The following is a 57,671-nucleotide window of genomic DNA, read 5'->3' on the forward strand; positions in this document are numbered from 1 at the left end:
GGAAGATGCGGCAGTTGACGCGGTGGGTGAGAAACGACATCCAGGGCAGCACTTCGGCCTGGTAGAAGGCGAAGCCGCCGTCGGCATGGGTGAAGGCGAAGTGATGGATGTAGCCGTTGAGGTAGTGTTCGCTGCCGTCGTCCTGCTCGATGCCGACGGTGACGTTCCTGCCCATGAGTTCCTTGAGTTCGATGCCGGCATGGGTGGAGAGCAGCTGCAGGCGCAGGTGGAAGCCTTCGGAGAGACCGGCCTGGGCGTGGAGCGTGTCGATGAGGAGGGTCTTGTCGGAGGACAGCGGGGAATAGAAGCGCAGCAGGCGGTTGCTGTCGGTGAAATGGGGGATGGCGGCTGCGGCGAGGGCGGCCAGGGTGTCCTGCGCAGAGCTGCCGGTCTCTTCCGCATGTTCGGTGGAAGCGAAGGTGGGGAAGAAAGGAGCGATGGGGCTGGCGAAGTCACGGATGGCCTGGCCGTGCAGCGGGTGGCCGGCGATGTGGAGTGCTTCGGCGGCTTGCTGCGCAAGGCTGGCGGCCTGGGCGGCCCTGGCGATGTCGGGGTTGAGGCGGGAGGCGGCTTGCAGGCCGTGCTGCAGGGCGCTGCCGGGTGTATCGGCTTGCAGGGCCGAGGAGGCGAGCTGCAGTTCCTTGGGCACTGTGCCGTTGAGGGCTGCGGCGTTTGCGGCGAGTGCGGTGAGCGACGACAGGGGCGATGCTGATGATGGCAATGAAGGAACGAGGCCCTTGAGCGGGTCCTGTTCGGGATCATCGAAAGGCTTGAGCGACATGTGTTTCTCCGGCGGTATTGCCTTCCGAGAGCCTGACCATCGGTATGAGTCAGCCAGAAGTTAAATAAAAAGCAACTTAAAAGTTGCAGGGATAGTAACACGAGAAATTGCCTGTATTGCAACAAGCTTGAGTTTCTTGCTTCTGTGATGGCGATGAATTGAACAGGCGCTGGCAGGAAGGAGGTAAGCGCAGCGACGCTAGCGCCGCATGCAGGATCGCCGCTCCACCGCCCTCCCCTTCACCCTAATTTTCCGGATGCGGATGGCGCACTGGCGGCAGCCGGCATCATTGCCTTGCGCTCAAGCAGGTGATGCCGTCCCTGCCATTTTTTTCGCCAGATCAGCACGCCGGTCACGCTGAGCATCGCCACGCCCAGCCCAAGCAGGGTCATAAATGTCTTGAAGGGGATTCCCCAGACGATGGCCATGTGCAGACTGGTGAGCCATGTACGCACGGTGTCCCCGTTCGCCGCGCCGGTGGGCAGCCACAGGCTCTTGAGTTCGCCAGTATCGGCATCGAACACGACGCTGGTCCAGCCGCCCTGATCGAGGATGTCGCGATTGCTTCTTACGACGTAGCGGTAGACGCCCTGCAACGGGTCATGCACCAACATGTCTTCGCCGAGCACGGTAAAGCCATGCGTTTGCGCCTGCTTGGCCATGATGCGGCGGCCGGTGTCGCGCGCAGCTTCCCAGTCGATAACCGGAGAAAACCCGGGGCGGCCTGGCTTCGACAGTCCGGCACCTTCCGGCTGGTGCGCAAAAAGCGCTTTCATTACCGGGTCATATACCGTGGTGAGATTGAACCCGACACCGCTCCATGCGAGCACGAACAGCATGGCCCAGGGCCATAGCCCGCCGGCGCGATGCAGGTCGAGCTTGAGCTTGTAGGCGCCGCCGCGCCAGCGCACCTTCCATGACGGCCACCAGCGGGCGAACCATGATTTCGCCGGCTTGCGGGAAGGATCGACTGCGGCGGTCACTGATGCGGCCGCTGACCGCTGGCGCTCCTGGCGGTGTTGCGAGGCTGGAAACGTAAGGTATGCGCCCACGAAGCAATCGAGCGTCCACAGCAACGCGACGATGCCGAGGAGATAGCTCCCGACCGTACCGAGTGCCAGCGTATAGTGAAGACGGTAAATGAAAGGCATCAGGTTTTTCATGCCCTGACTGATGTCGCCCCACTTGCGTTCGCCCAGCACGGCGCCGGTGTACGGGTTGACGAACACTTGATCGTTCGGCAGTTCGGCGGCAGCGCCGTTGCCAGCATCCGGCCGTGTGGACAGCCGGAACAATGATGATCTGTCCGGCCGGGTCTCAAGGCTGACCCTGGCGGCGAGTGCCTGCGGATAGGCGGCCTGTACCCGCTCTCGCAGTACCAGCGGATCCAGCATGACTGCGTCGGCTGATGGCGGCGGCGCGATGAACAAGTCAGGACTGAAAGCAGCTTCGAGCTCGTTGTTCCATGCCAGCAGCGCGCCTGTCAAACCGGCGAGCAGCAGGAAGCCGGCCAGCACCAGCCCTGTCCAGCGATGGACTAGCACGAGCAGCGCACGATCGATGCGCCAGCGTCGGCCGGCGGACCGGCCAGGTTCGGTGCGCATCATGGCGCCGCAGTCAGGTTGACGGCCTGCGGCAGCGAGGAATGCTCCTGCGTCTCGATCGACACCACCTGCCCGTTCTCCATCCGCATCAGGCGGTCGGCGAGATGGAAATAGCGGTCGTCGTGCGAGATGACGAGAACCGCCTTGCCCCTGGCCTTCAATTCGGGAAGCAGCTCGCGGTAGAACACTTCCTTAAATAGCGGGTCCTGGTCGGCCGCCCACTCATCGAACAGCAGGAAGGGCCGGTCTTCGAGGTAGGCAACCACCAGCGCCAGGCGCTTGCGCTGGCCTTGCGACAATGCCCGCGTGGTGAATGCGCCATTACGGACCTGCACCTTGTGCTGCAGGCAGAGCCTGGCGATCAAGGCATTGGCCTGCGTATCGAGTTCGGCGGAAGCGCCGTCGAGCAGCTGGTCGAACAGATGAAAGTCAGAGAAGATCGCCGAGAAAAGCTGCCGGTAACTATCGCGGTTCGCATCGGTCACCGGCACGCCGTTGAACAGGATGGCGCCCTGCTCCGGCCGGTACAGTCCCGCCAGCAGCTTGGCGAGCGAAGTCTTGCCGCTGCCGTTTCCGCCCACCAGATAGGTAATCTGGCCAGGCACGAAGTCCAGGTTTACCGGCCCGAGCGCGAACAGGGCGTCCACGCCTTCATGGTAATAGCGATGGGCAACCCCTTGCAGCACGAGATGTTTCAAACGCGGCGCGGCATCTGTCGGCGCAGTGCGTCCAGCCTGTTCCAGCTGCTGCGTGATCTCGTCGATCTGCGCACCCGACACCCTGGCCAGGTTCGCCCGTGGCAGCGCCAGCAGCAGGCTTTCCAGCGGCACCACCATGTAGACGAAGACCAGTGCAAAGCCTGTGATGACCCGGGCGCGTTCGGGTACGTCGCCCACCAGCACGAACAGTACCAGTCCGATGAAGGCATAGACAAGAAAGTTGCCCCAGGCGATGGATGCGGAGAACAGCGACATGCCAAACGTTCGTTCACGCCGCACCTTCTCGATGGAAGCTCCCAGCACATCCCGGGAAAAGCGTGCGCGCTTGGCGGCATTCAGCCGCAGCTCCTTGGCGCCGTCGACCAGCGAACGGAAATGGTCGAACAACCGGTCCTGCTCCTTGGAGGCCGCACCCAGGTGCCGGATCGCCTTCAGATGCGCAAGATGGTAGCCCAGCGACCCCAGGCCGATCACGACCACGGCTGCCAAAAATACCTGCCACGACAACCAGGCCATGTAAATCAGGCATCCGGCAACGATAACGGCATTGACCAGGATTGCCGGAAAACTGACGAAGAACTCGGCGACGCGGGCGCTGTGCTCGGACAATGCGGAGTGCACCCTGGGGCCGCCGATCTCTTCAAGCCTGCGGAATTCTGCGGTCACCACGCGGGCCGAGATGAACTGGCGCAGATCGGCGTGGGCACGCTGGCTCAGTCGCTCGAACAGGACCGACGAAAGCATGCGGGTCAGCATCGCCGCCACTGCCACGGCGGTAAAGCGCCAGGCAAGCGCCGTGCTATCGGTGAAGGAAGCTGCCGTGAGGACGGCATTGATCTGCGTAACGAGCAGCACGCTGCAGATGCCGCTTGCGATGCTGGCCAGCGCGGCGGCGCTCAGCAGGTAGCGCGATTGTTGGATCAGGTAGGCAAGCAAGGGCGAATCGCTCCGGGAAAGTCAAGGGAAGGCTTTGCCAGCTTCGGGCACATTTGCGGCATTGGATATGCGATATGCGGCGTATCCGGAACTGATACATCGAAGACGAGCGGGAAGATGGTTTGTTTAGAGTGCCTGTCGACACGCCGCTTGCCGGATTGCGCTTCCTTGCCGCAGATCCGTGCTGTCTTCGCCGGTGCGCCTTGCCATCGTCATGTTGACAGGCACTCCTGGATAAACATCGCGCAGGCCGAGCCGTCATGATGAGGGGGGCGATCAAGCTTCCACCATCATGCCCCGATCAGGAGAACTTGCCGTGATTCCGCTTCTCATGCCCTTGTTTCAGGGTGAGTGGATGCCCTACGGGGAGACACTCGCCTGCGCTCCGCAATGGCCATGCGACACGGTCCCGATCTCTCGGCTGATTCGGGACGGGATGGAACTGGGAGAGGCGATTCGATTACATGCGCACCATCGCGGCGTCACGGGCAAGGACCTGCGGGCTGTGGCTTCCGTCTGGAGCCTGGAATACCTGTGGGCCTTGCTGCCACCGGTTGTGGCCGCGGCGAGCATATTGCGGCACGGATTTCCTGTACATCCCCGTGGAATAGCGGTCGAACTCGACGCCACCAGCATGCCGGTCCGCTTTCACATTACGCACGAAGGAATATCGGTGGCAGATGAATCCGCCGCCGCGCGCTACGACACGCTGCTGTGGCATCACCTTGATCCGCTGTTTGCCGCCCTATGCCGCCTGACGGGCTTGCCATCCAAAATCCTGTGGGGTAACGCCGCACGGTATCTGGAACTGATTCTCGACCAGGCAATGCTGCTGACCAACAAGGCGGCCCATGTCGTCGCCGACCGGCAGGCGCTGTTGCAGGAAACGACATGGCCTGACGGGCGGGCCAACCCTCTTTACGGCCGGCGGCGCGAAGCCCTGCGCATCGAGAACGGCGAGGCTGTCACCGTCAGGCTGCACCGGCAGTGCTGCCTGATTTACCGCTTGCCGGGCGAGGTGTACTGCGGCGTCTGTCCGCTGGCGCCGCGATATCGGAAGTAGCAGCCCTCCCTTAGCCATGCGAGCAGTTGATAACCGTTTCTATCCGCCTTGATTCACCGTTGCAACGGTGCCTTGCAAACCGCCATGTCCCGCGGGCTGCTTGCGCAAACATCTTCCCGTGCCATGGCGACGACACTAGTGGGTGTGGCTGACGATACGCCAGCCGCTCCCATAGGTATTAAGGTCGAAGAACTGTCCGTGCAAGCGCGGGATCACGTGCGATGTCTGCTTCCCGGAACGGAAACCGCAACCACTCCTTGCGCGCATAGCGGGCAACCGGTTCGCTCCCCCGTCCATTGGCCACCGCGGATTCATCCTGGCCATGCGCGAGTAGCGTATGGGCCTCCGCGCCTTCGGCGCAGAAGCGTACCACCTGAAGATAGCTGTTCGCCAATGTGTCCGGTCCGAGCCGGTGGCTGCCGTCATGGCTGCAGGCCACGGTGAAGTATCCGGCTGAATGGCATCCGCCATAGATCGGCAAGCGTTGCCCGCCGCTTTCGACGAAGCGCCGGCTGCCGAGCGGCGCATCCGGCTCCACTCCTTCGGCTTTCAGTGCCAGCACGGCGGCGGCCAGCGCCTGTGCTGCGCGGGTGCCCTCCATTTGCGGCTTGCGGGGCGTGTCCAGCGGCGCATTGCTGGAAAACGGCACCCGGTAGAATCCGTCAGCTTGCATTGTCCGCAGCTGGGTCCAGAATGCCTCCCACAGCAAGGCGCCTCGATCTTCGGCATCGGCCTGGTTCGACCAGCGCCGGAGAACGCGGCAGGCTTCGGCGATATTGAACTTGCGAGCGACAGGCGGTTGTGCGGCATCGCCGGAGTCCATTTCCTTGAGGGTGTCGGGCGCGAGTTCCACTTCCTCAGACAGGCAGGCCTGGGCAAGCAGTTCCTCCTTGAACAGCTCGGCGGAATACGCGCGCGGCGTCAGCACCTCGGACATCAGGCGACGGCTGAGGATGGCTGTCGAGCCGGGCGGTTTGCGCAGCAGATCGAGTGCGATCCGGTGCCCCAGTCGTCCGCGCAGTTCCAACGGCATTCTCTCGCCGCCGAGCACGGAGGGAAAGCCTTCCAGCGGCTGGTGTGCGTTGCTGAGCCAATAGCTGTCGTTCATGTTGGCGACATAATCTTCGCGCAGCAGCCAGGGCTGGGCGGATGCCGGCATGGCGCCCGGCTGGACGGCAGCGGGGTCGGACCGCCAGTCGCATGCGGAGCGGCTGGCATCGAGGAAAGGCGTCAATGGATCGATGCGCGCAAAGCCTGACGCCAGCGGTGTCATGCATGCCTTGCGCAGATCGTCCGGGACGTTGGGCGCCGCTCCCACGTCGCCGTACCAGACGCGCCCGTCACCGCGGCCGATCGCCGCCGTGTTCACCCAGGGCACCGCCGCTTCCCGGCGCTGGATGGCGATGAATTCATCGAGCGACCTGGCCTGGTTCCAGTAAAAGAAGTTGCGGAAGATGCGGAAGTTCTCCGCGTTGACGTCGCGCAGGGCCAGCGCGCGGGTCTTGCTCCAGCCGAAGGCGGCATCGTGCGTACTCAGGTCCACCACCGGACCGAAGCGTGTTCGATAGAGGGTGCGCGTGATGCGACGTACGCCGCCATCCTCGCCCCGCGTGTCGATGTTTACCTCGCGGGCAGACATCGGTTCCGTCTTTCCGTCGATACGGTAGCGGGTCGGATCCTTCGCGTCCAGCGTGAGATCGAACAGGCCGAAGCGACGTGCGGCCGACACGGTATGGCTCCATGCAACATGCTCGTTGAATCCGATCATGATGACCGGCACGCCGAGAAAAGCCACGCCTGCGACATTGAGGCGGCCGGGAATCGTCAGATGCATCTGGTAGAAACGGTCGGGACCGCCCCAGTACCAGTGCGGATTGCCGAACAGCACCGCCCCTTTCTCGCCCGTGGCCTGCTGGCCGAAGGCGAGCATGTTGCTGCCGAGGCCGGGTTGTTCGCCGACCTGTTGTGCGAGCCTGGCGCGCAAGGCGGCGGCATCGCCGGGGTCGGATACCGCGCCGGCGGCCGGCGTGACCGTTCCACCGGCAGGTCTGGCATTCGCGATCTCCGCAATGAAACGCGAATAGCCGGCGGCGATCTGGGCGGAGTAGATGCGCCGGTAGATGTCGTTCGACGTGATGGCGCGGACCCAGGGTTCGTTCAGGCAGGTCCGGCCTTCGTCACGAACCCGGCCGGCGCGGGCGTCGGCAAGGTAGCGGTTGTAGCCGGCGGCATAGCCGTCGATCAGGTCGTTAAGCTCCGGGGGATGCTGGCTCCGGTAGCGGGCCGGCAAGGTTTCGTCGGCGAAGGACCGGAAAAAGAAATCCAGGTCGATGTTCTTCGGCCTGCCAAAGGTGGAGTCGCGCGCCGGACGCGCTTCGGCGCCGAAGAACCAGGCGCGCCGCCCTTCGTAAGTCACGAAGGCTTCGGCCAGTGTGCACAGCGCATCCTGTGCCTGCACATAACCGACGCCGGTACCGAGGTCGCGCCAGTTGCCTGCGCGCAGGTGCGGAATGCCGTCGGTCGTGCGGCGAATCTCGACACCGTCCGTCATCTGTGTGGCGGAAGAAACGCTGTCGCTGCGGGCCAGCGAGTCGCTGGCGAAAAGGGAAAGTCCGAGTGAAAAGGCCAGAACGATGCTTCGCCTGGACAGCGCCTGCCATTGAGTTTCTTGCAATTGAGAGCCCTGCAATCGATTCATCATGAGTTCCGCATCCCGTCCGCTTCAGATGCCCGCGAGCTGCTCCAGGCCCTGTTGCAGCGCCGGGAAAAGGCTATTGTTGAAATTGTTCCAGCGCAGCTCCAGGATGGTGTCCTGCGGGCTGATCCTGGTATTGAGCACGTCGGCGATCACTTCACCGGAATCAATGCCGTTGTCCACGTAATGGAAAGACGCGCCCGTCCTGTCCACCGCCGGCACGGGTCTGGTTTCCATCGTTTCCCAGTTCACCACCTTCAGGCCTTTCGCACCGTATAGCGCATCCAGCGTCGCGTAGGCGCCGCGGCGCTCGTAGGGCGATTCCAGGCGGGTGATGCCGGGGTGGATGTTGACGATCCTGCGGTGGAAGGGGGCGCCGGGGCGGACAAGCTCATCGAGGATGACCAGCAATCCATCCAGCACGACGAGTTCCGCGCCGATGGATTGCAGCGTGTCCAGCAGGCGGGCCTCGAAGCGGCTCTTGCCGGCTCGCCGCTCACGTGCATCCAGGGGAAGTCTGCGGTAAGTCGAGGGGACGGCGCGGAGAAGATGGTTCACCCGCTTCCCCTGCACTTGGAGATCTGGCGGATAGAACCACTGCCCGTTCGGTCTGCAGGTGAAGCCGTACTCGCCGAGCTTCTCCCGGTCGCGCGCCGATTCCTCGTCATCGTCGAAGATCACCGCATCGAGAGAATAGGCATCCCCCAGTTTCGTCTCGTTCAAGGCCTCAACCAGGTATTCAAGCGGCGACTTCATGTACCTCCGCTCTCCCCTGTACTCGATGTGCTGCCCGGCCTTGTCGGCAGCGGCATTTCTTAATGACCAGATATAGACGAGTTTAGTCTTCGACATGTCTTGCGCAATCACCATAAAATTTTCAGGAACGCCAAGCGCGACCGGTGCGGGCGAGCACATCATTGCGCACCACCGCGTCTCCTGGAACGCTCTCAGGGGAATTGCAGCGCACACCGGATCACCAGGCTCGTTACTGAAGACGAATTGCCCCCCTCCATGTTTAGCGCCCTTCGTGCGTTCCACGAAGGGACCGAGAGCGTCCCTCGAAATGACGATGGCGAAGCGCAGCGAAGAAGACAGTGCAGACGCGCTGCAAGGACGCGCAACGCGGCAGGCGGCATGTCGATTAGCGCCCTAAACAAACCCTGAAGTCATTCGTCTCTAGAACGACATACGGCGCGCCGCGCTCAGGCCCGGCCGGCAGGACCCCGTGATCAGCGGCCTGCTCATGCGGCCACATCCGACTACACCCATACGGTGAAACCAAGCAGCCCAGCATAAGGAGTGCAGCATGCTCATTCACGACCTCATCGGCATCGGCTTCGGCCCGTCCAATATCGCGCTTGCCATCGCCCTGGACGAGAAGCGGCAGGCAGGCAGCCGCATCAATCCGCTGTTCATCGAACGGCAACCGGGCTTTGCCTGGCACAGGAACATGCTGCTCGACCAGGCGCATATGCAGATATCGTTCATCAAGGATCTGGTCACGCTGCGCAATCCCACCAGCCGCTTTACCTTCATCAATTACCTGCATGAGAAGCAGCGCCTGCAGGACTTCATCAACCTCAAGACCTTCTTCCCCAGCCGCCACGAATTCAATGACTACCTGACCTGGGCCGCCGCGCAGTTCGAGGATCAATGCATCTATGGAGAAGACGTGTTTGAACTGGCTGCCGAGAAGTGCGACGGCGAAATTGCGCTGATTCGGGTGCGCTCGCGCGACGGGACCGGAAAAATCCATGAGCGCCTTGCCCGCAATCTCGTCGTAAGCATCGGCGGCGGCGCCAACATTCCCGGATGCTTCCGTTCCTTCAAGGACGACTCGCGCATCTTCCATTCAAGCAGCTATCTGCAGGGCATCGCCGGCAATGCGAACGCGAAAAGGATTGCCGTCATCGGTGCGGGCCAGAGCGCCGCGGAAATTTTCATGGACCTGCACGGCCGACCCAATGCACCGCAGGTTGATCTCATCATGCGCGCTCGAGCGATCAAGCCTTCCGACGACAGCCCCTTCGTCAACGAAGTCTTCAATCCCGATTTTGTCGACCATATGTTCCGCCGCCCGGAGGCCGAGCGCGGCGAACTGCTGCGGGAATTCCGGCACACCAACTATGCCTGCCCGGATCTCGCGCTGATCGAGCAAATCTTCAAGGTCCTGTACGAACAGAAGGTCAAGGGGGAAACACGGCATCGCTTCCTGCGCCGCCATACGGTGAAAGGCGTTCAGGTGCGGCCGGGCGACGAAGGCATCGAACTCCGCATGCACGATGTCAACGCCGACAGTGAAGTCATCGCGCGCTACGACGCGGTGGTCCTGGCAACCGGCTATGTGCGCGATCAACACAAAGCGCTGCTCGCGCCGCTGACACCCTACCTGCACGGCCTCGAAACCGATCGCCGCTACCGGCTCAAAAGCGTTCCCTACTTCCGTCCGGCCATCTTCCTGCAGGGCGCCTGTGAAGCCACCCATGGCCTGTCGGACACGCTGCTGTCCATCACAGCGACACGCACCGGAGAAATCCTGGAAGCGCTGGAGACCGTCAACCCGACGACTACGCCCGCCGGTGGCGGCGCGCTCCATGCGGTTCGCGCATGAGCCTTGTGTCACTTGTCTCACTTGTGTCACGGGACGGCCGGTGCGACGTCCCGATATTCGCACTCTCGGATGCCAGGACCTTTCGACATCCCTTTTGATACGGCACGAACAATGGTTCATTTTTTCGGGCCGCTGACCTCTCCCTCTGCGAGAGGGCCGGGGTGAGGGAATCCGGCCCAACATATTTTCGGGCCGGATCTATACAGCACCTCGCCTTCCTTAACCATGAGCCGGGCCGCATCCCCCGGCGCCAACCGACAACTGATTCAGCTTCTCGCTTCTCAACCCGCTTGCAATTCACATGAAAACAATAAACCCCGCTCGTCGCAAATCGCCATTTCAACTTACACCGCTCGGCAACGCCATCCGCGCCGCGCTCATGGGCATGGCCTTGTCCGGCGCCGCCGTCCATGCCCAGGACAGGAGCGCAGCCGTCGAACCCGCATCGGAAGGCGCCACCTTGCCCACCGTCACCGTCCGGGCCACCGCCCCCGAAGGATCGGCCGAGAACGCCTACCGGCCCAGGAACGCGAATGTCGGCGTGCTGGGCGAGAAAGCGCTCAAGGACACGCCTTACAGCATCGGCGTGTATTCCCGGGAACTGATGGAAAACAAGCAGGCGCGCTCACTCGCCGACCTCACGAAAGGCGACGCTTCGATCGGGCCGATGGTGGACCGCTCCTTTGGTGAAAGCTGGGTGGGTATCCGCGGCATCGAAGCCGACCTGTACAACGCCAACAAGCTCGACGGCATGAGCTTCGGCACCCTGTTCAATGAACTACCGCTCGAACACATGGAGCGCGTCGAAGTGCTGAAAGGCGCCGGCGGCTTCCTGTACGGCTTCGCCGCGCCGGGCGGCACCGTCAATTACGTGTTGAAGCGGCCCACCGCCGAACCGGTACGCAGCCTGAGCACGCAAATCATGGACAGCGGCCTGGCGCTGGTTCATGGCGACCTGGGCGGACGCTTCGGAAACAACGAGGCGTTCGGCTACCGGGTCAACCTGGTGCGCGAAACGGGCGATACCTATGTCGACAACGGCAAGCTGCGCCGCACATCGGGCTCGGCCGCGCTGGACTGGCGCATCACGCCCGGCCTCGTGTGGCAGGTCGACGCACTCGCCGGGGAGCAGCTGCGCAATGCGCCCTATCCCTGGGTGACACCGAGTGCAACGGGCACCAGGGCCGGCGGCTTTTCCGGCAACGCCCAGCCGCCCGCGCCGGTCGACGGCAGCACGCGCATTGCGCCAAGCTACGGGCGCAATTACACGAAGTACGACACCTATGGCACCGACTTGTCCTGGCAGTTCGTGCCCGACTGGAAACTCTCGCTGGCCTATCGCACGACAGAGTTTGGCCGTGAGCTCATGAGCGGGAACGATGTCCTGGCCAATGCGCGCGGCGATTACGAGATTCTCGCGCAGAACTTCTCCGGCTCGCTGCAAAGCCAGCATGCGCAAGCCATGGTCACCGGGAAGCTCGCGACAGGCGCCGTCCGGCACGACCTGACGCTGGGCGTCTCGCGCAGCAAGTCCGATGAGGCAGCGTCCTGGAACGGCGGCGGCAGGTACGAGTCCGCGGTACACCGCGGGCCGGCCAATCTCGCCAACCCGGTGGACTTTGCCAATCCCTTCACCAGTCCGGTTGCGGCCGACGAGGCGCAGAACGAGTTCAATCTCGTCCGCAGGCGGGAGCTGTTTGCCTCCGACACCCTGCACCTCGGACCTGATCTGGACCTGATCGCCGGCCTGCGCCATGGCCGTCTCGAAGTGACGGACGCCGATTACAGGAAGAGCAGGACCACGCCGACGCTGGCCGCCGTCTATCGTCCACTCCAGGGCTTGTCGGTGTATGGCAGCTACGTCGAAGCCCTCGAACAAGGCGAAACCGCGCCGCCGACCGCCGTCAATGCCGGCGAGGTGTTCGCGCCGCTGGTGAGCAAGCAGTTTGAAGTCGGCGCCAAGGCCGAAGGGAAGAACTGGGGAGCCGGCGCAGCCTTGTTCCAGCTGAAAAAGGGGCTTACCTACACCACGCCCGACAATGTGTTCAACCAGGACGGCGAAGCGCGCTACCAGGGATTGGAGCTGTCGGGCAACGTCCGACTGAATCGGCAGTGGCTGGTCACCGCCAGTGCGCTGTGGCTGGATGCGACCAACCAGAAAACCAGCGGCGGCACCCTGGACGGCAAGCGCGTTCGCGGCGTGGCGCGCCAGCAGGCGAGCGTCTATGGCGAATACCGCGTCGCCGGCATGCCCCTGACCTTCACGGCGGGAGCGCGCTACATCGGCAAGCGCCCGGTGGACGCCGACGGCCAGTGGAACGTCGGATCAGCCACCCTGCTCGATGCGGGCGCGCGTTATGAAACGGTGGTGGCCGGCAAGGAAGTCACGCTGCGGCTCAATGTCGACAACCTGAGCGATGAAGCCTATTGGATCACGCGGGCTGGTGGAAGAGGCACCCTGATTCAAGGCGCTCCCCGCGCCATCAAGCTCAGTGCGCAGATGCAGTTCTGAGACTGAGGAATTCACCAAGAGACATTGCCGCGCCAGGCCACGAGTGCGGCATTTGCATGGCTGCACGACTAGATAGTTGAAGACTTCTCCGGAAGGCTTCGGCTATCTTTCACCTAAAGCAGGGTAAGCCTTGGCGAGCGGCCAGGCTGACAGGCGGCATTCAAACCCGCGCGCGTTGCCCGCCGAAGAAAGCCTCGATCCGATTGCCGATGGGATGACTCGGGGCTGGCTTCAATTTTTATACGCGCACCGGAACCCGACATAGACGGCATAAAACTTCGCCGGTTTGTACTGCATGCCATCCATCTTCATCTTGGATGAGTCGTACCACCACGAGCCGCCGGCGGTCAACCTCTCCTCGCCGTTCGCATCGGCAAGCCATTCCCAGACATTACCTCCGGCGTCGAACAAGCCGTTGACTCCGGCACGCGTGCTTCCGACCGGCGCATGCCGGGCCCAGCCGTCGCCATCTCTCGACACATTGGCGCCATCCGGATTCTCTCCCGTCGGATAAGGATAGGTGCGTCCATGCTCGAAGGGCTTTGGCGGCGAGGGGCGCTTTTCGGTGTACGCGGCAAGCTGCCATTCCTGCTTGCCTGGCAAGAAGCCGCCAGCCCACTTGCAGTAGGCTTCGGCCTCGGCCCAGGCAAGATGTACCGCGGGTTCATTGTCGGCCCCCGGCTTGCCGAACGGCACCAGATAAGTCCAGCCGCGCCGGCGCTCCCAACCGGCGCCCCATTCGAATCCGCCACCGTCACGCTCCGCGGCGGTGACAATCCCGCGCTCGCGTGCAAAGTTCTGAACTGCGCAATCGTGACCTCGGTCAGGTCAATTGAAAAGCCGCCAAGCTCGGCGCGTGCTTTCGAGGCAGCCTTTTGCGTGGCCGTTGCTGCAGGAGTTGACGAAGAATTTGCAGAATTTGCAGAATTTGCGGGGCTGGCAATGGCAATGCTTCCGCTTGCCATGCTGCCTATCAGCAGTGAATACAGGCAAGCAAGTCGATAGTGTCGAGTGGGCATGTTGGCTTTGATGGCAGGCAAGAACGGGAGGGAACCGAACTGGAAATGCCGGACAGATTCCTACGATGGAGTATAAGCCTGTCCGTTCTTGAACATGTTCTCCTGCCTGATGCGGCGAAAGAAGAGGAGCGAAAACTTGTCTCCCTCTGGGACGACGTCATCAGCAATCAGGCAGGGCCGCTATCGGATCGGGCCTGCTAGAGCGTTTTCGCCATGCCCCGCCTTGGCCGAGGCATATTGCCGCTGGAACAAGGTGTGACGACGCGACATGCCCAAGCCATGGCAAGGAATCACAACGCAGTGCCGGCGGCAACCTGTCCGGGATCGGCAGGCCGGTCAGAGTGAAACCGCGCTAAAGCCATGCCAAGCTGGCTCGCCAATGCGGGCGAACGGATGATGGCCAGGTGATCGGCATCGATGCTTCGTGTCATTGCCGCCCGCTCATTGCGTGCCTGCAGCCACGCGGCAAATCTTGCCTGATCCTCAAGCGGCCGGCTTGCCGACCACCAGACGGCTAGCGGCGCTGACAACGCCGGCACCTTGCACGGCAGGCTGGCCGCCGCCTGGAGTGCGCGTGCGGTGAAGAACATCTCGGTGAGGTCTTCGTCGCCCAGTGCCGCGTATTCATGCAACTCGGATGCGCCAACGCAGCTGCGCGTCAGCCGGATCAGGCGCGCGACCTCCAGGGGATCGTCGCCGGTGGATTCGAGCAGCGCACGCAATTCCCTGTCCGCCAGCAGCCGAGCATGGGCATGCCGCGGCAGCAGGATGGCGAGAAAACCGACAAGCTGCTCGCGCAGTACGGGCGGCACTGCTAGCAGCTCGCCGGGGGCGAAGGGATCGATCGCGCCGACGAACGCCACTTGCCTCCCCCGAGCTTCAAGCTGCGCCGCTATCAACGGTGCAAGCGTGCCGCCGAGAGACCAGCCGGCGATCAGGTGGGGGCCGTCAGGCTGCTGCCTGATGATCGTCTCGGCATGCCGGGCGGCGAGGTCGGGCAGATTGCCGCTCACCTCGCGCCGCGCGACCGGCAGGCCGACAAGCTGGTAACTGCCGGCCAGTGCATTGGCCATGGCGGTGTAGTCGAGCACGCTGCCCCAGCCGTCGTGCACCACAAACAGCGGCGGCCGGCCTTCACGGCGGGCATTGAGCCCAATCGTACGTGCGCCGGCGTCGCAGTGGCTGCAATACCCGGCAATCGTCGGCGCCGCGAAAAGCTCCCTGAGTCCGGCGCGCATTCCGCTCATGGATTCGCGCATCCTCTGCACAAGCTTGAGCGCCAGCAGCGAATGTCCGCCGAGTTCAAAGAAGTTGTCATGCCGGCCCACGCGCGGCACGCCCAGCACCTCGGCCCAGATCCGCGCAAGAGTTTCCTCCACCGCGCCCCGGGGCGGCTCGTAGCCGGAACCGTTTTCATAGTCGGGCTCCGGCAGCGCCTTGCGGTCCACCTTGCCGTTAGCGTTGAGCGGCAGCGCCTTCAGCACCACGATCGCGCTCGGCACCATGTAGTCCGGCAAGGCCTTGCCAAGCCGTTCGCGCAAGAGAGCCGGCTCGATGCTCCGGCCGGCCTTCGCCGACACGTATCCGACCAGCCGAGTGCCCGACATGCCTTCCCTGGCCAACACCACCGCCTCGCGCACCTCTTGCTGCGCCAGCAGCTGTGCTTCCACCTCCCCCAGCTCGATGCGCAAGCCCCGGATCTTGACCTGGTGGTCTATCCGTCCCAGGTATTCCAACTGTCCCTCGGCATTCCACCGCACCAGGTCGCCGGTGCGATACAACCTCCCTCCTGCAGCGTCGAACGGGTCGGCCACGAAGCGATCCGCCGTCAGTCCGGCGCGCCCCAGGTAACCCCGGCCCAGCAGCTCTCCGCCGATGTACAGCTCGCCGCTCACTCCCGGCGGCACGAGCGCCAGGGACTCGTCCAGCACATAGGCCCGGGTCTCGGCGATGGGGCGGCCGATCGGCACCTGGCCATGGCCGTCGTCGCGGCAAGTCCATTGGGTGACATGGATGGTGGTTTCGGTCGGGCCGTACAGGTTTTGCAGGCTCACGCCCTGAAGCCGGCGCAACGCCTCGCGCTGCGTGGCCGCCGGCATGGCTTCGCCGCCGCAGATCACGTAGCGCAGGCGCGTCTGGACTTCAATGCCTTCATGTGCGAGGAAGGCCTGCAGCATCGCCGGCACGAAGTTCAGCGTCGTGACCTGGTGCTGCCGGATCAGCGCGGTGATCCGCTCCGGATCCCGCTGATCGCCCGGATTGGCCACCACCAGCCGCACGCCCGCCGTCAGCGGCCAGAAAATCTCCCACGTCGAGACATCGAAACCGAACGGCGCCTTGTGCAGCACGGTGTCGGCGGGTGTGAGGCCGTAAGTCTGCTGCATCCAGGTCATGCAACTGGACAGGGCGCGGTGACGGATCGCCGCGCCCTTGGGTTTGCCGGTGGAACCCGAGGTGTAGATCACGTACGCCAGGTTCTCGCCATGCAGCGCGACTTGCGGATCGTGTGCCGGTTCGTCGCTCGAATCCAGCGTATCGAGTTCCAGAACGGAGATCGCATCCAGTCTCGGCAAGTGTTCGCGCATCCGGCGCTGGATGAGCAGCAGCGCTATGCCGCTGTCCTCGATCATGTAGGCCAGGCGGTCGGCCGGATACTCCGGGTCGAGCGGCACATAGGCGCCGCCCGCCTTGAGGATGGCCAGCAGGCCCGCCACCATGTCGACGGAACGCTCCAGCGCGATGCCCACTTTCATTTCCGGCTTGACGCCCAGGCGGATCAGCCGGTGCGCCAGGCGGTTGGCGCGCTGATTGAGTTGCGCATAGCTCAAGACTTCGTTGCCAAAAATTAGTGCGATGGCGTCGGGACGCTCCCGCGCCCGCTGCTCGAACAGCTGATGAACAGGTTCCACATCGGGGAAACACTGTGCATTGACGCCCCAGCATGCGAGCTCTTTCCGCTCTTCTTCGGCCAGCAACGCTACCTCGCCGACGGCGAGCTGCGGCCGCTCTGCCAGCGCCCGCAGCACAGCCAGGTAGTGTTCCGCCATGCGCTCGACCGTCGCCGCCTCGAACAGCTCCCTGGCGTAGGTGAATGTCACCCGTACCGCGCCGTCTGCCGACTCGCTGCAGTCCACCGCCAATTCGACATGCGCGCCCTGCTCCTCCAACGCATATTCCTCCAAACTCAAGCCAGGCAGCTGCCGCAGCGCTCGCCTATCCTGCCGCTGGTGGTTGACCATGACCTGGAACAGCGGATTGGCGTCCATATTGCGCTCGGGCTGCAGCGCTTCGACCAGTTGCTCGAACGGCAGGTCCTGGTGGTTCTGCGCGCCCAGCGCCGCCTTCCGCGACTGCCTGAGCACCTGTTCGAGGCTCATGCGCCGGTCGAGAACATTGCGCAGCACTTGCGTGTTCACGAAAAAGCCCACCAGCCTTTCCGTCTCCGACCGGTGACGGTTGGCGATGGGTACGCCTACCCGGATATCGTTCTGCCCGGTGTAGCGGGCGAGCAGTACCTGCACCGCCGCCAGCAGCGCCATGAACAAGGTCGCGCCCTCGGCCTTCGCCCGCGCATGCAGCCCGCGCGCCAACGCCTCCGGCAGCTCGAAGCCATGGCGCGCCGCCGTGTAGCGTCCGTCGGGTCTGCGCGGATGGTCCGCGGGCAGTTGCAGCACCGGGTGCTCCCCGCCCAGTTGTGTCTTCCAGTAGGCGAGCTGCCGCTCCTTCTCGCCGGCTTCCAGCCAGTGGCGCTGCCAAACGGCATAGTCGGCATACTGGATCGGCAAGGCCGCCAGATCTGGCTGCTCTCCCCGCGCCCGCGCCAGGTACTGGGCAGCCAACTCGTCGACGATCAGCTGCATCGACCAGCCGTCCGAAACAATGTGGTGCATCACCATCACCAGCACGTGCGCATCATGGGATTCGCGGATCAATCCCAGTCGCAGCAGCGGGCCGCGTTCCAGATCGAAGGGCGCCTGCTGCACCCGCATCGCCTCAAGCCGCACCTGATCGGCACGTTCCCGGGCCTGCATCCCGCTCAAGTCGAATTCATGAATGGATATGGAAATCCGGTCCATGACGATCTGCTCTGCCTGGCCGTCCTTGCCGGCGCAAAATACCGTGCGCAGCGACTCGTGCCGCGCCACCAGTGCGGCGAAGCTGGCCTTCAGCGCACCAATATCCAGTTCGCCGCGCAGGCTCAGCGCACCGCTGATGTGGTACGCGGTGCTCCGTGGATTCAGCTGCCATAGAAACCACTGGCGCGCCTGGGCATAAGAAAGCACTTTCCTGCTGTCGGGCTTCGCGGGCACGATCGGCAGCTTTCCGAAATCGATGCCTTGCGCTTTCAAGGCGCCGAGGAAGAATCCCTGCTTCTCGGGCGGAAGAGAGGCTATCCGCAAGGCGATCTCGCGTTCATCAGTACGCATTCAATACTCCAGCTGTTCCAGTAGGGAAGTCATTTTTTCAAGGTCCTTGGTGTCGCCGGTGCCATTGATCGCCTTGGCCAAGCTTTCCGCCAAGGCGGCCAGCGTCCGGGTTTCGAAATACACCTGCAAAGGCAAGCGGACATGGAATTGCTGCTGGACCTCTTTCTGCAGCTGCAAAGCCAGTATGGAGTGTCCGCCCAGCTCAAAGAAGTTGTCATGCCGGCCAACCCGCCCGGTGCCCAGCACTTCGGCCCAGATCGCCGCCAGGGTTTCCTCCACCTGTCCCTGCGGCGGCGCGTATTCCGCCTTGCCGACCGGCTCCGGTTCCGGCAGCGCCTTGCGGTCAAGCTTGCCGTTGGCATTGAGCGGCAGCCCTTCCAGCACCATGATCACACCCGGCACCATGGTCTCCGACAAGCTTCGGCCCAGCCGCTCGCGCAACGCCGATGCCTCGATCACCTGCCCCGCATGCGCCGACACGTAGCCCACCAGCCGCATCCCTGCGCCATCGTCCTTCGCCACCACTACCGCCTCCCTCACTTCGGCCTGCGCCAGCAGCTGCGCCTCGATCTCGCCCAGCTCGATGCGCACGCCACGGATCTTCACCTGGTGGTCCAGCCGTCCCAGGTAGTCCAGCTGCCCCTGCGCATTCCAGCGCACCAGGTCGCCGGTGCGGTACAGCCGCTCTCCCGTGGTGCCGTGCGGATCGGCCACGAAGCGCTCGGCGCTCAGCCCCGCCCTTGCCAGGTAGCCTCGCGCCAGGCCGATGCCGCCGAGGTACAGTTCCCCCGCCACGCCCGGCGGCGCCAGGTTCAGTCTCTCGTCGAGCACCAGTGTCTTGATGCCGCTGATCGGCTGGCCGATCGGCACCTGGCTGCATCCGTCGTCGCGGCAGGTCCAGTGCGTCACGTCGATGGCCGCCTCGGTCGGTCCGTACAGGTTGTAGAGCCCGGCTTGCGGCAGGCGCGACAACACCGCGTTCTGCACTTGTGCCGGCAGCGCTTCGCCGCTGCAGATGATGCGGCGCAGGCTCGCACATGCCTCGATGCCTTCATGCGCGAGGAAGGCTTGCAGCATCGAGGGGACAAAGTGCAGCGTGGTGACTTGATGCCGCTCGATGAGCTCGGCAAGGCGTGCCGGATCGCGATGATCGCCCGGCGCGGCCACGGCCAGGCGCGCGCCGGTCATCAGCGGCCAGAAGAACTCCCAGACCGATACATCGAAGCTGAACGGGGTTTTCTGCAGCACGGTGTCGGTGTGATCCAGCCGGTAGGCGTCCTGCATCCAGGCGAGGCGGTTGTGAAGCGCGCAATGGCGGTTGGCCGCGCCCTTGGGTTTGCCGGTGGAGCCGGAGGTGTAGATCACGTAGGCCAGGTTCTCGCCATGCAGCGCGACTTGCGGATCGTGTGCCGGTTCGCCGCTCAGGTCCAGCGCGTCAAGCTGCAGGACTGGCATGCCCTGCAGCTGCGGCAGTCGCTCGACTACCTGGTGCTGTGCAAGCAGCAGCGCTATGCCGCTGTCATTGATCATGTGAGCCAGGCGCTCGGCCGGGTAGTCGGGGTCGAGCGGCACGTAGGCGCCGCCGGCCTTGAGGATGGCCAGCAGGCCCGCCACCATGTCGATCGAGCGTTCCAGCGCGATGCCCACTTTCACTTCCGGCTTGACGCAGAGGCGGATCAGGCGGTGCGCGAGGCGGTTGGCGCGTTGGTTGAGTTGCGCGTAGCTCAGCGCTTCGTCGCCGAAGATCAGCGCCGTGGCGTCGGGATGTTGCTGCGCCTGCCGCTCGAACAGGCGGTGCACCGGCTCCGCATCCGGGAAGCATTGTTCGTTGATGCCCCACCGCTTCAGATGGCCGCGCTCCGTTTTGCTCACCAGCTCGATGTCTCCAACCATCTGCTGCGGCTGCTCGGCCAGGGTGCGCAGCACTGTCATGTAGTGCCCCATCATGCGCTCAATCGTCTGCGCGTCGAACAGCTCAGCCGCGTAGAGAAAGCTCGCGTCAACCCGACCGTCTTCATGCTCGCGGGTTTGCAGCGTCAGTTCGAACTGGGCTTGCTGGTCGGGCAGCGCCTGTTCTTCCACGACGAGTCCGGTGCGGCGCGAAAACGATGCGTAGTTTTCCTGGAGGTGATTGAACATCACCTGGAACAGCGGGCTGTGCTCCAGGCTGCGTTCGGGCTGCAGCGTTTCGACAAGCTGCTCGAAGGGCAAGTCCTGGTTTGCCTGTCCGTCGAGCGCGGCCTGTCTCGTCTGTGCCAGTACCTGTTCCAGGCTCTGCCGTGCGCCGATGAGATTGCGCAGCACCAGCGTATTGACAAAGAATCCAACCAAGCCCTGCAGCTCGGGCCGGGAACGATTGGCGACCGGTACGCCGACGCGGATGTCGCGCTGTCCGGTGTAGCGGTACAGCAGCACCTGCCAAGCAGCCAGCAATGCCATGAAGAGCGTCGTGCCGTGAACCTGGCCCAGACGGCGCAGCTCTGCCAGCAGGTCAGCAGGCAGCTCGATGCGATACCGGACAGCGCGGTAGCGGGCTACCGGCCGGCGCGGGCGATCGGTAGGCAGGGCGAGCACCGGAGAGCCTTCACCGGGCGGCGTGGCGAGTTGATCGCGCCAGTAGGCCAGCTGGCGCTCGTTCGCCTCCCGATCCGGCTGATCTTGCAGCCACGCTGCATAGTCGGCGTACTGGATTTGCAGCGGTGGTAGCGCCGGCGCTGGCTCGTGTGCAAGACGACTTGCGCAGAGCGTCGCAAGTTCATCCACCAGGATTTGCATGGATGCGCCGTCGGAAATGATGTGATGCATGACCAGCGACAGCACATGGGCCTGGTCGGACAGGCGGATGAGAGCGGCGCGTGCCAGGGGTCCGCAAGTGAGCTCGAAGGCTTGCGCATTGAGCGCATGCAGAGACTCGGCAGTACGCGCCTCGCGCTCCTCATCCGCGCCAGTGCGCAGGTCGATCACTTGAAGCTCCAGGGCACCGGCGGCCTGAATGATCTGCTCCACCTCACCGTCCCGGCGTTGACGAAAAACGGTGCGCAGCGATTCATGCCGCTGCGCGAGATCCTTGATGGCCTCGCGCATGGCTTCGACGTCGAGAGCGCCGCCAATACGCAACGCACCCTGGATATGGTAGGCAGTGCCATGCGGATCGAACTGCCAGAGAAACCACTGCCGCCGCTGGGCGGGCGAAAGCGGCAAGGGTGTTGCGCGACGCTCCGCAGGCAATGCGGGAATCCTAGTCACCGGCCGCATGCCTGTCGTCAGGCTGCGGCGAATGGCATCGGCCTGTTCCTGCAGGCGCGGCTGTTCAAATATCTGGCGCGGCGGAAAATCAATTGTCCATCGATGCGCAATCTGCCCCGCCAGCTGCACGGCTGCAAGGGAGTTGCCGCCGAGCGCGAAGAAATGCGCATCGCGTGAGAACGTCCGCGAAGCATCGGACCCGAGCACATCGCGCCACAGCGAAGCGAGCGCCTGCGCTGTCTCGTCTAGAGCCGGTGCAAGCTTGTCTGCGGGCTCCTCATCGGATACAAGACGGCCGTTTTCGAAGATGGCATAGGCATCGAGCGAGCGTTCGCTCCATCCCTTGCGGCACGCCGCCCGCTGCAGCTTGCCGCTCGAGGTCTTCGGCAGCACACCTGGATTGAGCAGCACGATCACTTTCGGCGCCTCGCCGCATTGCTCGCTGACGGCTGCGCTCAGCGCATCGCCGAGTGCCCGGGGAGGAATAAGCTTTTGCAATCCGCGGGACACCTCCGCCGCGACGCCTATGCCCTCCTGCCCCTCAAGTTCGACGGCGAAGGCGGCCACCCTGCCCTTGCGCACCGCTTCCACCTCGGCTTCGACGCTACGCTCGATATCCTGGGGGTAAAGGTTGTGTCCGCGTACGATGATCATGTCCTTGAGCCGTCCGGCGACGAAGAGCTGACCATCGTGGAGGAATCCGAGGTCGCCGGTGCGCAACCAGCGCCGCCCATCGCGCTCGACAAAGGTCTCGGCGGTTTCCCGAGGCTTGTTCCAGTAGCCCGCGGCGATGCTGGGTCCCGTCGCCCAGATCTCGCCGATCGCCGCCAAGGGGGCGGCATCCCCGGTTCGGGGGTCGCTGATCCTGACTTCATGCGCGGCGGGCACATGCCCGCAACCCACCAGCACCGTACCGCCTGCCGCCGGTACGGCCAGACGCTGCGCCAGCGCTTCGGCATGGAAACAATCTGCCGTCATGCCGCTTCCGCGACGCCCGCCGGTAACGAAGAGCGTGGCTTCCGCCAGGCCGTAGCAAGGGTATACCGCGCCGGCACCGAAACCGAATGGGGCGTAACGCGCGATGAAGGCATCCATCGTGTCGTGCCGGACCGGTTCGGCACCGGTATAGGCAATTCGCCAGCTCGATAGATCCAGGCCGTCGAGCTGGGCGTCCTTGACCCGGTCCAGGCAAAGGCGGTAGGCGAAGTCCGGCCCGCCGCTGATCGTGACTCGATGGCGGGAAATCATCTCCAGCCAGCGCACCGGGCGTTCCAGGAAAAAGCGCGGCGAAGACAACACGCATGGAATTCCGCTGTAGAAAGGCTGCAGCAACCCGCCGATCAAGCCCATGTCGTGAAACAGCGGCGACCACACTCCGAACCTGTCCTCCGCTTCGATCGACAAGCCCTCGCGAATCGCGCGTTCATTGGCCATCAGGTTGCGGTGGGTCACCATTACGCCCTTGGGTGCGGACGTGGAACCGGATGTGTACTGCAGAAAGGCCACATCGTCGGGCGCGGGTTCGCGGGTTTGCCAATCATCTGCGGCGGAATCGATTTCATCGACGGCGATGATCTCCGACAGTCCGAACCGGCTGGCTGCGGCGCCAGCCAATACCTGGAACGCGCTGGCGGTGAGGATGCCCCGGGCCTGCGCATCGGCAACGATGCCCGCCAGTCGTGCCAGATGCTGGGGACGGGCCGACTCGGGAGGGAATGCTGGCACTGCGATCACGCCTGCATAAAAGCAGGCGAACATGCTGATTGCATAATGCTCGTCGTTGTCCAGCAGGATGAGTATGCGATCGCCTTTCTCGAAACGACGCTGCAGCATGGCTGCCACGGCCCGTACACGGCGGGCGAAGCTGCGGTAGGTGAACGTCGTCTCCACAGGCTCGCCTTCATGCTCCCCGACGACGATCAATGCGGCATCCTCCGGCCGGATCGCTTCCAGGTGCTGAAGACAACTGATGAAATTGCCCGGATGGACAAAGCCGTTATCGGATGAGCTGGATTGCATCGTCATTGAATTACCTTGCAGTTGAGCTTGTTCAGAAATTGCCCAAGTTGCCGTGGGGTGCGGCCATCGCAACAACCACCTTGCGCGGGCCCTTGAACGGTGAGCGCGCATGCGCCACCAGCATGTTGTCGAGCATCATGACGTCGCCGTCTTCCCAGCGGAACGACACGGTTTGTGCATCCAGCACGGCGCGCACTTCATCGAGTATTGCGTCGGGAATGGGCGAACCGTCGGCGAAGTAGGTGTTGCGCGGAAGATTGTCGACGCCCAGCATTTCCTCCAGTGATTCGCGGACTTCAGGCTGCAGATTGGAGACGTGAAAAAGATGAGCCTGGTTGAACCACACGGCCTCGCCGGTCACGGGATGCGTCTCGATGGCCTGGCATAGCTGGGCGGTGCGCAGGCCGCCGTCGGATTTCCACGCCCAGCGAATGCCGGTCTTGCGGCAGAATGCGTCGACTTCCGTACGGCTATCGGTGTTGAACACCGTTTGCCAGGGCACGTCGAACTCGCCATAGTTGCGGACGTACAGGATGCCGGGAGCGAAGCGCGCGCGTATGGCCTCGGGCATGCAGCGCAGGATGGCACGGCTGTCGGCAATCGGCGTTTCACCGCCTTCGCGCGCCGCAGTCACGCAATGAAACCAGATCTTCATCGGCCACTCGCGGGTATAGGCCTGTTCATTGTGCAAGGGGATGGCCTGATGGGCAGGATATTCGGTGGAGGTATAGACGCCGCCGCCCATCTCGATGCGTGGCGTGGAACCAAACTCGTACGACAGCAGGGGATGGCCGAAACCTGCGGCGAAGGCGCGGAAATCCTCGACGGCGGGAACGGTGAAGCCGCGCAGCAGCACGCCTCCGATCGTTGCCAGGATGGATTCGATATCCGCGCGAAGTCGCGGCAGCGCAGCCAGTAGAGACTCCCCCGCCAGGGCCGGCCTGATCAGCACCGGCAACTCGCAGGCAACCGGGGCCTTGCGTTCGAATCGCATCAACACTTCATTCATTGAATCTCCCTGATCCATCTACCAGACATGTTTTTCCCGCGATCGCTAAAGCATGGCCGGGTCGGCAGCACTCGTGAAAGGCTCGCGCGGCTCGTCGAGTTCATACGCGATCGCTGCGGCATAGCCCGTCGGGGCATCAAGCCGCCACGCTCCCATGGAGGGCCATTCGGGCACGGCATGGCGCAGGCCGTATCGGCGCTCGTCGTGCCCCAGGGGTTTTTCCACCGACAGCTGCTGAAGATGACTTGCCACTCCCGTACCGATCGCCTTGAGCACCGCCTCCTTCACTACCCAGCGCTCAAAAAATTCCAGTTGCCGCTCCGCCTCCGTCCGCCGCTCGAAGGGCGAAAGCACCTGCTGCTCGAGACTCGCAACGTCGAAGGCTGGAATGCGGCGTTCGATATCCACGCCGACGGCACGGCGGCGGGAAATTGCAATGAGTCCATGGGCGCCTGCATGAGACACGTTGAATTCCAAGCGCAGCTCCGAACCGCATGACTGGGCAAGGCGTGGCTTGCCGTGGAAGCCGTTCATGAACCGAAGATCCTGCGGCCTGCGCCCAAGCCGCGCGGCCAGAAGGCGCCGCAATGTGGCCCGGGTTGCGACATAACGCACTCGATCCTCGTGCCTGCCGAAGCGCAGCGCACGCTCTTTTTCGTCCTTGCCGAGGACAGCCCAGTCGGCATCCGTCACAGGCGCGGCCAGGTCCGGGTCGAGCCGCCAGGCTTCGACATGCGGACGCAGCACCTCAGGCAACGCAACTTGCAGCATGCCTTGCTCCGGGAAACCGATAGACCAGCTCACGCACGATGACAGCCAAGACTCCCCGTTCGCACGGGCGGATGAAGAAATGGCCGCCATCGAACCAGTCAAGAGAAAATGCGCCTCCCGTCTCCTGGCGCCAGGCCCCGATACAGCCTGTCGTGAGATCGTCGCCCCGTCCGGCAAGCACGTGAAGCGGAACGGGCAGAAGCGGCTGCGCGATATAGCGGAAGCTGTCGCACACCCGATAGTCGGCGGCGAGAGTTTCCAACGCGAGCTGCAGCAATTCGGCGCTGCCGAAGACGTCTTCCGGCGTGCCTCCGTGCTTGCGCAGATCAGCAATCAGCCTTGTTTCGTCGTCGTGGCCGGCGAATCGTTCCGGATCGCGCCGTGACGGCGCAGCACATGCCGAAACAAACAGGGAAGATGGCAACGGCCTTCCCGAGGCACGCTGACGCTGGGCGATACCGTAGGCGAGTAAGGCGCCCATGCTGTGGCCGAACAAGGCATAAGGGCCGCGCATGAGCGCTGCCTGCTCCTCGCAAATCTGCGCGACGAGGTGCTCGAAATTCTCGGCGAATGGCTCATCCATGCGCACGCCTCGCCCGGGCAGCTCCACGGGAACGACACGGATCCACTCCGGCAGCAGGTTGCGCCAGCGCAGATACATGATGGCACTCGCGCCCGCGCACGGCAGTGCGAGCAGATTGATGCAGGGCATGCGCATGGAAGGAATCACTGAACGGCGGAGGTGACGGCTTCAGGTGTCGGTGCCTGCGCATCCATCCATTTGCGCAGCGACAGGGGACGCATGTCGGACCATGCTTTTTCAACGTAGTCGAGCACGGTCTTCTTGTCGCCGCTGATTCCTTCGACGGCTTTCCAGCCGCCGGGAATGGCTTTCCAGTGGGGCCAGATGGAATATTGTTCTTCATGATTGACAAGCACGATGAAAGTCTCGTCTTCACGATCAAAGCAACTGGTCGTCATTGGGTATCCTTGTAAGGTTGAGGAAACGCGACAGCGCTTCAATGGCCAGCCGGCATATGCGCGTGTCATCTGCTTTCGAAGACGAAGCAGCATGGGATTTGTTTATATCGACTCCAAGTCATCACATCACCAGCGGGATCGATGGAAATGGTCTGGCAAGGTCGTTGCCGAGGCTCGGTACGTGGCTCAGTACGTATTGGGGAATCGGCTCTACCATCACCAAACACCAGCAACCCGCACAGGCAACCGCATCTGCGCAGGCTCGGCAAGGGCGTTGCTGATTCACGAGACAGGGTGAAACGGGCCTGGAAAGAGCACAGGCACCAGTACCGTCAATGGCACCGCTTACCAATGCTAGTGCGAGAAGATTGATGGAGCACGTTTCCTGGGCGTTGAGAGACAATCAGGCCCGCCTTGATCGCGCTGCAGAACGTTACAGTGCACCGCGTTCCTTCTTTCAACGACAATCCGCCTACCGGCAACGCAAATGAACGCGCAGCCGTTCGAATACTCCTCGCTGGTGAAGCGAGGATATGCAATCAATTTGAGGCAAGTACAAACACAGCCTGTGGGCGCGAGTGACAACCTAGCCGGTCAAACGGTGAACGGAATCCTGCCGAGAAACAAGCTGCCACCGTCGCCATGATTCGTCATACCTTGCGGCCATTCCGCTTACGCCGGCTCAATTGCAGCGCGACAGGAAGTCAATGCATCCCGGATCATGAAGTTGACCAGCGTGGCGGATACGCCCAGCAGATCGGCGACTTCGCGTTGGGTATGACCGCCAAGGCGGCAAAGTTCGAACGCGCGGCGCGTACGCTCCGGCAATCTGGCGAGCGCGTCAGCCACCAGTCTCAATTGCTGCATGTCGCCGGCAAGAGCTTCGGGCGTGCCCGCGGTTGCCGGCACATGCATGCCCTCTTCCTCGGTAACGAAGAAGCGAGACTCCAGCATTGCCTGGCGATAGCGATCGATGGCCAGGTTGCGCACCAGCTGGAAAAGATATGCGAGCGGCTGCTTGACGTTGCTTACTGCTGAACTTTCCATCACCTTCAGGTAAGCGTCCTGCACCACATCTTCCGCCTGCTCTCGCGTTCCAATAATTTTCATGGCAGCTTGGCGCAATTGCGATCGATGGGTAATGAACACCCCTGTTAGCTCAACGTCCGTTTCGTTACACACCGCCAATTTCATCCTCCATGAAAGTCGCCGTTCGCATCTGGACGAGAACGGACCGAAAGAATAAATCCGCCTCGCCTACAGTTATCAAATAAACAAATGTAATTCTACGAAGTTTCGCTCGTTATCTCAATGAGAATCATTATCATTTTTATTCACTGGTATGCCTGTTTTAATAGCCTCGTCGGTATCACCCCGTACCTGCAAGCCGCCTTGCCCTTTGTAGGCGAGAGCCTTCGCGGCTTGACCGGGCAAATCTGCCGGGCACGCTACTGGATCAAATAGCTATTCAGGCCTTTTCCTGTTCAGTGCCCGCTGTGGGGTCCGGATGCTGTGCAAGTCAATCCAGACGCGGGGGCGGTAATAATGCGGCAGGCAGTACGCTCTAACGGCGACCGGATTTCTTATGGCCTGCATAAAGTTGTTTCAATTCCGGGATGCAGTAAAGACGCGGATAAGGGCGGAGGAAAGGCTTGCCCTCCTTGCCAGGGCATTGATATCAATGCCTGGGGAGTGGAATAAGCAGATGGCATGACATGGCTCTGCCGCTAGAGCGTTTTCGCCCTCACCGGCCTAGCCGGCGCAAATTCTTGCTGGCACAAGACGTGACGACGCGACATGGCCAGGCCATGGCAAGGAGTCACAACGCAGTGCCGGCATCAATCTGTCCAGGATCGGTAGGCAGGTCACGGTGAAACCGTTCCTGCCGCCATGAGAAGAAGCCGCGTTGGTGCTTGGATATGGTGCAAGGACAGACCCGCGTGATGCTGAAGGAAGAACGCGTTGGGATCTTTGATGACGGGCTCAAGCATGGGGTCCGGATCGAGCCATCTTCACCGTTAACGAGGCATTAATACGCAAACCCTCACAGCAGTCCAAACGTAAGGATACTCAAAGCAAATTTGAAAGCTTTCTCAATGAAAACTTGGCCTCTGGTCTTTCCTTTAGCGATGTGATCGGTATCAGTACCGAGAGCGTCCTTCAACGCTTCGCGCATTTCACGGTTAATCCTCCCCCCGCCCGCGGCATTTGCATTCTGTTGTACTTCTGACGCGAGCGCTTTCGCGGTGTCGGGAGAAAGGGTTCCGTTCTTAAGGCCCTTGACGATGTAAGCGACGGCGGCATTGCCGTCGCCTTTTTCAAGAAGCTTGGCATACTTGTCCTGGTCCCACATTTCAGGTGGGGTGTCGGTGCTCCCGTGGCCATACAGCATATTCAAGCCGGAGCCGCCGATAAGCTCATTAATGAGCATTTCCTCCGCCTTGGGCATACGTATGTCGGGCGGCGTTTTTGGGAGAAACAGCCCATGATCCGGTACGAAATTCGTGTTGGGTACATTTATCGTCATTGCTTCCTCCTTGTCATGAGCAGCTTGAAATGCAGTGCAGGACGAGGAGCCACCGCCAGTCGCCTTGGCTCCGTACGGCAAGCCCAGATGAACTCCGATTTCCTACCCAGTGAGTGACGCCAGCGACCTTATGGTTCCCACGATATGGCAGCGGCCAGTTGCCGACGTAATACTGGAAAGACGAATTTGAGACCATGGTGGCCCCGGCAGAGAAAACGCGCGGCATCGAATGGTGACTAAAGAGAACCTGGCTGACGGATGCCGCCTTATGGGTCCAGCCCGAAAACATGTTGGGCCGGCTCCCCTCATCCCGTCCCTCTCCCAGAGGTAGAGGATGAGAACAGCGACCCGAAAAATGGACCTTCCTTCGGGCCGGATCATCAAATAATAAGAAAGGCGGTATCGACTGCGCTTGCGCGGGGACTGCGAGTAAAGCAGGAGCAATGGACATTGGCAGGTCATGTTTCCCTGAAGCAGACTAAAGGCCCGCTGGTTTTTATCGGGTAATGAATGGTACGAATGCCAGGCAACCTGTTGCGCTTCCGCCAAAGCCAGATGAAGACATTTTTCGCCCGTGCACGCATGAGCAGGTCGCTGCGGGTCTTGAAATTCTCCCGAAATGCCTGATGGAGAATCAAGTTCGAGGACGCGAAACCGCATTACAATTTCCGCATGTGCGCCAATTACATCCCCTCCACTCACGACCAGTTGCGCCAGCATTTCCAGGTCGCGCCGCCGGACTCCGACTATGTCGCCGAATCCTACCCCGGCTACATGTCGCCCCTGATCCGCTTGCCGCGAATCGACGCCGAGCCGGGCGACCGGGCCTGTGCGCTGGGCATGTTCGGGATGGTGCCTCACTGGGCCGAGCCGAAGCTGGCGCGGCAGACCTACAATGCGCGCACGGAGACCGTGGCAAGCAAGCCGACTTTCCGGCATGCCTTCAAGCATGGCCAGTTCTGCATTATTCCCGCGGCATCGGTATTCGAGCCTTCCTATGAAACCGGGAAATCGGAGCGCTGGGAAATCATGAATGCCGATGGCAGTCCGCTTGGCATTGCCGGCATCTGGGAACACAAGCAGGCCGGGCCGGATGGCCTATCCTTGCTGTCTTTTTCCATGCTGACCATCAATGCCGACGGGCATCCGCTGATGCAGCGGTTCCACAAGCCCGACGATGAGAAGCGCATGCTCGTCATCCTGCGGCCTGACCAGTACGACGAGTGGCTGCACTGTCCCGTCGATGAGGCGCAAAGGTTTTTCGAGCGCTACCCGGCCGAGCAGCTGGTTGCCCATCCGGCCGGCCGCAATGCCGGCAAGCCGGCTCCGCAGCAATCGCTGTTCTGACCCCGGCCCCCGGAAAACACTCGATCTGGTCCCGGCCCTGCCAGCCGAAAAATCCGTCGCTCTCGTTCGGCATGGGGTGATTCGGGATTGGTAACACTCGCAGGCGCGTGTCCGGTTCAAGCCGCCTGCAATGCGCCCTTCTCCAGGAAGTTTTCCTTGAATTCCAATGCCGGCAGCGGCGCACTCACCAGATAGCCTTGTATGCGGTCGCAGCAAGCCTTGCGCAGATACTCTTCCTGTTCCAGCAGTTCCACGCCCTCCGCGACCACATGCAGCTTCATCGCCTTGGCCAGGGTGATGATGGCCATCACGATGGCCTTGCTGTTGTCTTCGTTGGACAAGTCCTTGACGAAGGAGCGGTCGATCTTCAGCACATCGATCGGGAAGCGCTTCAGGTAAGCGAGGCTTGAGTAGCCGGTGCCGAAGTCGTCGATGGAAAGATGCACGCCCAGCCTCTTGAGTTGTGCGAGACGTTTCTCGGCGAGGTCGACATCGCTCATCAGCATGCCTTCGGTCAGCTCGAGTTCGAGATAGGTGGGATCGATGCGGGTTTCGATAAGGATGGACTGAATGGTTTCCACCAGATCGGTTTCGGCGAACTGCCTGGGCGACAGGTTGACCGAAATGCGCATCGGCGGCAGACCGTCATTCATCCATTTGCGCTGCTGCTCGCAGGCGGCGCGAATGACCCATGCCCCGATGGGTACGATCAGGCCGGTCTCCTCCGCCATCGGGATGAAGGCAGCCGGCGGCACCAGGCCCTTGGTCGGATGCTGCCAGCGCAGCAGGGCTTCCGCTCCCACCGTGTCGCCCGAGGCGACATCCACTTGCGGCTGGTAATGCAGGCGGAATTCATCGCGCTGCAGCGCATTGCGCAGATCGCTTTCGAGTTCGAGCCGGGCAATCGCCGCATCGTTCATCGAAGCCGTATAGAAGCAGAAATTATTGCGGCCGTTCTGCTTGGCGCGGTACATGGCGACGTCAGCATGCTCAACCAGGCTGTCGACCGTGGCGCCGTCTTCCGGGAACACGGAAATGCCGATGCTCGATGTCAGCAGCAGTTCATGGCCGTTCACACGGATGGGCCGGGCCAGCTTGGCCATCAGTCTTTCAATGATGCTTTCGGAGAGTTTGCCGCCCCGCGTTTCGGACAGGATCATGACGAATTCATCACCCCCGAGGCGGGCGACGGTATCCGTCTCGCGGCAGACTTCGACCATGCGCGCCGCCATGGTGGTCAGCACGATGTCGCCCACCTTGTGGCCGAGGCTGTCGTTGATCAGCTTGAAGCGGTCGAAGTCAAGGAACAGCACCCATACCGCGCCTTGCTGGCGGCCCGCGAGCGCGAGCGCGTGGGCCAGGCGCTCATGCATCATCGCGCGGTTCGGCAGGCCGGTGAGCGGATCATGCTGCGCCAGGTGCTTGATCTGGTCTTCCGCCATCTTCCTCTTGGTGATGTCGGACAGGAAGGCCACCACCATGTCGGTTCCTTCCAGATAGGCGCGGCTGAGCGTGATTTCCAGCGGCAGACGCGTGCCGTCGGCACGCACGCCTTCGGTTTCGAAAGAAGCCTTGGCGCCGGGGCCTTCAAGCGTCTGCACCGCATGCAGCATGCGATGGGTGACATCCACATGCGCCGGCTGCAGGCTGCCCGCATGCATGCCGATCATGGAGGCCGGGTCGCGGTCAAAGACGGTTTTCATGGCGGGATTGGTATAGCGGATGAGTCCTTCGCCATCCATCACGACGACCACTTCCTTGCAGGTATCCCAGATGGTCTGGAAAAATACCTTGCGGTCGTGCAGCGTGTTGCGCAGGCTGTTGATGTGGCCACCCACCCATGCCACCAGCGGCAGCACGCAGGCCATGACGATCAGGCGGCCCATGTCCATCGCCATGTCGGTCGCCGGCGCGCCGCGTAGCCAGAGCACGCCCAGCATGCCTGCATAGACGCAGAGAAAGATGATGGCCGTCTTCATCAGCACCACGGTGGGATAGCGGAACACGCCAAAGAGCATGATGACGCACAGATACGCGCCCATGGTGGCGCGCGCCGTGGCGGAATCGAACATGAGCAGGAAGATGACGGCAGCGGACAGCAGCATCATCGGGCCTGTCAGGCTCGGGTCCTTCGCCTTCAGGTTCCAGCCGCGCTTGAAGGCGATGAAGAAGACAGCGAGGCCAAGCCCCATGGCCATCGTACCGCCGAGAATCGTGCGCCCTTCCATCAGGCCATGCATGTAGAGCGTGCCGAGCATGAGAAAAGTCACCACCGCGGACAAGGCCGCCATCGAAAAACGGCGCAGGCGCAGCGATTGCCGGTCATCTGCAAGACTGCGGGCTGTTTTCCTGTCGGGCTTGCCGGAATATGGGGGCATGAATGTTTGGCGGAAAGGAAAAGGTGCAGGTTATCGAGACACCAGGTTCCAGCGCGAACGCGCCGTCATGCGGCGGCAGGCTTTGGGCGAACACTTTCCTGATCGGATGCCTTGCATTGTCTCGTCTCCCATTCCCCTTGAGCTCAACGGACTGGCTTTGGCAATTTCCTGCCGGCTTGCTGTCCAAGTCTCAAGCGTCTGATTGTTATGATGGCATCTGTGGCGATACCTTTTCCACAAGGAAAGATTGTAGCCGAGTCCCTTTCTTTAGTCATTTGCGAAAACGCAAAAATTCTGGATTGAATGCAGTGCACAAAACCGAAGGGAATAGTCGGGAAGTGGGGATGGCATGGACCTAACGCTCATGACACGTGCATAACACATGCATATCATCAAGACGCGTTGGCGGCATGGCTGAACGGGCGTGGCTGAACCGGCCTCGCATCACCAGGCTGGATGCCGCGCCCGTTCAGCAGAAGACATCACGGCGGCGCCCCGCAAGCCGGGCTGCCGCCGTGCCATTGGCGAATGGATTAGTAAAATGAATTAATGCGGCCGATCCGGCTGCGACGGGTCGGAAATGTTTTCCAGCGTACGGTCCACCTGCGCCGAATGCTTGGTCGCAAGGTCGCCGAGCGACACGATGCCGATCAACTGATGGCTGTCGTGATCGAGGACCGGTACCCGCCTGACTTGAGAGTCCGACATCTGGTCCATCACTTCATCGACGGACTGGTTGTCGAAGCACCAGCGCACCTGTTGGGACATGACATCCTGCACGCTCGCCTGATCGGGCGCCATGCCGGCGGCCGTTGCGCGAATGGTGATGTCGCGATCGGTCACCATGCCGATCAGCTTGCTGCCGTCGCATACCGGAAGCGAGCCGACGTTGAGTTCATCCATAATCTGGGCGGCGCGCATGATGGTTTCGGTTGGAGACACGCTGCGTACATCGCGTGTCATGATGTCGGAAATGATCTGCATGATTGGCTCCTTTGGAAAATGTGCAAGCCCGAGTCGGATTTGCACTTGAGGACAGTGCGCCCCGCATGGAGCGAAGCCGGCGCCCTGCCTTCAGTTTCTGCAACACTGTCTGCGCCCGCAAGGTTGCAAGTGCCATGCCCGCATGTGGATGGCGCCCCGCGGCGGCGTTTCTGCAACGGCGGCAACACGGAACTATCGCTTGGCGGCGCAGCCGAAGTTGTGAAGTGCGTGAGGTGGCATCATGTCCGATCAATCCATCATTGAAGCGCTGCAACGTGAAGCGCTGCTCTTGAACGATATCAACAAGTTGGGCCCGATCGTCGAGCAGATCGGCGATGCCTCGATCGTGCTGCTGGGCGAAGCGACGCATGGCAGCCGCGAGTTCTACCGTATCCGAGCGGAAATCACCAAGTATCTGATCGCCGAGAAAGGCTTCGACGCGATTGCCGTCGAAGCCGACTGGCCGGACGCCTTGCGGGTCAGCCGTTATGTCCGCGCAGCGCACTCGCCGCTGGCCGCCGCCATTGATCCCGGCGCACAGCAGGCGGCGGAGCCGCGCCAGGCATTGCAGGGTTTCGAGCGCTTTCCCCAATGGATGTGGCGCAATACCGAAGTCGTGGAACTGGTCGCCTGGCTCAAGCAGCATAACCAGCAGCGCACAGCTCAGGGAGATGGCGTCGGCTTCTACGGGCTGGACCTCTACAGCCTGCGCAATTCGATGGAAGCCGTGGTGCGCTATCTCTCCACGGTCGATCCGGAAGCGGCACGCCAGGCGCGCGCCCGCTACGCCTGCTTCGATCACTTGGCGGAAGATCCGCAGCGCTATGGCTATGCCGCCACCTTCGGCATGCGCAAGGACTGCGAGGATGAAGTCATCCGCCAGTTGGTGGCGATGACGACGGATGCCCGCCGCTATGCCGATGCCGACGGCGAAGGCGCGGCCGACGAATTGTTCTACGCGCAGCAGAATGCCCGCGTTGCGCAGAACGCGGAAGCGTATTACCGCACCATGTTCCAGGGCCAGAATGCCTCCTGGAACCTGCGCGACGAACACATGGCCGATACGCTCGATGCCTTGCGCACACATATCGCACAACGCAAGGGCGGCAAGGCGAAGGTCGTCGTGTGGGCGCACAACTCGCACATCGGCGATGCCCGCGCAACCGAAATGGGCGACCATGGCCAGCTCAACCTGGGTCAGCTCGTGCGCGAGCGGCACGGCATGGCGGAAACCTTTCTGCTGGGCTTCACCACGCATGACGGCACCGTGACCGCCGCATCGGAATGGGATGGCCCTGCGGAGAAGAAGACCGTGCGGCCGTCGCTGGTCAACAGTTATGAAAGACTGCTGCATGACACCGGCCTGAAGCATTTCTTTCTCAGGATGCGCGACAGGCGCTACCTGTCGGAACTGCTGCAGGAGCGCAGGCTGGAACGGGCCATCGGCGTGATCTATCTCCCGGAGAGCGAGCGCATGAGCCACTACTTCTATGCTTCGCTGTCCCGGCAATTCGATGCCGTGGTGCATGTCGATACCACGCAAGCTCTGCGTCCGCTCGAAGCGGTGGTGCATCCGCAGCATGATGAAGCGCCGGAGACTTATCCGACCGGCATCTGAGGCGCCCCTGCGAAATGCAGGACGAAAAAAAGGGTTACGCGAACGTAACCCTCAACTGCTGGGGAAGAAAACAACCACTGCTTCTGCTGCTTCTGCTGCTTCTGCTGCTTCTGCTGCTTCTGCTGCTTCTGCTGCTTCTGCTGCTTCTGCTGCTTCTGCTGCTTCTGCTGCTTCTACTGCTTCTACTGCTTCTACTGCTTGCTACAAACTTTCGTCTCCAGGCATAAGCCGAAGACACTCCTTTTCAAGGGTGGTGCAGGCCTGCGTGCCTGCACCGGGGCCGGCTCGCCGGAGAATGACGGGCACGCACTACCGGGCATGTCGGCCCGCGCGAAAACCTTCAGCGCAGCAGCCGCCCTTCCCTGCCGATCACCGTGATTTCCACGAAACGCGAGCCGATGCGATTGGTCGGAGAAAAACGCAACGTAAAGCCGCCGGCATCGTAAGCCTCCAGCGTCTCCAGCGCACGGATCACCTTGTCCCGCGTCGGATTCGGCCCAGCCCGACGCAGTCCTTCGACCAGAACCTTGGCGCCGATGAATTCCTCGAAACTGGTATACGACAGCTCCGTTCCCGCAGGCGCATGTTTCTTCATCGCCTGCTGGTATTCCTTCGCCACCGCGGTCGCGGGCGTGAAGGGATAAGGCATCACCTGCGCCACCCCGATGCCGCGCGCATGTTCCGAGCCGATCAGGCGCGCGATCTCCCTGGGATTGACGACCGAGATATTTACCAGCTGCGCCACTGTCGATGCGGAGCGGATCTGCTTGCTGAAGGCGGCCGTGCTCTTGTTCACCGAAATCATCACCACCGCCTGAGGGTTGGCCTTGGCCAGCGCCTTGACCGCTTCGGCAACGTTGTCGGTATTCTTTTCATAGGCGCCGGTGCCGGCCAGTTCCAGTCCGCGCTTCTTCAATGCGGCTTCCACGCCCGCCAGCCCCGCCCTTCCGAACGGATCATCCTGGTACATGACGCCGATGCGCTTCATGTTCAGCATCGCCAGCTGATCGACGATGCCTTCCGCCTCATCGGCATAACCGGCGCGGATGTGGAAGATGTAGGGATTGAACGGCGAGCGCAGCACCTCGCCGCCGGTGTAGGGCGCCACCAGCGCAATGCCCGCCTGCTCCAGCACCTTCTGCTTGAGCAATTCGGCCACGTTGCCGGTGCCGGCGAAACCGATCAGCGCCAGCGCGCCATCCTTGTCGATGGCTTCCCGCGTCAGCCTGACGGTTTCCTCGACCTTGTAGCCGTCATCCTTGACCACATGCCGGATCTTTCTGCCGTGAATGCCGCCCTGCTCGTTGACCTGATCGAAATAAATCTTCGCGCCCAGCACCATCTCCCGGCCGGTGTCCGCCAGCACGCCGCTCAGTGGAGCGACCTGGCCGATGACGATGTCGTTCGCGCTCGCGGCGCTGGCCGCAAACGATGCCGCAAGGACTGTTGCGATGCATCCCGCCGCCAACCGCCGCCAGCCAGGCCTTTTCATGATGCTATCCTTCGGCCGTCTTGATCACCGGCGCCGCCATGGGCGCGGTAGCGGGCTTGCGCTTCTTCGCGAACTCGAGCAGCTCGCCGACGATGCCGCGGCGGAAGGCCAGCACACAGACGATGAAGATGAAACCGGTGACGATGGTGACCGACTCGCCGATCGAGCGGAACCATTCGATGCCGCTGATCGCCGCCAGGAAGTTGCCGAGGTCGCCCAGCTTGTTTTCCAGCGCAATGATGACCACCGCGCCGATGATGGGACCGCTCAGCGTGCCGAGTCCGCCCACCAGCGTCATCAGCACCACCAGGCCCGACATCGACCAGTGCACATCGGTCAGCGTTTCGAAGCCTAGCACCACGGTCTTGGTCGCGCCGGCAAGTCCGGCCAAGGCGCCCGACAGCACGAAGGCCAGCAGCTTGTACTTGTCGACGTCGTAGCCGAGCGAGATGGCGCGCGGTTCGTTTTCCTTGATGGCCTTGAGCACCTGGCCGAACGGCGAATGCACGGTGCGGGTAATCAGCGCAAAACCCGCCACCGCGATTCCCAGCACCACGAAATACATGGTCATGTCGCTGGACAGGTCGATCATGCCGAGCAGGCTGCCGCGCGGCACGCCCTGCAAGCCGTCCTCGCCGCCGGTGAACGGCGCCTGCAGACAGACGAAGTACAGCATCTGCGCCAGCGCCAGCGTGATCATCGTGAAGTAGATGCCCTGGCGGCGGATCGCCAGGCTGCCCATGACCAGGCCGATGAGCGCCGCCACGGCAACGCCGGCGGCCAGTCCGAGTTCGAACGGCAGGCCCATCACCTTGAGCGCATGCCCTGCGACATAACCGGCCATGCCGAAGAAGGCCGCATGGCCGAACGACAGCAGGCCGGTGAAGCCGATCAGCAGGTTGAAGGCACAGGCAAACAATGCGAAGCACAGCACCTTCATCAGGAATACCGGGTAGACGACGAAGGGAGCCACCAGGGCCGCTGCCAGCGCAATCGCGTATCCGACTTTCTTGTTCATAATCACTACCTTTGTTGAAACCTGTCACTCCGAACGAAGGGATGCTGCATGCCCTTGCCCTCGTCTTTGCCCGGTGGCTTGCCGCACTGCGTTCGGAATGACAGTGCGGCGCAACCGGAGACCTCGCCGGCAAGCGGCTTTCAAACGGCTTACTTCTCCTTGCCGAACAGGCCGGCGGGACGGATCATCAGCACGATCGCCATGATAATGAACACCACCGTGGCCGACAGTTCGGGGTAGAACACCCGCGTCAGGCCTTCGACGATGCCCAGCCCCAGGCCGGTGATGATGGAGCCGAGAATCGAGCCCATGCCGCCGATCACCACCACCGCGAACACCACGATGATCAGGTTCGAACCCATCAGCGGCGACACCTGGATCACCGGCGCGGCCAGCACGCCGGCCAGTGCCGCCAGCGCCACGCCGAAGCCGTAGGTCAGGGTCACCATCAGCGGCACGTTGATGCCGAAGGCTTCCACCAGCTTCGGGTTCTCGGTGCCGGCGCGCAGGTAGGCGCCGAGCTTGGTCTTCTCGATCACGAACCAGGTCGCCAGGCAGACCACGATCGACGCTACTACCACCCATGCGCGATAGTTGGGAAGGATCATGAAACCGAGGTTGGTGGCGCCCATCAGCGCCTCGGGGACCGAATACGGCTGCCCGGAGACGCCATAGAAGGAGCGGAACAGGCCTTCGAGCATGAGGGTGATGCCGAAGGTCAGCAGCAGGCCGTAGAGGTGGTCCAGCTTGTAGAGCCAGCGCAGCATCGTCTTCTCGATGACGATGCCGAACAGGCCGACCAGGATCGGCGCGGCGATCAGCATCACCCAGTAATTGATGCCCAGGTAGTTCAGGCCCATCCAGGCGAGGAAGGCGCCCATCATGTACAGCGCGCCGTGTGCGAAGTTGATCACATTGAGCAGGCCGAAAATGACGGCCAGACCGAGCGACAGCATCGCATAGAACGAGCCGTTGACCAGGCCGAGCAGGAGCTGGCTCAACATTGCCTGCAGGGGGATGCCGAAGATTTCCATAGTCGTAAAGAGAATTGGTCGATACGGCAGAGACGCGTCCGTCTTTCCTCTTGGTGCAGGGAGAGGCTGGCATGGGGACGATAAGGTCCATACAATCGGCTCAGGAAGGTTCAGCCCTCCGTCCGCCACGCCAGCCCTTCCCTGCGAGAGGAAACGGTCACTCAATGCTGCATCGAGTGTCAGACACGACCCGGTGTCGTGATTGCCTGCACCGGGCCACACAACATCAGGAGCTTATTTCCAGAGCGAGCACTTGGACTCGGCCTTGGTGGCATAAGCCTGATCGCCGGGGATGGTCTGCACCACCTTGTAGTAATCCCATGGATACTTGGATTCGGCCTGGGTCTTCACCTGCATCAGGTACATGTCGTGGACCATGCGGCCATCGGGGCGGATCACGCCGTTCTTGGCGAACACGTCGTTGATCTTGGTGCTCTTCAGATGCGCCATGACCTTGTCGGCATCGTCGCTGCCAACCGCCTTGACGGCGGCCAGGTACTGCCCCGCGACCGAGTAATCGGCGGCGTGCAGCATGGTCGGCATGCGCTTGATCTTTTCAAAGAACTTCTTCGACCAGGCGCGGGTGTCGGGATTCTGGTCCCAGTACCAGCCGTCGGTGAGGTACATGCCCTGGGTCAGGTTCAGGCCGAGCGAATGCACGTCGGTGATGAACATCAGGAGGCCTGCCAGCTTGGCAGACTTGGTGATGCCGAACTCGTTGGCCGCCTTGATCGCATTGATGGTGTCGCCGCCGGCATTGGCCAGGCCGACGATCTGCGCCTTGGACGACTGCGCCTGCAGCAGGAAGGAAGAGAAGTCGGAAGCCGACAGCGGATGCTTGACCGCGCCCAGCACCTTGCCGCCGGAAGCCTTGACCACGTCGGCGGTGTCCTTCTCCAGCGATGCGCCGAAGGCATAGTCGGCGGTCAGGAAGTACCAGTCCTTGCCGCCCTGCTTGACCAGCGCGGAGCCGGTGCCGCGTGCCAGCGCGATGGTGTCGTAGGCATAGTGAACCGTGTACGGCGAGCAGTCTTCATTGGTCAGGCGGGCAGTGCCGGCGCCGACCGAGAAGAACACCTTTTTCTTTTCCGCCGCGATCTTGGCCATTGCCAGGTTGGCGCCGGAGTTGGTGCCGCCGATGAGCATGTCCACGCCCTGCTGGTCGAACCATTCGCGCGCCTTCGACGCGGCGATGTCGGCCTTGTTCTGATGGTCGGCCACGACGAATTCAATCTTCTTGCCGTTGATGTTGCCGCCGGCATCGGCGATAGCCATCTTCACGGCTTCGGCGCCTGCCGGGCCGTCGACGTCGGCATAGACGCCGGACATGTCGGTCAGCAGACCGATCTTGATCACGTCGCCGGATACCTGCGCGGACGCGGTGGCGGCGAAGCCTGCGGAAAATGCGGTAGCGACGGCGAGCGAGATCACTTTGGCCTTGAGTTTCATAACTTCTCCTCTGTTGTGGGTCGTGTCTGTTGATGCGTTGTTATAGGTTGGTACAGCCGGGTCAGACGCCAAGCAGCTCATTGAGCACCGGCATCTTCGATTCCAGCTCGGAGGAAGCGAAGGACTCGACGATATGTCCATGCTCCATCACGTAAAACCGGTCCGCCAGCGGAGCGGCGAATCGGAAATTCTGTTCCACCATGACGATGGTGTAGCCCTTGGCCTTGAGCATGGTGATCATGCGGGCCAGGGCCTGCACGATGACCGGCGCCAAGCCTTCGGAAATCTCGTCCAGCAGCAGCAGCTTGGCGCCGGTGCGCAGGATGCGCGCCACCGCCAGCATCTGCTGCTCGCCGCCGGACAGGCGCGTGCCCTGACTGTGGCGGCGCTCTTCCAGGTTGGGAAAGATTTCATAAATTTCTTCGATCGACATGCCCTTGGACGACTTCGATACCAGCGGCGGCAGCATCAGGTTTTCCTCGGCCGACAGCGACGAGAAGATGCCGCGCTCTTCCGGGCAGTAGCCGAGGCCGAGATGCGCCACCTTGTGGGTAGGCAGGCTGATCGACTCGGTGCCGTTGATCTTGATCGAGCCCTTGCGCGCGCCGGTCAGGCCCATGATCGCGCGCAGCGTCGTGGTGCGGCCCGCGCCGTTGCGGCCGAGCAGCGTGACGACCTCGCCCTGCTTCACTTCCAGGTTGACGTCGTGCAGGATGTGCGACTCGCCGTACCATGCCTTGAGATTGCGGATTTCGAGTGCGGCTGCAGCCATCAATGTGCTCCTTCGAGTTGGCCGGAGGTGGTGCCCATGTAGGCTTCCATGACCTGCGGATTGCTTGATACTTCCTGGTAGGTGCCTTCGGCCAGCAGCGCGCCGCGCTGAAGCACGGAAATCTTGTCGCAGATGCCGGACACCACGCTCATGTTGTGCTCCACCATCAGGATGGTGCGGCCGGCGGAGACCTTCTTGATCAGGTCGGTGACGCGGTGCACGTCTTCATGGCCCATGCCCTGCGTGGGTTCGTCGAGCAGCATCAGCTCCGGCTCCATGCCCAGCGTGGTGGCGATTTCCAGCGCGCGCTTGCGACCGTAAGGCAAGTCCACGGTGACGGTGTCGGCGAAGCTTTCCAGATCCACTTCGGCGAGCAGCTGCATTGCACGGTCGTTGAGGCGGTTGAGCGTGCGCTCGCTCTTCCAGAAATGGAAGGAAGTGCCGAGGCCGCGCTGCAGGCCGATGCGTACGTTTTCCATCACGGTCAGGTGCGGAAACACCGCGGAGATCTGGAACGAACGGATCACGCCGCGATGCGCGATCTGCTCAGGCGCGAGCGACGTGATGTCGTCGCCGTTGTAGAGAATCTTGCCCGTGGTCGGCGTCAGGAATTTCGTCAGCAGGTTGAAGAAGGTAGTCTTCCCCGCGCCGTTCGGTCCGATGAGGGCGTGGATCGAACCGCGCTTGACCTTGAAGTTGACGTCGTTTACTGCGATGAAACCCTTGAACCCCTTGGTCAGGTGTTGCGTTTCGAGTATGACTTCGCTTGCCATGCTTTATCTCCAGTATTGCTGCTGAATCTGTGGCGTTTCGCTTGCTTTGCCTTGCTTTGCCATGCCTTGCCTTGTCCGGCTCCGGCGGGCGGCGCGGACTGCATGTTGGCCGCCTGCCCTGTCTTTCTTTACTTGAGATCGCCAAGGCCTTCTTTTCTCCTTCCCCTTCAAGGGGAAGGAGTCTCAAATGCCCTGACTAACTCCGACTGATAATCAACCACTCACTCCGGAATCGTCACCGTGTTATTCGCAAACCCGATCTGATTCGCCGCAACCGGTGTCGCCTGGATCGGCGGCACATTGGCTGCCGTGATCGCCGGCGCCGCGCCCGGTGTGCCGCCGCGCGGCACCGTGCGCACCACCTGGCTCGGCGGCAGGGCCGCGCCGTTCTTCAGATGCGCATACATCATGTTCATCGCCTGGATGTGATAGCGATGGATCGGTATCAGGCGAGTGTCGTAGCCCGGGAAGCCGAGGAAGGCATCGAAGTGGTTGGCGTTGGTGATCTCGATGTACGACAGTTTGCTTGCCGCACCTTCGGCTGCCTTGTTGGCGGCGAAGTAGGCGCGCGAGTTGTGGTTCACCGGAATCAGCGCATCGTTGCGGCCATGGACGATGATCGCCGGCTTGCCGCGCAGGTTGCCGTTGCGCAGGACTTCCGCCATGCCGGCACGCACACGCTGCGAATTCGCCAGCGCCTGGCCTGTCAACGGCTGGCCGGTGGTGATGTCGGTGCCGGTGGCCAGGTTGCGCAGGCAGATCGCGCCGTCGATGTTGTAGTCTGCCAGGTTGGTCGAGGGCGAGACCGAGAACGCGTCACCGACCGGGCCGCCGACCGAATTGTTGTTGACCAGGCCGATGCCGCCGCTCGGCGTGCCGTTGCCGGTCGCGAACAACTGCGCTTCCTGCGTTGCCGTCAGCGTCGTCAGCGCACCGGTGGCAGCGACTGTCGGCGCAAAGCTGTAGCCGCACACGTTATCCCTGACGCTGAACTTGCCGTACATGTTGGCGTAGTAAGGCGCGAGGATGGCATAGGTGCCGTAATGGCTTGCCTGCAACAGGTCGGCATCGCTCTCGAAGCCGGCTTCGCGCAGTTTCTGCAGCGATTCGTCGGCTTGTGCCGCGAGCGTCGTTGCAGTCAGCAAGCCCTTGGCGCGCAGCGAGGTGCAGCGGTTGGCGGCGAGCGTCGGGCTGACAGCGGTCAGCAACGGCGATGCGGCGAGCGAAGACGACAGCGCGGCGCAAGGCTGATACAGGTTGCCGATGGTCAGCGTGTCGTACAGACCGAGGCCGGCGCGCGCCACCGGCGTATTGCCGCGGCGGATGCTCAGCGCCGGATTGAGTGCCACTTCGGTCACCGGCTCGGACACGGCCACGCCGTCGATCAGGCCGCGCGAGTCCTGCTCGGCCGCGAGGATCGCCGCGCCGCCGCCATTGGAGGCGCTCGATGCGATCACCAGAGTATTGGCCGGCGTGATGGTATTGAGGCGGCTGGTGCCGTCGCGTGCGACGTCGCCGAACTTGTCGTTGAGCGCATAGAACGCGAACTCGACTGCCTGCAGCGTGTACCTGCCCCAATCCTTCTCGGAGTTCTGCTGCGAGTGCGCCTGCTTCAATGCGAAGCGGTTCGGCGTCGCCGCATTGAATGCCGCCAGCTCCGCAGTGGTGAGGTTGGCGGTGAAGTTGGAATTCCTGCCGGCCGCCGCGCTGGCGCGCGCGCCGTTCATCAGGTTGACGGTATTGGCCTGCAGGTTATGGAAACCCATGCCGCTGCCCTTGTCGGTGTAGGCGACCGCGCATTTCTGCTTCAGGCCCCAGTCGCCGGCCGTGCCGATCGCACCGTACACGCCGCGCGACCCGGAGGATGTGGCGGTCACGATGCAGGGATTGGCCTTGTCGAAGTTGGCCGGGATCTGCACCATCATCGTGACGTTGACCTGGCCGCTGCCGTCATCGGCGTAGGCAATGTATTCATCGCCTGCAATCCGGCCTTCGCCGAGCGTGGCGTTGCCGGCATTGTCGACGTTGGGGCCGTAGAGCGTGCCGTAGCCGCCGTTCGCGCTGGGATCGATCAGCGCACGGTAATTCGCGTAGATCGCGGCGCGGCGCAGCTCGGCCGGCGTCGGATTGGCCGGGTCGGCGTAGGTCGGCGCGGCGCCGGCCAGTCCGGTGCGACCGAGTCCTGCGGTCAGCAGGTCGTTGCTGACGCCGTCATAGCTGGTCTTTTGCACCGTGCCGAGATATCCCGGCTTGGTGTTGAGGTCTTCCGGCGCATCCGAACCGCCGCATCCGGCGAGAAGGCCGGCCGCGACGACCGAGGTAAAGCCGATTCTGTTACGTATTGCCATGTGTCTCGCTCCTTGAACTGACCGGCCGCCATTGGCCGGCGCATTTGGTTTTATTGATGGAACCAGGTACTGCAAAACATGCTTGAACGCTTGAATCCGTGTTCCTTGTCGGCCGCCTACAGCGTCATCCCTCCGCAGACTTCGATGACCGCACCGTTGATATAGCTGGCTTCGTCGGAGGCCAGAAAGGCGAAGGTGTTGGCGATTTCCTCGGGCTTGCCGAGCCGTCCCAGGGGCACCCGCTCTTCCAGCGAACGGATCACCTTTTCCGGCATCGATTTCAGGATGCTGGTTTCGATAAAGCCGGGGCAGACCGCATTGACGCGGATGTTGTGCTTGCCGAGTTCGCGCGCCCAGGTCTTGGCCATGCCGATCACGCCGAACTTGCTGGCCGCGTAGTTGGTCTGGCCGAAGTTGCCGTAGATGCCGACGATGGAGGATGCGTTGAGAACAACCCCGCCCTTGCGCTCGATCATCGCGTCGATGACGGCCTTGGTGCAGTTGTAGGTGCCCTTGAGATTGACATCGATGACCCGGTCGAACTGGTCGTCGGTCATCTTCTTGAGTTGGGCGTCGGCGACGATGCCGGCATTGTTGACCAGCACATCGATCTGTCCATAAGTGGAAAGCGCGCCGACCACCATGGCTTCGATACTTTCCGGCTTGGTGACATCAACGGTATAACCGATGGCGGTGCCGCCCTGCAGGCGGATCTGCGCCACGGTCTCGGCGACCGCATCATCCAGGTCGCATACGACGAGCCGCGCGCCTTCCCTGGCGAATTTGAGGGCCGTCGCCTTCCCGATTCCCCGTCCGGCGCCAGTCACCAGGGCCACTTTGTTTGCAAGCCGCACTTTGTCTCCTTGTCTGCTTCATTAACGCAATGTTTTCTTGGTTTGCGTTTTGTCTTATGAAGACTCTATGGCAAGGGTTGTGCCAGCGAATGCAAGTATTTGATTACATTGAAATTTTCCCTATTGCAATGCAAAAACCGGGCTGTTTGTCATATTTCCAGAAAGAATTTGTGTTCAGCCGCTGTACACATTAAATTTATATCTCGTTATGTCTTTGAAAAATAACAGTTTTTTCCATGTGTATGGTTTTCATACAGGTGTCCATTAATCAGACACTATCTGGTAATCGACGATCTTCTGGTATAGCGTGGCCCGCGAAATCCCGAGCATGCGCGCCGTCAGCGCCTTGTTGCCATGGGTCTTTTCCAGAGCCGCCTTGATGGATTTGCGTTCGAGTTCGGCAATGCTTTCCGCCAGAGGACGCACTTCCTCCTCGCCCGACTTGTCGTCTTGGCCCGATGCCGGCGTCGGCGTGATTGGCGCGGCCTCGCTGTTGCTCAGGATGCCGGCGAAGTCCTCCGCCGACAGCGCCAGGCTGTCGGTCAGCATGCCTGCCTGCTCGAGCGCATTGCGCAGTTCGCGCACATTGCCCGGCCAGCTGTACGAGGCCAGCAGGGTCCGCGCGGACGGCGTGAGTTCGCGTTGAGGCATGCCGGTGCGGGTTGCAATCTGTTCGAGCAGGTGCTCGCACAAGGCATCGAGGTCCGCCACCCGCTCGCGCAGTGGCGGCAGCACGATGGGGAGGACGTTCAGGCGGTAATACAGGTCCGAACGGAATTTGCCCTCGGCGACCAGCTGCTTCAGATCATGGCTGGTTGCGGCGATGACGCGCACATCCACCTTGCTCACCTTGTTGGAGCCGAGCGGTTCGATTTCCTGTTCCTGCAGCACGCGCAGCAGCTTGGCCTGCACCTGCAGCGGCATGTCGCCCACTTCATCCAGGAACAGGGTGCCGCCGTCGGCGACCTTGAACTTGCCGTCACGACCCTTGCGATCGGCGCCGGTATACGCACCCGGCGACACGCCGAAGAATTCGGATTCCAGCAGCGTGTCCGGCACCGCCGCGATATTGATGCCGACAAAAGGCCGGCCCGCCCGGCCGGAAGCGGCATGGATGCCATGCGCGAGCAGTTCCTTGCCGGTGCCGGTTTCGCCGAGCAGCAGCACGGTGGTGTCGAGTTGCGCGGCTCGCCTTGCGCGATGCTTGAGTTCCAGCGAAACCGGGCTGACGCCAACGAAGCTTGAGATGGAATACTTGGTATGGCGCAGCTGGGCCAGCTCCTTCTGGGTATTGGCCAATGCCCATTGCAGTTCGGAGAATTTCGACACCAGCGGCTTGAGCCGCTGCAGACGGTCATACAGCGCAAAGCCGAGGGCGCCTATCACCTTGCCCGAATCATCCTTGAGCGGGATGCGCATCACGACCAGCGGCTGATCGCGGATCATCATGATATCGAGCAGAATGGGCTTGCCGGTCTGCACGACCTCCCGCATGCGGCTGTTTGGCAGGATTTCCTCCACAGCCTTGCCCAGGGCCTCCTCCGGCCCCTTCAGCCCAAGGAAGGATGCATACTTCTCATTCATCCATGCGATGCGCCCATGATCATCGACTGCCATGGTGCCTTCGCAGGAGTCATCGAACAAGTCGAGCAGGGACTCCATCCCGACCCGCAGGATCCCATCAACATCCCAGGAAGCAGCAATAGACGTCTTCATTTCCCCTCCTGGAATCCGATTGAATAAAGCGGTTGAATGCGGCATGCGCGGCGTACGGTTACCACCTGCTTCCGTTTACTGCGGTACAAAAACGTACCTGATTATAGAGGCCGCAAGAGTAGTTATGACTACGCAGTTCTACTAGGTATGAGGACCGTTACATCATTGGACCACTGTGTCTTACGCATGTGCTGTGTGTCCGTATGCCAGCATACGAAGCGGCACGCCAGACCGGTGCGATGTTGCGGGATAGCGCGAAAAATTGCGGAATGTTGCGGCGCAAAGAAAAGGGCCGCGTCAGCGGCCCTCGGCTTTTTTAGATTTTGCATTGCATGATTGACGGCCAAACCGCGTCCGTCTTTGCCGTGGTCCTAACGCTTCAGCAGGTTGAGAATCGCAAACAGTTCAGTCCTGATGGCGATGACGCTCAGCCCCACGGCGGGCCCTTCCTGCGAGGACACGTTGTCGTCCGCCTGAGCTGCCGTGACAGTAGCGCCGGCGCCTGCGCTGCTTATGCGGGTATCAAGCTTGTTGCGTGCACCACTGATGGTGAATCCCTGTTCATACAGCAGCTCGCGGATGCGGCGGATCAGCAGGACTTCGTGATGCTGGTAATAGCGCCGGTTTCCGCGGCGCTTTACCGGCTTGAGCTGTGTGAACTCCTGCTCCCAATAGCGCAATACGTGCGGCTTCACGCCGCACAGATCACTGACTTCGCCGATGGTGAAGTAGCGCTTCGCCGGAATCGGCGGCAACACCACGACATCGGACTTATTGGCGCGATCGTTCATGGATCAGGTTTCAGGCGACACGGGCAAGAGGCTTTTGGCTGACATCTTCCACCATGCTCTTGAGCTTCTGGCTGGCATGGAAGGTGACAACCCGGCGCGCGGTGATGGGAATTTCCTCACCGGTTTTCGGGTTGCGGCCCGGTCTTTGCGGTTTGTCGCGCAGCTGGAAATTGCCGAAACCGGACAGCTTCACCGACTCACCCCGCTCAAGCGCGTTGCGGATCTCATCGAAGAAAGTCTCGACCATATCCTTTGCCTCGCGCTTGTTGAGGCCGACCTGTTCGAACAGCAGTTCGGCAAGTTCGGCCTTGGTTAGCGTGGGTAACTCTTTTTCAGCCTGGGTACGGGCTTTTGCCTCTTGCATGGCGCGATTGAGGTCGGCGGCCAAGACGGATTGGAATTCGGCTGAGTTCACGTCATTCATAGTGGTTTTGTCGTCCCTGCCCTGCTGAGTTGACTACCATTCATGCTCGCAATTTTGCGCCATGTTGCTTCTCGACCGAGGCAATGAAAGCGGCCATTGCTGCATCGACTTTTTCGTCTTGCAGGGTAGTTTGAGTATCTTGCAACGTGAATCGGAAAGCAAGACTTTTTTCGTCGTTTTCCAAGCCTTTGCCACGATATTCATCAAATAAAACAATGGCTTGCATGATAGCACAGGCAGGATTGGATTGACTCTCGGCAATAAAGGAATCCAGTAGCGCCTGCACCGGCACCGATTGTTTTACAACGACAGCGATGTCGCGCGTCACCGCCGGAAACTTGGAAATTTCCCGGTAGGCCGGCAGATCGCGAGCCTGCAGTGCTGCGGCATCCACTTCGTACACCACCGGAGCCAGCGGCAGATCGTACTTCTGCTGCCAGCGCGGATGAAGTTCGCCGATAAAGCCCACGACCTGGTCGCCGAGCAATACCTTGGCCGAACGACCGGGATGCAAAGCAGGATGCGCTGCTTTCGCGAAGCGCAGTTCACGCGGTGCAAACAAGGCTTCCAGATCGGCTTTCACGTCGAAGTAGTCGACATTGCGAGTCGGCAGGCCCCACTGCTCTTCCGCCACCGGACCATAGGCAATGGCGGCAACCCGCTTGGGCTGCTCGTAACCGGCCACCGACAGAGCGCCATCCTGAGTCGTGTCCGCGCGCAGATAGACGGCCCCGATCTCGAACGCGCGCACGCGGTTGAGCTTGCGGTTGAGGTTGTAGCGCACATTGGCTACCAGGCTCGCCACCAGCGTCGAACGCATCACGCTCATCTGGCTTGCAATCGGATTGAGCAAACGTATCGGATTGCTGTTTCCGGCAAAGTCGGCTTCCCAGCTTTCCTCGACAAAGCTGAAGTTCACGACTTCCTGATAGTCGGCGTCGGCCAGCTGGCGGCGGATCGCGAACAGCGAGCGCGTGTTTTCCGGAGCAATGCGCATGGTGTTGGCCGCAACCGGCGGCAGCGCCGGGATGTTTTCAAAACCATAGACGCGCGCGATTTCCTCGATCAGGTCTTCTTCGATTTCGATATCGAAGCGATACGACGGCGGCGTGACGGTGAAAGCCCCCTGCTCTTGCGTGAACTGCAGACCGAGACGGGTGAAGATATCGGCAATTTGTTCATCATTGACCGGCACGCCGATTACCTTGGCGGCGCGCGCCGTGCGCACGGTGACCGGCTTACGCTCGGGCAGATTGACGATATGGTCATCGACCGGCCCGACCTGAGTGTCCTTGCTGCCGCAGATTTCCACGAGCAGCGCGGTGATGCGCTCAATGTGTTCGACAGTGGTCGCATAGTCGACGCCGCGCTCGAATCGATGCGCGGCATCGGTCGAGAAGTTGTAGCGGCGCGCACGCCCCTGGATGGCATTGGGCCACCAGAAGGCGGCTTCCAGGTAGATGTCCGTGGTATCGAGGGTCACGGCGGTGGAGTCGCCGCCCATGATGCCGGCAAGCGATTCGATCTCCTTGTCGTCCGCAATGACGCCGACCCAGTCGTCGACCTCGACCGTATTGCCATTGAGGAGCTTGAGCGATTCCCCTGCCTTGCCCCAGCGCACGTCGAGGCCGCCATGGATCTTGTGCAGATCGAACACATGGCTCGGACGGCCCAGTTCGAGCATCACATAGTTGGAGATATCGACAAGCGCCGAGATCGGACGCTGGCCGCTGCGCTCGAGCCGGCGCTTCATCCAGTCCGGCGTCTGGGCGCGCGCATTGAGGCCGCGAATGATGCGCCCCGAGAAGCGCCCGCACAAGTCGGGGGCGGACACCCTGACCGGCAGTTTTTCGTCGGTATTGACCGGGATGGCCTTGTAGGCGGGAGCCCTGAGCGGCGTACCGGTCAGCGCGGCGACTTCGCGCGCCACACCCAGCACGGAGAGGCAATCGGCCTTGTTCGGAGTGAGTTTGATCGTGAACTTCAGATCGTTCAGCTGGTAATAGTCGCGGAAGTTCTGTCCGACGGGCGCATCGTCAGGCAATTCCAGCAGGCCGGAATTCTCTTCGGACAGCTTCAGTTCGCGTGCCGAGCAGAGCATGCCTTGCGACTCGACGCCGCGCAGCTGGCCGACCTTGATTTCAAAGGGCTTGCCGTCGTCTCCCGGCGGAAGCTTGGCACCGGCCATTGCGCAGGCGACCTTCAATCCGGCGCGCACGTTCGGCGCACCGCAAACGATATTGAGCAGAGTGCCGGTGCCGGCGTCCACCTGGCATACATTGAGGCGATCCGCATTGGGATGCTTGGCCACCTCGACCACCCTGGCGACGACGACATTGGAAAACGGCGGTGCGACCGCCTCGACCTCTTCCACTTCGAGGCCCGACATGGTCAGGAGGTGGGACAACTCATCCGACGTCATCTTCGGATCAACTAGGGTTCGGAGCCAGCTCTCGGAAAATTGCATGGTAAGCCTTCAGATATTCTGAATTACGGTACACATCACTTCTGCCCTCCCTTCCTCCCGGGATATGCCGCGGGCCGATACTTCGGCTGCGGCAACGGTCCCCGCTTTTCAGGCAGCCCGTGGCATCCACGGAGCGAAAGGAAGCGCTTCGGTATTCTTTTTTAGTTGAACTGCTTCAGGAAGCGCAGATCGCCTTCATAAAACAGCCGTAGATCATTGATGCCGTAGCGCAGCATGGTCAGGCGTTCGATGCCCGAACCGAATGCGAATCCGATGTATCGGGCCGGATCGAGACCCATGTTGCGCACCACGGTCGGATGTACCTGTCCTGCGCCGGACACTTCCAGCCAGCGTCCCTTGAGGGGACCGCTGCCGAAGGCGATGTCGATTTCAGCCGACGGCTCGGTGAATGGAAAATACGACGGGCGAAACCGCACTTGCAGATCGTCCGTTTCAAAGAATGCCTTGACGAAGTTCAGGTACACGCCCTTGAGGTCGGCGAAGCTGATGTCTTCATCGATCCACAGTCCTTCAACCTGGTGGAACATCGGCGAATGCGTTGCGTCGCTGTCGACGCGGTAGGTGCGCCCGGGGGCGATGACCTTGATCGGCGGCTTGTTCATGCGTGCGTAGCGAACCTGCATCGGGCTCGTATGCGTGCGCAGCAGCAGCGGCTTTCCCTGGGTGTCCTTGCCGTCGATATAGAAAGTATCCTGCATCGACCTGGCCGGATGGTTTTCCGGACTGTTCAATGCAGTAAAGTTTGTCCAGTCATTTTCGATTTCCGGGCCATCGGCGACATCAAAGCCGATGGAGCCGAAGATCTCCTCGATACGTTCCCAGGTGCGCATGACCGGATGAATCCCGCCCTTGCCGCGTCCGCGGCCGGGAAGCGTGACATCGATGGCTTCTGCATTGAGACGCGCTTCCATCTGGGCATTGGCCAGTGCGTCGCGGCGCGCAGTCAATGCGGATTCGATCTGCTCCTTGGCTGCGTTGATGACGGCGCCCTGAGTTTTCCGCTCCTCCGGCGCCAGCTTGCCCAGCCCCTTCATGTGTTCTGTGATTTGTCCTGTCTTGCCGAGATATTTTGCTTTTGCATTCTCAAGCGCGGCAGCATCATCGGCTGCGGCAAAATCGGTTTGCGCCTGGGCGACAATTTGTTCTAGGGAAGTCATGCGGCTATTTGCCTGTGAAAAGGTATCGGTATCGGATAAGGCGATGCGCGTGGCTGCGTTGCGCGCATTGAAATGCGAAGGACGAAAGCTCAAAAAAAAACGGAGCTCAGGTGTTGACCTTTGCCCCGCTTTTCGGTGCGGCACCACCAGCAAGGCGGTGCCCGCGTTCACAACGTTCAAGCAGCGATGTTGGCCTTCACCTGGTTGACAATCGCGGCAAATGCCGGCTTGTCCATCACAGCCATATCAGCCAGGACCTTGCGGTCGAGTTCGATATTGGCTTTCTTGAGACCGTTCATGAATACGCTGTAGGTAACGCCGTGCGCACGCGATGCCGCGTTGATACGGGTGATCCACAGTGCACGGAATACGCGCTTCTTGTTGCGGCGATCGCGATAGGCATACTGGCCTGCGCGCATGACCGCCTGCTTGGCGATACGGAAAACGGTACTGCGACGACCGCGGTAGCCTTTGGCTTGGTCGAGGACTTTCTTATGACGGGCCCGTGCGGTAACCCCACGTTTTACTCGAGGCATGGTAGCTCCTTCTTATGTGTGGTTAGGCGAACGGCATCATGGCGCGGACGGAGTTCATGTTTGTATCATGAACGTCCACTGCACCGCGCAGCTGGCGTTTGTTCTTGGTGGTTTTCTTCGTCAGGATGTGACGCTTGAAGGCTTGACCGCGCTTGACGGTACCGCCCGGACGTACGCGGAAGCGCTTTTTCGCGCTGCTCTTCGTCTTCATTTTAGGCATAGCACTATCTGTCCTTATGGACAGCTCCGTTTTTAACATGATTGCAGGTGGCAATACTTCATTGCACTTGGATGCCTGCTTTCACTTGTTTGGCAAGGGATGAAATCCCCGCTATCTGCGTCGGTTACTGGCTGCCATGACAGGAGCCAGTAACCAATGCGAATTCTTTATTTATTTCTTCTTCTTCGGCGCCAGCACCATCACCATCTGGCGGCCTTCCATCTTGGGAAACTGCTCAACCTGGCCATACGGCTCCAGGTCTGACTTCAATCGTTCCAGCATGCGCATGCCGATGTCCTGGTGAGCCATCTCGCGGCCACGGAAGCGCAGGGTAATCTTGGTCTTGTCCCCTTCTTCAAGGAACTTGGTCAGATTACGCAGCTTGATGTTGTAATCACCATCATCGGTTCCCGGACGGAACTTGACTTCCTTGACCTGGATAACCTTTTGCTTGAGCTTCGCTTCGTGCGCCTTCTTTTGCTCCTGGTATTTAAACTTGCCGTAATCCATCAGGCGGCAGACCGGGGGTTGCGCCGTCGGCGCAATTTCCACCAGATCCACATTCGCTTCTTCAGCGAGGCGGAAGGCTTCAGCAAGAGTCACGATACCCAGAGGTTCGTTGTCCACACCAGTTAAACGCAGTTGCGGCACAGTGATTTCGCCGTTGATGCGATGCGACTTGTCAGTAGCTATTGCAGTTTCCTTTAAAAATCAAATGACTAAGCCGTGCTCTCGCGCTCAGGAGGAATTCCTCAGGCTTTGGTGTCAACCTCGTGTTTCAGGCGTTCCACCAGTGCATCGACGGGCATGACACCCAGGTCGACGTTGCCCCGCGCACGCACGGCCACTGTATTGGCATCCCGCTCCTTGTCGCCGATGACGACGATGTAAGGCAGCTTTTTGACGGAATGCTCGCGTATTTTATAGGTTATTTTCTCGTTACGCAAATCGAGGTGTACCCTAAACCCTTGTTTTTTCAGGTTTTGTGCAACGCCTTGAGCGTAATCAGACTGGGCATCGGAAATATTGAGTACCGCAATCTGCACCGGCGCCAGCCACAGCGGAAGCGCGCCGGCATGGTTTTCGATGAGGATGCCGACAAAGCGCTCCATCGAGCCGACAATCGCCCTGTGCAGCATGACGGGAACCTTGCGGGTATTGTCATCTGCAACATATTCGGCGCCGAGGCGGCCGGGCATCGAGAAGTCGACCTGCATCGTACCCACCTGCCAGGGACGGCCGAGCGAATCCTTCAGGTGGTATTCGATCTTCGGTCCATAGAAGGCACCTTCGCCGGGAAGCTCTTCCCAGGTCACGCCGCAGGCGCGCAATGCGGAACGCAGGGTTTCCTCCGCACGATCCCAGGTCTCGTCGGAACCGATGCGGCTATCCGGACGCAATGCGATCTTGATAGAGATTTCCGAGAAACCGAAGTCCTTGTAGACGCTCATTGCCTGTTCATGGAAGGCGGTCACTTCTCCCTGGATCTGCTCTTCGGTGCAGAAGATGTGACCGTCATCCTGCGTGAACCCGCGCACCCGCATGATTCCATGCAGCGCGCCGGAAGGCTCGTTGCGATGGCACTGACCGAACTCGCCGTAACGCAACGGCAAGTCGCGGTAGCTGCGCAGGTCGGAGTTGTAAATCTGTACATGGCCCGGGCAATTCATCGGCTTGAGCGCATAGTTGCGGTTTTCCGATTCGGTGACGAACATGTTCTCGCGATAGTTCTGCCAGTGGCCGGTCTTTTCCCACAGCGAACGGTCGAGAATCTGCGGCGCCTTGACTTCCTGATAACCGCTTTCGCGATAGACGTGGCGCATGTACTGCTCGACCTGCTGCCACACGGTCCAGCCCTTCGGATGCCAGAAAACCAGGCCCGGAGCCTCGTCCTGGAAATGGAACAGGTCAAGCGCCTTGCCCAGCTTGCGGTGATCCCGTTTTTCAGCCTCTTCCAGCATGTGGAGATAGGCTTCCTGGTCTTCCTTCTTGGCCCAGGCGGTGCCATACACCCGCTGCAGCATCTCGTTCTTCGAGTCGCCGCGCCAGTATGCGCCGGCCAGCTTCATGAGCTTGAATACCTTGAGCTTGCCGGTCGAAGGCACGTGCGGACCGCGGCAGAGATCGGTGAAGTTGCCTTTCGAGTAAAGCGAGACGTCCTCGCCCTGCGGAATCGATTCGATGATTTCCGCCTTGTAGGCTTCTCCGATGGACTTGAAATACGCCACCGCCTCATCGCGCGGCAATACCTTGCGGGTTACCGGCTCATCCTTCTTTGCCAGTTCGGCCATTTTCTTTTCGATGGCCTGCAGGTCTTCCGGGGTAAACGGGCGCTTGTAGGAAAAATCGTAGTAGAAGCCATTGTCGATCACCGGACCGATGGTGACCTGGGCCTCCGGAAACAATTCCTTGACGGCATAGGCAAGCAGGTGCGCGGTCGAATGGCGAATGACGTCGAGGCCATCCGGATCCTTGTCGGTAACGATAGCCAGATCGGCATCCTGCTCGATCAGATACGATGTATCGACCAGCTTGCCATTCACCTTGCCTGCCAGTGCAGCCTTTGCGAGGCCGGTGCCGATGCTTGCGGCAACTTGCGCAACGGTGACTGCGGATTCGAATTGCCGTTGCGAACCATCTGGAAGTCGGACTGATACCATTTTGCTCTCCATGCCAGCGAGGGAATTGCCACTGACGCTAGACTTAGTGTTAAAAACTGCGGACGAAAAAAAACGCGGACTAGCCGCGCTTTTTCAAATTTGCAAAGACGAAAAAGATCCCGACTAGCGTCGCACTAAAACCTTTGCGGTTGTAGTTCGCGGTGTCATAACCGGGGATGCCTTTCTCACTCTTACAAATGTACTGCTGTTCGTTGGTAGGCTCGATTGGACTCGAACCAACGACCCCTACCATGTCAAGGTAGTGCTCTAACCAGCTGAGCTACGAGCCTAAAGAAGCGAAATTATAGCGGCAATTTTTTGATTTTGCTAGTGCCATACTTTAACCATGCATTCGCTCAAGAACATCCGCCGCACTCGGGTCGCTGTCCTCCTGACTGACCGCATCAGCCAGCCATGATGAATCCGTTATGATCCTGACATGCGCAAACCGTCCGATGCACCACCCGCCAGTGAATTGCATGCCCATCGCGCCGGCGATGCGGCGCATCGTCATGTACTGACCGGACGCAACCCCAAAGTGCTTGCCGCGGCCGCCATGCTGACGCTGGTGTTTGCAGCATTGGAGGCTTTCGCGGGGGTGCTGTCGAATTCACTGGCCCTCATTTCCGATGCCGGCCACATGGTGACCGACAGCGCATCGCTTGCCTTCGCCCTTCTGGCGCAATTCGTCGCCCGCCGGCCGCCATCACCGAAAAACTCGTTCGGCCTCGGCCGTGCGGAAGCACTTGCGGCATTCATCAACGCATTGGCGATGCTGGTCCTGATCGGATGGATTTCCCTGGAAGCCATTTCCCGCTTCCGCAATCCCCTGCCCGTGCAGGGCCAGACCGTATTTACCGTCGCCGCCATCGGCCTTCTGATCAACCTTCTCGTGGCATGGCTGTTGTCGCGCGACCGCAGCAGCGTCAATACCCGTGCCGCGCTGGTTCATGTGATGGGCGACCTTCTCGGATCGATCGCGGCCATCGCGGCGGGGGTGATCATCTACTTCACCGGCTGGCTGCAGATCGATCCCCTGTTATCCATTGCCGTCAGTCTGCTGCTATTGAAGTCGACTCATGGCGTGCTGCGCGAGTCCTATCATTTCCTGATGGAAGGCGTGCCGCGGCAGATCGACTATCTGCAGGTCGGCTCGGACCTCGCCGCCATTGATGGCATTCGGTCCGTGCACGACCTGCACGTGTGGGAAATGACGCCGGGAGAACCGGCCCTGATCGGCCATGTGGAGATCAGCGACCTGCAGCGCTGGCCGCAGATACTGCGCGAGATACGGCGCGTACTGCTGACGCGGCATCATATCGATCATGTGACGCTGCAGCCGGAATTGCCGGGGATGGTCGAGGGAGAGGAAGAGTGATGGCGGTGGCGTTGCGCGTGCTTAGAGCGGGTTGCGGTTGAGTGTACGGAAGAATCGGTTTGTCTTGGGATGCAGGGCAAGGCGTAAGGATCGCCGTGTGGCGGGCCACACAAGCGACGAACAACGCTGCCATGCGCCCAAGGCAGACCGAGACGATCGTACACTCATTCGCAACCCGCTCTAATGCCGCTGCACTTCCAGCACACCGGTGACATCGCGAATGATGCCCAGCGCTTTCTGCAATTGCGCGGTGGACGAAATCTCGGCCGTGAACGACATGCGGGCCTGCCCCTTTGCACTCTGTGTGCTGACGCCGATGACATTGATTTTTTCACGCGAAAAAATTTCGGAAATATCACGCAGCAAGCCTTGGCGATCAGTGGCAAGGATAAAGATATCGACCGGATAAACCGTTTCCCTGCCGGGTTCGCCCCAAGTGGTCTGGATGACCCGCTCCAATGCGTTCTTGCGGATTTGCGCAAGATTCTTGCAGTTGGCACGATGGATCGACACGCCCTTGCCGCGCGTGATGAAGCCGACGATTTCGTCTGGCGGCGCCGGCTTGCAGCAGCGGGCAAGCTGAGTCAGCAAGCCGTCCGTACCGACCACCAGGACCCCGGAACGGGCTCCCTGCGCGACGCTCGATGCGCGGCTCTTGTTGGGAATGACCGCATCGGCATCCGCCACATGCTTCGGCTGAGCCTTGTGGGGATCTTCCGCATGCAGCATCAGTTCGATGTTGCGCAGGCTGAATTCTTCCTTGCCTACGGCAAGAAACAATTCATCGCTCTTTGCGAAACCCAGCTTGTGGGCGAGCTCCTCATGATTGATCGCCGTGCGGCCCTCGCGCTGCAAGGTCTTTTCAACCATGGCGCGGCCGTGAGCCAGCGTCTCCTGCTGGTCGATCGCATTGAACCAGGCCCGCACCTTGGAGCGGGTGCGCGGGCTGACGACATAGCCCGGGCTGAGCCAGTCGCGCGACGGGCCATGCGGCACGTTGGCGCCGCGCGCGGTAATGATTTCGACGGTCTGCCCATTTTTCAGCGGCGTATTGAGCGGCACCATGGCGCCATCAATGCGCGCGCCGCGGCAGCGATGGCCGACATCGGTATGCAGGTGATAGGCGAAGTCGATAGGCGTGGCGCCGGATGGCAGCTCGATCACCCGCGCCTGCGGTGTCAGCACGTAGATGCGGTCATCCAGCGCCGCCGACTTCAGCTTCTCGACCCATTCGCGCTGTATGTCTTCCTGCTCCACCATGGCATCGGCGATTTCGCTCTTCCATGCGAGAAGCTGGCGCAGCCAGGCGATTTT

At 61.4% G+C, this 57,671-nt stretch carries 41 protein-coding genes and 1 tRNA gene (1 of these 42 running past the window's edge); 7 read left to right on the forward strand and 35 right to left on the reverse strand.

All coding sequences use genetic code 11. The features are described from left to right. The 3 genes from FH061_RS05895 to FH061_RS05905 all read right to left on the reverse strand — a co-directional run. On the reverse strand, positions 1 to 781 hold a 781-nt coding region (locus FH061_RS05895; RefSeq protein WP_264158728.1), incomplete at its 3' end, for a contractile injection system protein, VgrG/Pvc8 family. Between the two features lie 239 nt (positions 782 to 1,020). After that, the gene (locus tag FH061_RS05900; protein WP_225984509.1) at positions 1,021 to 2,388 is read right to left on the reverse strand and encodes a PepSY-associated TM helix domain-containing protein; all 1,368 of its coding nucleotides are present in this window, start codon (positions 2,386 to 2,388) and stop codon (positions 1,021 to 1,023) included. Next, a complete protein-coding gene (locus tag FH061_RS05905) occupies positions 2,385 to 4,040 on the reverse strand; it encodes a cyclic peptide export ABC transporter (protein WP_151633996.1) in 1,656 nt (551 codons plus the stop codon). The genes FH061_RS05900 and FH061_RS05905 overlap by 4 nt, the downstream gene beginning before the upstream one ends. 316 nt (positions 4,041 to 4,356) lie before the next feature. Between FH061_RS05905 and fhuF the strand changes: the two genes are divergently transcribed. Beyond that, a complete protein-coding gene (fhuF, locus tag FH061_RS05910; RefSeq protein ID WP_192804941.1) occupies positions 4,357 to 5,103 on the forward strand; it encodes a siderophore-iron reductase FhuF in 747 nt (248 codons plus the stop codon). A gap of 178 nt (positions 5,104 to 5,281) precedes the next feature. Here the strand turns inward: fhuF and FH061_RS05915 are convergent, their stop codons facing one another. Both FH061_RS05915 and FH061_RS05920 read right to left on the reverse strand, forming a co-directional pair. Beyond that, positions 5,282 to 7,777 (reverse strand): penicillin acylase family protein, encoded by a 2,496-nt coding sequence (locus tag FH061_RS05915; protein ID WP_225984510.1) that lies wholly within the window; start codon positions 7,775 to 7,777, stop codon positions 5,282 to 5,284. Positions 7,778 to 7,825: 48 nt separating this feature from the next. Beyond that, positions 7,826 to 8,650 (reverse strand): N(5)-hydroxyornithine transformylase PvdF, encoded by an 825-nt coding sequence (locus tag FH061_RS05920; RefSeq protein ID WP_151634000.1) that lies wholly within the window; start codon positions 8,648 to 8,650, stop codon positions 7,826 to 7,828. A 454-nt stretch (positions 8,651 to 9,104) separates the two neighbouring features. Between FH061_RS05920 and FH061_RS05925 the strand changes: the two genes are divergently transcribed. Then, positions 9,105 to 10,409 (forward strand): lysine N(6)-hydroxylase/L-ornithine N(5)-oxygenase family protein, encoded by a 1,305-nt coding sequence (locus FH061_RS05925; protein WP_151634002.1) that lies wholly within the window; start codon positions 9,105 to 9,107, stop codon positions 10,407 to 10,409. Between the two features lie 301 nt (positions 10,410 to 10,710). After that, a complete protein-coding gene (locus tag FH061_RS05930) occupies positions 10,711 to 12,921 on the forward strand; it encodes a TonB-dependent siderophore receptor (RefSeq protein WP_151634004.1) in 2,211 nt (736 codons plus the stop codon). A gap of 231 nt (positions 12,922 to 13,152) precedes the next feature. Here the strand turns inward: FH061_RS05930 and FH061_RS05935 are convergent, their stop codons facing one another. The 9 genes from FH061_RS05935 to FH061_RS05975 all read right to left on the reverse strand — a co-directional run bounded on the left by FH061_RS05935 (position 13,153) and on the right by FH061_RS05975 (position 28,920). Next, a complete protein-coding gene (locus FH061_RS05935) occupies positions 13,153 to 13,617 on the reverse strand; it encodes a formylglycine-generating enzyme family protein (RefSeq protein ID WP_404822426.1) in 465 nt (154 codons plus the stop codon). A 613-nt stretch (positions 13,618 to 14,230) separates the two neighbouring features. Then, the gene (locus FH061_RS05940; RefSeq protein ID WP_151634006.1) at positions 14,231 to 18,367 is read right to left on the reverse strand and encodes a non-ribosomal peptide synthetase; all 4,137 of its coding nucleotides are present in this window, start codon (positions 18,365 to 18,367) and stop codon (positions 14,231 to 14,233) included. Continuing rightward, complete coding sequence (locus FH061_RS05945; protein WP_151634008.1) at positions 18,368 to 23,638, reverse strand: non-ribosomal peptide synthetase; 5,271 nt, start codon at positions 23,636 to 23,638, stop codon at positions 18,368 to 18,370. 25 nt (positions 23,639 to 23,663) lie between these two features. Next, positions 23,664 to 24,641, reverse strand: a complete 978-nt coding sequence (locus FH061_RS05950; protein ID WP_151634009.1) for a TauD/TfdA family dioxygenase — start codon at positions 24,639 to 24,641, stop codon at positions 23,664 to 23,666. A 45-nt stretch (positions 24,642 to 24,686) separates the two neighbouring features. Further along, positions 24,687 to 25,412, reverse strand: coding sequence for a 4'-phosphopantetheinyl transferase family protein (locus FH061_RS05955; protein ID WP_192804942.1), 726 nt, complete (start codon positions 25,410 to 25,412; stop codon positions 24,687 to 24,689). Further along, the gene (locus FH061_RS05960; RefSeq protein ID WP_151634013.1) at positions 25,390 to 26,130 is read right to left on the reverse strand and encodes a thioesterase II family protein; all 741 of its coding nucleotides are present in this window, start codon (positions 26,128 to 26,130) and stop codon (positions 25,390 to 25,392) included. Before FH061_RS05960 ends, FH061_RS05955 begins: the two co-directional genes overlap by 23 nt. Positions 26,131 to 26,138: 8 nt before the next feature. After that, a complete protein-coding gene (locus FH061_RS05965) occupies positions 26,139 to 26,393 on the reverse strand; it encodes an MbtH family protein (protein WP_151634015.1) in 255 nt (84 codons plus the stop codon). 672 nt (positions 26,394 to 27,065) lie between these two features. Beyond that, positions 27,066 to 27,587 (reverse strand): RNA polymerase factor sigma-70, encoded by a 522-nt coding sequence (locus FH061_RS05970; RefSeq protein ID WP_151634017.1) that lies wholly within the window; start codon positions 27,585 to 27,587, stop codon positions 27,066 to 27,068. An 850-nt stretch (positions 27,588 to 28,437) separates the two neighbouring features. Next, positions 28,438 to 28,920, reverse strand: coding sequence for a hypothetical protein (locus FH061_RS05975; RefSeq protein ID WP_151634019.1), 483 nt, complete (start codon positions 28,918 to 28,920; stop codon positions 28,438 to 28,440). 672 nt (positions 28,921 to 29,592) lie between these two features. Between FH061_RS05975 and FH061_RS05980 the strand changes: the two genes are divergently transcribed. Further along, positions 29,593 to 30,267, forward strand: a complete 675-nt coding sequence (locus FH061_RS05980; RefSeq protein ID WP_151634020.1) for an SOS response-associated peptidase — start codon at positions 29,593 to 29,595, stop codon at positions 30,265 to 30,267. Between the two features lie 116 nt (positions 30,268 to 30,383). On the opposite strand, the gene FH061_RS05985 is transcribed toward FH061_RS05980, so the two are convergent. Both FH061_RS05985 and FH061_RS05990 read right to left on the reverse strand, forming a co-directional pair. Further along, positions 30,384 to 32,645: a putative bifunctional diguanylate cyclase/phosphodiesterase gene (locus FH061_RS05985; RefSeq protein WP_151634022.1), complete on the reverse strand. Its 2,262-nt coding sequence runs from the start codon at positions 32,643 to 32,645 to the stop codon at positions 30,384 to 30,386. Positions 32,646 to 33,191: 546 nt separating this feature from the next. Then, positions 33,192 to 33,629 carry a CBS domain-containing protein gene (locus tag FH061_RS05990; RefSeq protein ID WP_151634024.1) on the reverse strand — a complete coding sequence of 146 codons (438 nt, stop codon included), beginning with the start codon at positions 33,627 to 33,629 and terminating at the stop codon, positions 33,192 to 33,194. A 241-nt stretch (positions 33,630 to 33,870) separates the two neighbouring features. Between FH061_RS05990 and FH061_RS05995 the strand changes: the two genes are divergently transcribed. Together FH061_RS05995 and FH061_RS30325 are read left to right on the forward strand one after the other, a co-directional pair. Next, positions 33,871 to 35,247 (forward strand): erythromycin esterase family protein, encoded by a 1,377-nt coding sequence (locus FH061_RS05995; RefSeq protein WP_151634026.1) that lies wholly within the window; start codon positions 33,871 to 33,873, stop codon positions 35,245 to 35,247. Positions 35,248 to 35,261: 14 nt separating this feature from the next. Next, positions 35,262 to 35,474, forward strand: coding sequence for a hypothetical protein (locus FH061_RS30325; protein ID WP_192804943.1), 213 nt, complete (start codon positions 35,262 to 35,264; stop codon positions 35,472 to 35,474). Between the two features lie 113 nt (positions 35,475 to 35,587). On the opposite strand, the gene FH061_RS06000 is transcribed toward FH061_RS30325, so the two are convergent. The 18 genes from FH061_RS06000 to FH061_RS06085 all read right to left on the reverse strand — a co-directional run bounded on the left by FH061_RS06000 (position 35,588) and on the right by FH061_RS06085 (position 55,269). Next, entirely contained in the window at positions 35,588 to 36,739 is a 1,152-nt protein-coding gene (locus FH061_RS06000) for an ABC transporter substrate-binding protein (protein WP_151634028.1), read from the reverse strand. Between the two features lie 4 nt (positions 36,740 to 36,743). After that, positions 36,744 to 37,757 (reverse strand): branched-chain amino acid ABC transporter permease, encoded by a 1,014-nt coding sequence (locus FH061_RS06005; RefSeq protein WP_151634030.1) that lies wholly within the window; start codon positions 37,755 to 37,757, stop codon positions 36,744 to 36,746. Positions 37,758 to 37,906: 149 nt separating this feature from the next. Then, a complete protein-coding gene (locus FH061_RS06010) occupies positions 37,907 to 38,791 on the reverse strand; it encodes a branched-chain amino acid ABC transporter permease (RefSeq protein WP_151634032.1) in 885 nt (294 codons plus the stop codon). Between the two features lie 234 nt (positions 38,792 to 39,025). Further along, a complete protein-coding gene (locus tag FH061_RS06015) occupies positions 39,026 to 40,240 on the reverse strand; it encodes an ABC transporter substrate-binding protein (protein WP_151634034.1) in 1,215 nt (404 codons plus the stop codon). 61 nt (positions 40,241 to 40,301) lie between these two features. Beyond that, on the reverse strand, positions 40,302 to 41,012 hold the full coding sequence (locus FH061_RS06020) for an ABC transporter ATP-binding protein (protein WP_151634036.1): 711 nt from the start codon (positions 41,010 to 41,012) through the stop codon (positions 40,302 to 40,304). Beyond that, positions 41,012 to 41,785, reverse strand: coding sequence for an ABC transporter ATP-binding protein (locus FH061_RS06025; RefSeq protein ID WP_151634038.1), 774 nt, complete (start codon positions 41,783 to 41,785; stop codon positions 41,012 to 41,014). The genes FH061_RS06020 and FH061_RS06025 overlap by 1 nt, the downstream gene beginning before the upstream one ends. 221 nt (positions 41,786 to 42,006) lie before the next feature. After that, entirely contained in the window at positions 42,007 to 44,133 is a 2,127-nt protein-coding gene (locus FH061_RS06030) for a 3-hydroxybutyrate oligomer hydrolase family protein (protein WP_151634040.1), read from the reverse strand. Between the two features lie 116 nt (positions 44,134 to 44,249). Further along, a complete protein-coding gene (fabG, locus tag FH061_RS06035) occupies positions 44,250 to 44,987 on the reverse strand; it encodes a 3-oxoacyl-[acyl-carrier-protein] reductase (RefSeq protein WP_151634042.1) in 738 nt (245 codons plus the stop codon). A gap of 264 nt (positions 44,988 to 45,251) precedes the next feature. Then, on the reverse strand, positions 45,252 to 46,703 hold the full coding sequence (locus FH061_RS06040; protein ID WP_151634044.1) for a sigma-54 interaction domain-containing protein: 1,452 nt from the start codon (positions 46,701 to 46,703) through the stop codon (positions 45,252 to 45,254). A gap of 371 nt (positions 46,704 to 47,074) precedes the next feature. Then, entirely contained in the window at positions 47,075 to 47,494 is a 420-nt protein-coding gene (locus tag FH061_RS06045) for a MerR family transcriptional regulator (protein WP_151634046.1), read from the reverse strand. A gap of 10 nt (positions 47,495 to 47,504) precedes the next feature. After that, positions 47,505 to 47,918: an integration host factor subunit alpha gene (locus FH061_RS06050; protein WP_151634048.1), complete on the reverse strand. Its 414-nt coding sequence runs from the start codon at positions 47,916 to 47,918 to the stop codon at positions 47,505 to 47,507. Between the two features lie 40 nt (positions 47,919 to 47,958). Continuing rightward, the gene (gene pheT, locus FH061_RS06055) at positions 47,959 to 50,385 is read right to left on the reverse strand and encodes a phenylalanine--tRNA ligase subunit beta (protein ID WP_151634050.1); all 2,427 of its coding nucleotides are present in this window, start codon (positions 50,383 to 50,385) and stop codon (positions 47,959 to 47,961) included. A gap of 161 nt (positions 50,386 to 50,546) precedes the next feature. After that, positions 50,547 to 51,563, reverse strand: coding sequence for a phenylalanine--tRNA ligase subunit alpha (pheS, locus tag FH061_RS06060; protein WP_151634052.1), 1,017 nt, complete (start codon positions 51,561 to 51,563; stop codon positions 50,547 to 50,549). A gap of 176 nt (positions 51,564 to 51,739) precedes the next feature. Beyond that, a complete protein-coding gene (gene rplT / locus FH061_RS06065) occupies positions 51,740 to 52,099 on the reverse strand; it encodes a 50S ribosomal protein L20 (RefSeq protein WP_151634054.1) in 360 nt (119 codons plus the stop codon). A gap of 22 nt (positions 52,100 to 52,121) precedes the next feature. After that, the gene (rpmI, locus tag FH061_RS06070) at positions 52,122 to 52,319 is read right to left on the reverse strand and encodes a 50S ribosomal protein L35 (protein WP_119768735.1); all 198 of its coding nucleotides are present in this window, start codon (positions 52,317 to 52,319) and stop codon (positions 52,122 to 52,124) included. 171 nt (positions 52,320 to 52,490) lie between these two features. Further along, positions 52,491 to 53,012 carry a translation initiation factor IF-3 gene (gene infC, locus FH061_RS06075; protein WP_151634056.1) on the reverse strand — a complete coding sequence of 174 codons (522 nt, stop codon included), beginning with the start codon at positions 53,010 to 53,012 and terminating at the stop codon, positions 52,491 to 52,493. 59 nt (positions 53,013 to 53,071) lie between these two features. Beyond that, positions 53,072 to 54,979 (reverse strand): threonine--tRNA ligase, encoded by a 1,908-nt coding sequence (thrS, locus tag FH061_RS06080; protein WP_151634058.1) that lies wholly within the window; start codon positions 54,977 to 54,979, stop codon positions 53,072 to 53,074. 213 nt (positions 54,980 to 55,192) lie between these two features. After that, positions 55,193 to 55,269: transfer RNA gene (locus FH061_RS06085), tRNA-Val, on the reverse strand. Between the two features lie 149 nt (positions 55,270 to 55,418). Between FH061_RS06085 and FH061_RS06090 the strand changes: the two genes are divergently transcribed. Next, complete coding sequence (locus FH061_RS06090) at positions 55,419 to 56,357, forward strand: cation diffusion facilitator family transporter (protein ID WP_151634060.1); 939 nt, start codon at positions 55,419 to 55,421, stop codon at positions 56,355 to 56,357. 180 nt (positions 56,358 to 56,537) lie between these two features. On the opposite strand, the gene FH061_RS06095 is transcribed toward FH061_RS06090, so the two are convergent. After that, on the reverse strand, positions 56,538 to 57,671 hold the 3' portion of the coding sequence (locus FH061_RS06095; protein ID WP_151634062.1) for a RelA/SpoT family protein. Its footprint extends 1,128 nt past the window's final position; the window shows 1,134 of its 2,262 coding nt (coding positions 1,129-2,262); the start codon falls outside the window, past its right edge — the gene reads right to left on this strand; the stop codon is at positions 56,538 to 56,540.

The sequence above is a fragment of the Noviherbaspirillum aerium genome, from assembly GCF_008929045.1.
Lineage (GTDB): Bacteria > Pseudomonadota > Gammaproteobacteria > Burkholderiales > Burkholderiaceae_D > Noviherbaspirillum > Noviherbaspirillum aerium.

Coding starts and splice junctions, on each gene's coding strand:
- FH061_RS05945 (WP_151634008.1), bottom strand. CDS start 23,638: ATGACGATGCAATCCAGCTCATCCGATAACGGCTTTGTCCATCCGGGC.
- FH061_RS05995 (WP_151634026.1), top strand. CDS start 33,871: ATGTCCGATCAATCCATCATTGAAGCGCTGCAACGTGAAGCGCTGCTC.
- thrS (WP_151634058.1), bottom strand. CDS start 54,979: ATGGTATCAGTCCGACTTCCAGATGGTTCGCAACGGCAATTCGAATCC.
- FH061_RS05950 (WP_151634009.1), bottom strand. CDS start 24,641: ATGAATGAAGTGTTGATGCGATTCGAACGCAAGGCCCCGGTTGCCTGC.
- FH061_RS05930 (WP_151634004.1), top strand. CDS start 10,711: ATGAAAACAATAAACCCCGCTCGTCGCAAATCGCCATTTCAACTTACA.
- pheT (WP_151634050.1), bottom strand. CDS start 50,385: ATGCAATTTTCCGAGAGCTGGCTCCGAACCCTAGTTGATCCGAAGATG.
- FH061_RS05955 (WP_192804942.1), bottom strand. CDS start 25,412: ATGCTGCAAGTTGCGTTGCCTGAGGTGCTGCGTCCGCATGTCGAAGCC.
- rplT (WP_151634054.1), bottom strand. CDS start 52,099: ATGCCTCGAGTAAAACGTGGGGTTACCGCACGGGCCCGTCATAAGAAA.
- FH061_RS06020 (WP_151634036.1), bottom strand. CDS start 41,012: ATGGCTGCAGCCGCACTCGAAATCCGCAATCTCAAGGCATGGTACGGC.
- FH061_RS30325 (WP_192804943.1), top strand. CDS start 35,262: ATGCAGGACGAAAAAAAGGGTTACGCGAACGTAACCCTCAACTGCTGG.
- FH061_RS05970 (WP_151634017.1), bottom strand. CDS start 27,587: ATGAAATTGGCGGTGTGTAACGAAACGGACGTTGAGCTAACAGGGGTG.
- pheS (WP_151634052.1), bottom strand. CDS start 51,563: ATGACTTCCCTAGAACAAATTGTCGCCCAGGCGCAAACCGATTTTGCC.
- FH061_RS06090 (WP_151634060.1), top strand. CDS start 55,419: ATGCGCAAACCGTCCGATGCACCACCCGCCAGTGAATTGCATGCCCAT.
- FH061_RS05965 (WP_151634015.1), bottom strand. CDS start 26,393: ATGACGACCAGTTGCTTTGATCGTGAAGACGAGACTTTCATCGTGCTT.
- FH061_RS05920 (WP_151634000.1), bottom strand. CDS start 8,650: ATGTCGAAGACTAAACTCGTCTATATCTGGTCATTAAGAAATGCCGCT.
- FH061_RS06040 (WP_151634044.1), bottom strand. CDS start 46,703: ATGAAGACGTCTATTGCTGCTTCCTGGGATGTTGATGGGATCCTGCGG.
- FH061_RS06030 (WP_151634040.1), bottom strand. CDS start 44,133: ATGGCAATACGTAACAGAATCGGCTTTACCTCGGTCGTCGCGGCCGGC.
- FH061_RS06045 (WP_151634046.1), bottom strand. CDS start 47,494: ATGAACGATCGCGCCAATAAGTCCGATGTCGTGGTGTTGCCGCCGATT.
- FH061_RS06010 (WP_151634032.1), bottom strand. CDS start 38,791: ATGGAAATCTTCGGCATCCCCCTGCAGGCAATGTTGAGCCAGCTCCTG.
- FH061_RS06015 (WP_151634034.1), bottom strand. CDS start 40,240: ATGAAACTCAAGGCCAAAGTGATCTCGCTCGCCGTCGCTACCGCATTT.
- rpmI (WP_119768735.1), bottom strand. CDS start 52,319: ATGCCTAAAATGAAGACGAAGAGCAGCGCGAAAAAGCGCTTCCGCGTA.
- FH061_RS05985 (WP_151634022.1), bottom strand. CDS start 32,645: ATGCCCCCATATTCCGGCAAGCCCGACAGGAAAACAGCCCGCAGTCTT.
- FH061_RS05925 (WP_151634002.1), top strand. CDS start 9,105: ATGCTCATTCACGACCTCATCGGCATCGGCTTCGGCCCGTCCAATATC.
- FH061_RS05960 (WP_151634013.1), bottom strand. CDS start 26,130: ATGCGCATGCCCTGCATCAATCTGCTCGCACTGCCGTGCGCGGGCGCG.
- FH061_RS05980 (WP_151634020.1), top strand. CDS start 29,593: ATGTGCGCCAATTACATCCCCTCCACTCACGACCAGTTGCGCCAGCAT.
- FH061_RS06000 (WP_151634028.1), bottom strand. CDS start 36,739: ATGAAAAGGCCTGGCTGGCGGCGGTTGGCGGCGGGATGCATCGCAACA.
- FH061_RS05940 (WP_151634006.1), bottom strand. CDS start 18,367: ATGCGTACTGATGAACGCGAGATCGCCTTGCGGATAGCCTCTCTTCCG.
- FH061_RS05990 (WP_151634024.1), bottom strand. CDS start 33,629: ATGCAGATCATTTCCGACATCATGACACGCGATGTACGCAGCGTGTCT.
- FH061_RS05900 (WP_225984509.1), bottom strand. CDS start 2,388: ATGATGCGCACCGAACCTGGCCGGTCCGCCGGCCGACGCTGGCGCATC.
- FH061_RS06050 (WP_151634048.1), bottom strand. CDS start 47,918: ATGAATGACGTGAACTCAGCCGAATTCCAATCCGTCTTGGCCGCCGAC.
- FH061_RS06005 (WP_151634030.1), bottom strand. CDS start 37,757: ATGAACAAGAAAGTCGGATACGCGATTGCGCTGGCAGCGGCCCTGGTG.
- FH061_RS05975 (WP_151634019.1), bottom strand. CDS start 28,920: ATGACGATAAATGTACCCAACACGAATTTCGTACCGGATCATGGGCTG.
- FH061_RS06025 (WP_151634038.1), bottom strand. CDS start 41,785: ATGGCAAGCGAAGTCATACTCGAAACGCAACACCTGACCAAGGGGTTC.